The organism is Candidatus Pelagibacter sp. PS_17 (assembly GCF_059417945.1).
In genome coordinates this window covers 1-57,671 of the sequence record NZ_CM182073.1, presented here as the reverse complement: position 1 = coordinate 57,671, position 57,671 = coordinate 1, and the positions used below count along the sequence as shown (strand labels likewise).

Genomic DNA, 57,671 nt, shown 5'->3' with positions numbered 1-57,671 from the left:
TTGGTTTAACTGACATTATGGTTGATTATTTTAGTATAAATTTTAAACTTTTAAAGGAAGAACTTTAAAGAGTATTTTATTTCTTAGTGGATCCGCATTTAGCTGATTAAGTGTGCTTATAATAAAGTATAACGTATCTTCATCAATGGCATTTAAGCTGTCCTGCCCTATAACCTCAACAATTCTAAGCAATGCAGCAGCCATATCACCACTGTTAACAAATATTTGAATATCAGAAGGTATTTCTGAATCGTTTATTTGGTATAAATCATCATACTTATCTAAAATCTTGACACCATCGGACTTAAAGGTCTCAACTAAAATTACATCTTTTTTAGAAAAAAAATATTTTTTATCTTTTTTTATCTTTTTTAAGAAATCATTTATATCTTTTGTGGGATCATTTTTAGATTTTTCTAATTTTAAATAATTTATTAATTTTGATTGATGTAAAATTTTATTATTTATTTTAATATTTGCTTGTTCTGTCTCTTCATTACCTAAATTATCTTGATAAAATGTTGTAAAATTTGAAGGTACCTTGTTCTCTTCTATATTTTTTAAAAAATTTTTTAATTCTATGTTAAATGCATTCTCAATACCGTCATTCTTGAAAGAATTTTTGAGGGCATTCATTAACTGTAACTTATTCTCAATTTCAGTAGTAATTAAAATTCCTTGATAAATTAGCGCTCTTGTCTCTATTCTTGAGAGTACTTTTGTTGACTCTTTAATATTTAATAATTGATTAATATTAAATTGAAATCTCTTATAAAGTTCAAATAATTCTTTTTCTGCATAATTTCCTTCATGTGTTGCTTTTTCAATACTCGTAATTTTCTCTATATCTGTAAGCTCAATATCACTGATATCATCTAATAGATTTGAAGTTGATAGATATTTCCATATTTGCCTGGATGTAGTATTTTTTGGTTCAAATTTAAATTCTGGGTTCGTTCTGTGAGATAAATGGAAATCTAAAATTGTTTTTTCTGAAACTTCTGTTGCTGGTTCTGTTTTATACCCCATCAAATAATCAATTTTTTTATTAAAAAACTTATCTGCAATGCCTAATTCTAATTGAAGATCGATAAGCAATTGAGCTTCATCTCTTTTATTATTATTAATTAAGCAATAAATATTGAATTTAGATAAATATAAATCTTGTATCGGTTCATTAATTTTAGAAAAAATTTCACAAGCTTTTTTAACATCTGATTGAGACAAATAATGATCTACTAAATGTTTAGTAAGTTTTGGATGCTCATTAATAATCTCATTATTTAATAAATATTTTTCAATCAAGTCAAAGTTTGAGCGTTTAATAAGCCACTTTGATTTAATTTCTAAAAACTGTTCTTTTGAAATATTCATTTCTGGATAATGTGCATTTGTTAATAATAAAACATCCAAAATCTCTGCAGCATCTCTTGAAAGTTCCAATTTATCTATTCTTTTAAAGATATTTAAAATTTGATCTCCATTAGAATTAGACCACATATTAATATCCAAACCATTTTCTGCAGGATCATAAATTCCAATTAATTTTTTTTCTTTTGAAATTAAAGTTTGTGTTTCTTCTATACTTAATTCCCCTTCTTTTTGGGACTGCATTTCATAAATACTATTCTGTGGAATATTTTTTTCCGCTTCATCTTCGGTTAAGATTATGTTTTCTTTAGATTTTTTTTCTCCTACTTCCCAGATATCCACTGGTTCTTGTGAGTTGGTTGCAAAACCAAAAAATAAGAAAAATAATATAACTAAAAAATAGTTCTTACTTAACAATTTTAAATTTTTCATTAGGGATGATTTTTTCAATGTCTTTATTTGGAGATGGAAATTCAATTTTACCAAGTAGTACTATGGCTACAATAAAAATAATTAGCACAAATACTATTTTGATTAATAAACTTTTACCACTCCCATTACTTGTGTTTTTTGAAAATTGCATATATTCTTTAGTAATTTCAAATTAAGACATATTTGTGTTTTTTCAATAAAGAAAGCTTATGAATTCAAATAAAAACCTTGTTTTTTTAGGTATGATGGGGTCAGGCAAATCTTCTATTGGAGCTATGGTTTCCAAACAATTAAATATTCCATTCATTGATATAGACAATTTAATTGAAGAACATGCTGGTATGACCATCTCAGAAATATTTAAAATAAATGGCGAGGCATACTTTAGGAATTTAGAGGAAAAAATAACTATTAAGTCTTTAAAAAATAAAAAAGTTGTTGTTTCTTTGGGTGGAGGTAGTTTTATTAATGACAAGATAAGAAAAGATATTTTAAAAAATCATTTTTCTTTTTGGCTCGATTGGGATGATGTAGTTTTAATTAAAAGAATTAAAGGTAGCAAAAAAAGACCCTTAGCCTCAAATTCAACTGATCTTGAAATTAAAGCCATTATTAATAAAAGAAAGAAAGTATATTCAAAAGCTAATTTTAAAATAAACTGTAATAAATTAACAAAAAGTGAAATAGTTAAAACAATAATAAAAACATATGAGCTTAATTAAATTAAAAGTTAACACCAACAGTCAACAATATTCAATTATTATTGGAAATAATATTTTAAAAAAAGTAAATAAATTTTTGAAAGAAAATTCTATTGATTTTAATCAATGTCTTCTAGTAATTGACAAAAATATTCCAAAAAATTTAGTAAAAGATACTTTAAAATCTTTACCAAAAGGATCTGTTTCAATTCATTATTTTAATGCGAGTGAAAAAAATAAAAATCTAAAAAGTGTCAATGAAATCACATCAATTCTTTTAAAAAAAAGTTTTAATAGAAATGATTGTTTAATTTCTATTGGTGGTGGTATTACTGGTGATGTATCAGGCTTTGCAGCAAGTACTTTTAAGCGAGGCTTAAAGTTTGTAAATATACCAACTACACTACTTTCACAGGTCGACTCATCAATCGGAGGCAAAACAGGTGTAAACACCAAATATGGTAAAAACTTAATTGGCTCATTTTATCAACCTAGTCTAGTTATATCAGATACTAACTTTTTAAACTCTTTACCAAAAAGAGAAGTTGTATGTGGCTATGGTGAAATTTTAAAACACTCACTTATTAATGGAAAAAAATTTTTTTATTTTTTAAATAAAAATGGAAAAAAAATTATCCAATTAAAAAGTCCCTTTATACAAACAGCTATTCATCAAAGCTGCTTGATTAAAAAAAAAGTAGTTGAGGCTGACGAAAAAGAATTAGGTATAAGAAAAATACTAAATTTTGGACATACCTTTGCTCATGCCTTTGAAGCAACACTGCGTTATTCAGCAAAGTTAAATCATGGTGAAGCAGTTATCCTCGGTGTTAAAACTGCTGCTAGATTTAGTTTATTAAATAAAATTTTAAATAAAAAAGAATTTGAATTAATTGATGGTCACTTAAATGACCTAAATCTTCCAAGTGATATTAATAAATTCTTTTCAATAAAAAATTTAAATACAATTTTATCTTTTATGAAAAAAGATAAAAAAAATAATACAAAAAAAATTAGTCTGGTTTTGCTTAAAAGAATAGGTTCTCCAGTTTACAAATTACAGTTTAATGAAAAAACTATTAATCTCTTTTTAAAAAAAGAATTAACTAAGTAGTATTTGAATAGAATGTATGTGTTCTTTCAACTCATGATCTAAAATATTATAGATTTTCTTGGTTGATACTATCTTATTTAATTTTTTAAGCTCTTCAGATTTAATAATTAATTTTAGATGGAACATTCCTTCTTGATTTCCTTTATGATTTTTATGTAAAAAACTTTTATCTTCAATTTTAAGATCTTGTATAATAATTTTTGCTTCAAGTTTATTTTTAACAATTTTAATTAATTCGTTTATATTCATAAATAATAATTTATTACTATACAGCATGAAAAATATTTGTGATTGGAATAATTGCTTTGATACTGGTGAATATAAGGCACCAATTGAGAAAGATAATAGCAAACGCTACAGATTGCTTTGCTTAGCTCATGTTAAAGAATTCAATAAAAATTGGAATTATTTTAAAGGAATGGATGATGAGCAGGTATTTGATTTTTTAAAGTCTGACATGACCTGGCATAAACCCACTCAGAGCTTTAGCTCTTCAGATAATTTTTTTAAAGTTCTATGGAACAATACTTTAAAAGATGAGTTTGATAAAACCAAACTTAGAGGTGAATATAACCATATGAATCAATTCAAATTTGATGCTAATGATATTAAAGCTTTTAGTATTCTGGGTGTTTCAGTTGGCCAAAAATGGGGACAAATACAAGATCAGTTCAAAACTCTTGTCAAAAAATTTCACCCTGATATTAATTTGGGAAATAAAGAATACGAAGAAAAACTTAAATTAATTACTTTGGCTTATACTCAGCTAAAAAATACTTATAAGGAAAAAATTGACACCTAATTTGAACATACAACCAGACATTAAAATGTCTTTAAAGCAAAGTTTTGGAATTGATTCAGATATGGAAGTTGACGCTTTCTCTAAAAGAAGTGAATACGTTCCTGAAATAGATAAAAATTATAAGTTTGATAGAGATACTACCCTTGCTATCTTATCAGGTTTTGCTTTCAATAAACGTGTCTTGGTTCAAGGCTATCATGGTACAGGAAAGTCTACTCACATTGAACAAATCGCAGCTAGATTAAACTGGCCTTGTATTAGAGTGAATTTAGACAGTCATGTAAGTAGAATTGATCTTATTGGAAAAGATGCAATTGTTGTAAAAGATGGAAAACAGATTACTGAGTTTAAAGAAGGTATTTTACCTTGGTCCATTCAAAACCCTGTTGCACTTGTTTTTGATGAGTATGATGCAGGAAGACCAGACGTGATGTTTGTTATTCAAAGGGTGTTGGAAGCTGAAGGTAATTTCACTCTTTTAGATAAAAATAAAGTTATAAAACAAAATAAATTTTTTAGATTATTTGCGACTTCAAATACAGTTGGTCTAGGGGATACAACAGGATTGTACCATGGTACTCAACAAATTAACCAAGGGCAGATGGATAGATGGAATATTGTAACATCTTTAAACTATCTTAGTCTTGATAGAGAAATGGAAATCGTTCTTGCTAAAAATAAAAATTTAAACAATCCAAAAGGTAAAGAAAAAGTCTCTAACATGATTAAAGTTGCATCTTTAACTAGAAAGGGCTTTATAGCTGGAGATATATCAACTGTAATGAGTCCAAGGACGGTACTTCATTGGGCTGAAAATGCAGAAATTTTCAAAGACACAGGTTATGCTTTTAGGGTCACTTTTTTGAATAAGTGTGACGATATAGAAAAAAATACAATAGCTGAATATTATCAGAGATGTTTTGGAGAAGAATTACCAGAGTCGATGGTTAATATTCAGATCTAAATGAGCTCAAAAGAAAACAATTTTAAAGAGCAATTTAAACAAGCATTAATTTCTACAGCTAAAGTAATTTCTGAAGATTATAAATTAGATGTTAAAAAATTAGATAAAGATTTAAGTAATAAAAAAACTGATTTTTTTGATGTAACCAATTTATCAAATAAAAACGATTTTGTTAAACTAAGAGCAGAAACTGACTCTGGAGCCTTAAAGAAAAAATTTTCAAATAAAGAAATATTTAATAAAAACCTACCTAATAATCCTTCTTGTAAATCTTTATATAATATTGCTGAAAAAATCAGGTATGAACTTCTTGGGGGCAAAATGCTTAAAGGAGTTGGAAAAAATTTAAGTGAAAATTATAACCAAAAAATACTTTCTAATGGTAAAGAACAATTAAAAAATAAAGAAGATGTTCCTGTGAATGAAGCTTTTGAATTATATATGTTAAACAAATTCTTTAAATTAGAACTCAATGATGTGTCTACAAAAATGTTAGATTTTTGGAAGAAAGAATTTGACGAATCTATTGATAAGCATTTTGATTTTTTAAGTAAAAATTTGGAAGATCAAAATAATTATAGTTTAAAATTTTCAGAAATTTTAGAGAATATGGATGTCTTTGCTTCAAATAATGAAGAAAATAATGAAGAAAACGATGAACAAGAAAATGAGCAAGATAATAAATCAGAGAACGATAATGACGGCCAGTCTGATGACAAAGAGGAAGAAAATAATCAAGATGATAGCCAGACTAGTTTAGATGCTGGCTTTGATCTAAGCGACCAGCAGATGGAAGAACAATTAGAAGACTCGGATTCTTTAAAAGAGAGCGCAGAAAGTGTTTTACAAAAAACAAATATTGATAATATTGATCTAGATTACAAGGTATTCACCACAGAATTTGATGAAATTGCAAAAGCTGAAATATTAGAAGATATAAAAGAAACACAAAAATTAAGAAAAAATTTAGACCAACAACTTGTCGGGTTTCAAGATTTAATTACTAAGCTTGCTAACAAACTACAAAGGCAGCTCCTTGCAAAACAAAATAGAGCTTGGGAGTTTGACTTAGAAGAAGGTTTATTAGATAGCTCAAAATTAACTAGAATAATTATGGATCCTTATAATTCTTTATCTTTTATGAAAGAAAAAGATCTTGATTTTAAGGACACAATCGTAACCTTGTTAATAGACAATTCTGGTTCCATGAGAGGTCGGCCAATAACAATTGCTGCACTTTGTGCAGATATATTATCTAGAACCTTAGAAAGATGCTCAGTAAAAGTAGAGGTTTTAGGCTTTACTACAAAAAATTGGAAAGGTGGTAAAAGCAGAGAAGCTTGGACTAAAAATGATAAGCCAAAAAACCCTGGAAGATTAAATGATTTAAGACATATAATTTATAAAGGTGCAGACACTCAGTGGAGGCAGGCGAAAAACAATATAGGCTTAATGCTTAAAGAAGGATTATTAAAAGAAAATATTGATGGGGAAGCTATTTCGTGGGCCTATAATAGAATTAAAAAAAGAAAAGAAGAACGGAAAATACTGATGGTTATTTCAGATGGTGCCCCAGTTGACGACTCAACTTTATCAGTTAATTCAGGAGATTTTTTAGAAAAACATTTAAAAAAAATGGTTAAATTTATAGAAACTAAGAGTGACGTTGAAATTTTAGCTATCGGTATTGGGCATGATGTTTCTAGATATTACAATAAAGCTATTAAAATAACAGATGTGCATGAACTTGGAGATGTTATGGTTTCACAATTGAGTGGCTTATTTGAAAATAAAAAAAAACTACATTAAAGTTTTAAAAGATCTTGATTTTTCCATTTAATACTTACTTCAGCCCCACTTCTTGTTTGGGAATTTCTGCATAAAATATTTGCATAATTTTTTTCAAGTAAAGTTTTGCCTATAAAAATTCCAAGACCTAATCCAGATTTAGATTTTATTGAAGACTTAAAAGATTTAATATAAGGCTCTCCAATTTTACTCAAAACATCTTTTGGGTATCCCTCTCCATCATCTTCAATCATAACTTCTGTGAAATCACTATCACTTTTTATATTAATAAAAATCTTATTTTCAGAAAACTTATTTGCATTACCGATAAAATTTCTTAGTCCATAAACAATTTCTATTGATTTAGTTATATTTAGTGGATTTGAATTTTGATCATAATTTACAATAAAATCTTTTTTACTTGCTTCTTGGAATGACTTGACTATTTCACTTACGTATTCTGCCATTGTTAAATCACGATCAATAAAATTATCTTCGATTATTGGGTTTAATGTTAATTTTTTTAAAATTTCACTACATCTCTCTAATTGACTGGATAATAACTCAATATCTTTTTTAACATCTTCATTATCTTTAAATCGCTCCAATAAATCAGTGGAGATAATCTTCATTGTTGAAAACGGTGTACCTAATGAATGTGCAGCGGCAGCGGCCTGTCCTCCTAATGATAATAGCTCATGTTCTTTTGACATGATTTCTTCCATTTTATTTAGTGCCTCTTTCCTTATTCTAGATTCTGATCCAAAGGTTAAGGCAAAATAATTTAAAAAAATTAAAGCAATAATTAATGCGATTGGAATTGAATAGTAATAATAGCTGTCTACGTGAAAATGTTCTTTAATTGGATAGGGCAAAGATTGATTAAAAAAAGTAAGAAAAATAATCACTAAAACTGTGAGGCTGACTAACAATAAATTACTCCTAAAACCTAAATTGGATGAGGAAAATATAGCTGGGATAATCAAAAAAATTGAAAAAGGATTTATAATTCCACCTGTTAAATAAATCAAACAACTCAGTTGTAAAATATCAATAGATAAAAAAAGAAATGCTGTTTTATCTGACAGTTGTGTGTTTTTGTTAATATAGATTAAATAAAGATTGCTTAGCGCTCCAATCAAAATTATTGAATTTTCTAGAATTAGATTAAATCTAAAATCAAAAACAAAATAAATAACATTAACTGTTATAAGTTGGCCAATAATAGCAATCCATCTTAGATTGATATAGGTCGATTTTTTTAATGAAAAATATTTAGAAGTTTCGAAAAACTTCATTATTAGATATCTAGATTTTGAACATTAATTGCATTTGAAACAATAAAATCTTTTCTCAATGCAACATCATTACCCATTAATGTGTGTATTAAATCTTGATCTTTTTTTATATCTTTTGAGTATTGTACTTGTAATAAATTTCTTGTTTCAGGGTCTAACGTAGTATTCCATAGCTCTTCTGGGTTCATCTCACCTAATCCCTTAAACCTTTGAATGCTCATTCTAGATTTTTCATCTTCATAAGCTTTAGTGAATTCTTTTGTTCCTTTTTTAATTTTTTGTAATTCTTTATTATTCTTTAAAATATAATCTTCTAACTCTTTTTCATCTTTTATATAAATGCCTTTTGTTCCCTTATTGATCTTGAATAAAGGTGGCTGTGCAAGATAAACATGTCCATTTTCAATTAGTTTATTAAATGGCTTATTGTTAAAGAATGTTAGTAATAATGCTCGTATATGAGAACCATCAACATCAGCATCAGTCATGATAATAATTTTTCCATATCTTAAATCTTTCAAATCAATATCTTCAACTTTTGGATCAAGGCCAAGTGCGTTAATTAAAGTCACAACCTCATTAGATGACATCATTTTTGATAAAGATTTTGTTCTATGTTCGCTTCCATCTCTATTGCTATTTTTTTTAAGAACAATCTCTTCCACATAGGTATTAAGAATTTTACCTCTAAGGGGTAAAACGGCTTGATTTGACCTATTTCTTCCTTGTTTAGCAGAACCGCCTGCAGAATCTCCCTCAACAATAAATAATTCTGTTCCCTCTTGTTTACCTATTTGACAATCTGCCAATTTTCCAGGTAATCCACTTAATTCTAAAGCACCTTTACGTCTAACATTTTCTCTAGCTTTTCTAGCAACGTCTCTTGCTAGAGCTGCCTGCATTACTTTAGCTAAAATAATCTTAGATAAAGTTGGGTTTTGATCAAACCATATTGAAAGTTTTTCACTAACAATACTTTCAACAATCATTCTAACTTCTGATGAAACAAGCTTATCTTTTGTTTGAGAAGAAAATTTAGGGTCAGGTATCTTTGCTGAAATTACACATGTAAGACCCTCTTTAATATCATCTCCTGAAATAGTTAATTTATTTTTTTTTAATAAATTATGTTCTGTAGCATATTTATTAATGACTCTAGTAAGGGCACTCCTAAATCCTAATAAATGGGTACCACCATCCTTTTGATAAATGTTATTTGTATATGGATAGATGTCTTCTCCGTAACTTGCATTCCACTTTAAAGAACATTCAATTTCAATATTGTCTTTTTTTCCTTCAATATAAATAGGCTTCTTAAATAAATCATTACCAGTTTTATTTACAAGTTTTTCTCTTTTTTCGTCTAAAAAATCAACAAATTCTAAAACTCCTCCATCAAACTTAAATACAATTATTTTTTCTTTTTTTTGATTTAAATCGTTAACAGTTATTTTTATTCCCTTATTCAAGAATGCAAGTTCACGCATTCTTTTAATAATTATACTTGGAGTAAATTTAATTGAAGAAAATATTTCTTTTGATGGTAAAAAAGTTATTTGTGTTCCAGTTTCTTTTGATTTTCCTATAACTTTAAGAGGTGCTTTTGAGGCTCCATCTTTAAATTCTATAAAATATCTATTTCCATCTCTATCGATTTCTAATTTTAATTTTTCTGATAATGCATTTACAACTGAAACTCCAACACCATGTAAACCACCCGATACTTTGTATGAATCATGATCAAATTTTCCTCCAGCATGAAGCTGAGTCATAATAACTTCTGCAGCAGACATTTTTTCACCCTTATGCATATCAACTGGTATTCCTCTACCATCATCTCTAACTGTAATTGTTCCGTCAGAGTTTATTTTAACATCTATATTTTTACAGTGTCCTGCTAAGGCTTCGTCTATTGAGTTATCAACAACCTCATAGACCATATGATGCAAACCTGTTCCATCATCGGTATCACCAATATACATTCCAGGTCTTTTTCTAACAGCTTCAAGACCTTTTAAAACTTTGATGGAGTCTGCTTGATATGTTGAGTTGTTTTTCATATTTTTGTATTGAAAATACAATAATTATAACATTTTTATAAAAAAAAGAGGGAAATTAATTAGACTAATCCACAAAAAATGGATCAATGAATCGCTTTTTTAAATAGTTTTTAATTTTTTTTGAATAGACAGTAAATTTTCACAACTTTGTAATTTTTAGAGGTGCCAATTTTATAGCATGTTTTTTTAAATATAAGAATTAATCAATTTACAAATATATTCAGCATCCTTTGCTGACACTTTTGTGTGTATTGGTAATACTAAATATTGATCCTCAATCTTATCCATATTTTTATAATTTTGATTCTTAGTAAACTTTTTAAATATTGAATATTTATCATTTCTAAAATGTACTTGATTAGTTTCTATATTTTTTTCCCTTAATTTTTTTTGTAGGTAATCTTTTTTTTTAGTCAATATTGTAAATAACCAAGCAGCTGATTTTTTTTTTCTATCATGATCATGGATACATATAATATTTGGATTTTTTGATAAGTTTTTAAGGTATATTTCATTTATTTTAATTCTATGGGAAAGTATTTTTTTAAAATCAAGAAGTCCTTGATATCCAATGGATGCCCCTAGATCTGTTAGTTGGTATTTGTATCCTATTTCTTTGACGTCATTTTCCCAAACACCTAGCTGCTTTTTTTTTCTATCTATACCAAACCATCTCATTCTTTTTGCAACATCAACTAACTTTGAATCTTTTATACATAACATTCCACCATCACCCGTTGTAATATGTTTAATTGCCTGAAAACTAAAGGTTGTAAAATCACTTATATCGCCAATTTTTTTATTATTATACTCCGCACCTAATGCCTGGGCAGCATCTTCAATAACTTTTACTTTATATTTTTTTGCGAGTTTTCTTATTTCACTCATATCACAAGGAATGCCTCCATAATGAACACAGACTATGGCTTTAGTTTTTTTAGAGATAAGTCTTTTTAAACTAGCAATGCAGATATTCATTGTTTTTGGATCAACATCTGCAAATTTTATTTTTGCGCCTATATATAGCAATGGAATGTTCGTGGCTGTGCAAGTAAAAACTGGAGTTATTACTTCATCATTTTTTTTTATTCCTGCTAATAGATAAGCTAAATGAAGGGCATCAGTACCAGAGCCTGTAGAAACACATTCTTTTCCACCTAAAAAAAGATCTGAAAACTTTTTTTCAAATTTATCAACCATTGGGCCTTGTCCTATCCATCTTGTTGATAATGTTTTTTCTAAAATCTTAAGACTTTTTTTGGGTATATAGGGATAAAATAGGACTGTACCTTTTTTATCAGACATAATTGATAGTTCTTTAAAAGACATTTAATAATAAAATTTTGAAAATAAGTTATTTACAAGTAGATTATCTAAATTATTTACACAATTAAAACAATAAATAAATGATAATAAAACCTTTATGTTAAAAAAAAATGTAATAGTTACTGGTGGGTTAGGTTTTATAGGAAGTAATTTAATAGAATTGCTGTTAGAAAAAAATTTTCAAGTAATAAATGTTGATAAGATATCCTATTCATCAAATTTTTATAACACAAAAAATTTTAAAAAAAATAAAAATTATAAATTTTATAAATGTGATTTAAATAATTTTAAAAAATTAGACTCAATAATCAATAAATTTAAACCTGACTGTATTTTTAATTTAGCAGCAGAAACACATGTTGATCGATCCATAGATAATCCTGAAAACTTTATCAAAAGCAATATTATTGGAGTATATAATTTACTACAAAGTTTCAAAAAGTATTCAAAAAGATATAATAAATCAAAATTAATTCACATTTCAACAGATGAGGTTTTTGGTGACATAAAACGTGGTAGATCTGACGAAAAAACTGCTTACAAACCAAGTTCACCCTATGCAGCAAGTAAAGCCTCTTCAGATCACTTAGTATATTCTTATATTAGAACATATAATATTCCAGCAATAATAACAAATTGTTCAAATAACTTTGGTCCAAAACAACATCCTGAAAAGCTTATACCTAAAATTATTTACAATATAATAAATAAAAAAAAACTACCTCTTTATGGTGATGGCTTGAATTCTAGAGAGTGGATTTATGTAAAAGATCATTGTGAAGCCTTAATTAAAGTTTTCAGAAAAGGTAAAATTGGTGAGTTCTATAATATAGGCTCCAATAAAAATTTCAATAATATACAAATATGTGGGGCATTGTTAAAAATAATGAAGAAAAAAATTAAAGTAAGTTCCAGGGTTAAAATTCAATTTATAAAAGATAGACCTGGCCATGACTTAAGGTATGCAATAAACAGTAAAAAAATTAAGACACAATTAAACTGGTCTGCTAAAAAAAATTTTTTTTCTGGTTTAGAAGATACTGTCGATTGGTATTTAGACAATAATTCTTACTATAAAAATTTAAAAAAAAAAGATATTGTAAAGAGATTAGGGATTATTAATGATTAAAAAAGGAATTATATTAGCAGGTGGTATGGGCTCAAGAGTTGGGCCAAGTACAAAAGCAATATCTAAGCAATTGATACCTATAGCTGACAAGCCAATTATATTTTATTCTTTATCTATTCTAATGTTACTAAATATTAAAGATATTTTGATTATTGTAAAACCATCAGATCAGCCTTCTTTTAAAAGCTTATTAGGTAACGGCAAAAGCTTTGGAATTAAAATTACCTATGCAACTCAAAATAAACCAAAAGGATTACCAGATGCATTTATACTAGGAAAAAAATTTATAAAAAATAGTTCTGTTGCTTTGATACTGGGTGATAACTTTTTTCATGGTCAAAGTTTAGTTGAGTTATTAAGTAATACCTCATTGAAATTTAAGTCTGGTGCTAATATTTTTTCTTATAACGTAAAAAACCCTCAAGATTATGGTGTTATAGAAACTTTAAAAAATAATATTAAAATAACAGAAAAACCTAAAAAAACTAAATCCAAAAAAGCTATTACAGGTTTATATTTTTTTGATCGAGAAGTTTCAAAATTTAGTAAAAAACTTAAATATTCTAAAAGAGGAGAGTTAGAAATTGTTGATTTACTAAAAGTTTATCTAAAATCAAAAAAACTTTTAATTACTGAGTTGGGTAGAGGATCTGTGTGGCTGGATACAGGAACTAGCGAAGACATATTAAAAGCTAGTAATTATGTAGAAATATTACAAGATAGACAAAATTTAAAAATTGGCTGCATAGAAGAAATTGCTTTTAAAAAAAAATGGATAAATAAAAATCAATTAAGATCCAGAATAAATTTTTATGGAAAAAATAAATATTCTGATTATTTAAAAGAATTATTAGATGAAAGAATATAATGAATTGATTACCATCTGTATGGTATCTTTTTATTCTGACAAAATAATCAAAAAAATTCTCAAAATAATACCAAAAAAATACCAAATAATCGTTACCGATAATGCAATTACTGAAAATTTAAAGAATGATCTTGAAAATTTATTTGAGAACGTAAAAGTTATTATACCAAAAAACAATTTGGGAAATGGCGGTGGGATAAATTTTGCCCTAGAGATAATTGACACAAGATATGCGCTATATTTAGATGTAGATACAGAATTTGATGAAAATACTATTGATAAATTAGTTGAAGTTGCAAATGCTAATACTGACTGGGCAATTATAGCTCCTAATTTAGAAAATTATATTTATAAAAGTAATCACTTTATTGATAAAAATCAATCACAAGAAGTGTCAAGTATGCAATTTGTTGAAGGTTGTGCATTATTATTCAATATGAGAGAATTAAATAAAATTGGCTTTTATGATGAAAAAATATTTCTATATTTTGAAGAAAATGATTTATTTTTTAGATGTCTAAAAAATAATAAAAAAATATTACTATGCAGAAATCTATATATTAAGCATATTGGAAATTCATCTATAGATACAAAATATAATACAGAAGTAGAATTAAATAGAAACTGGCATTATATGTGGTCAAAGTTTTACTATTACAAAAAAAACTATTCTTATATACGGGGACTTAAAGAAACTATTTATCAATTATTTAAATCATTCATAAAACTTTTGTTTTATTATTTCCTAAATAAAAAAAAATTTTTAATATACCAAAATAGATTTGCAGGGCTTTACAATTCATATCTTGGAAAAAAGTCTTGGAAACGGCCAAATATTAGATAAATAGCAATTTTAAGTTAGTTTAATTCTTTTTTTTTATACTGTTTATATATGAGAAAAAGTTTTCTGTATCACTTGATAGTAAAAATTTTGATAAATCATCTATTTCTGCATCTTTTAAAAACCACCATTCTGTATCTAGAATTTTTTTTATAATACTGTCTTCAAATCTTTTTTTAATTACCCTATTTGGGTTTCCACCAGAAATAGTATAAGGCTCAACATCATTTACCACTAAAGAGCCCGCTGCAATTATTGCACCAGTACCAATTGTAACACCAGATAAAATTGTAGATCTACCACCAATCCAAACATCGTGGCCAATAACTATATCACCTTTAGATTTGCCAAAATTTTTTATAGATTTTGTTTTTTTGAAGGTTTTGTTGAACTGACTAGCTGGTAATGGTGAAGTGCTTATCCAATCAGCTCTGTGGTCTCCACCAACATAAAAATTTATATCTGGGCCAAGAGAACAAAAATTACCTATTATAACTCTAGATTTCCAATCCCAACGATAAATACTAGGATTACCATAACTCCATTTACCTACTTCTGCAAGATTAGTTTCAATTTCTTTTTTTAAATTATCTTTCAAAAAATAATTTTTATATACTTTTTCTTTTTTAAAAAATTTGAATAATTTTTTTATTATGTTAATCATCTTTTTATTATACTACTAATAAGTTTTTAATACGAAAATATCTAATGACGGAGAGACAGGGATTCGAACCCTGGGTACCTTTGACAGTACACACACTTTCCAAGCGTGCGCCTTAAACCGCTCGGCCATCTCTCCCCTTTAAAGTCTTTGTTATATAATCCATTCTTTAAATTTTTCTTTATTATCAATAATATACTTAGGAAACATTTCATCAATATTATCTTTTTTATATGATAAGGGTCTATTAAATAAATCAATTTTATTTTCTATCGATCTTTCTATTTTTTCTAAATTTGTATAATATTCATTATTATATTCTGCGTGTGCAAATGATTTTATTTTGCTTTTTATCTGATCAGGATTCATTAAAAATGAAAAATGCCATCCTCCATTTTTGATAATATTCCATTTAATTTTATCAAACCGCCAAAAAGGATAGTTTTTAATTTTTTGATTTCGCAACCACTGTGGTGATTTCAAATATTTTTTTTTACAAATTCTACTACCATGCCAAAATGGCTCTGTTTTATTATGAAGGTTTATTTTATAATAAAACATTTTTTGCTCAAAGACCGTAAATTTATAATTTTTTAAGTCTTTAATTTTTGTTAAATTTGGAATTTCATCTACATCTGAGATAATTATATAATCATTTTCATTGGCTAGTGCTAACCCTTCATTTAAATAATTTCTCTGATAATTTTCTCTTTCCCAATTTGATAATTTTTCTGGAAACTTTTCAATAATTAAATATATGATTTTTTCTTTAAATTTTTTAAAATCATCTATTTTAAAAGTAAGTTTTTTTTTGTTTCCTTGATGATCATATTTTGACTCAACAATTATAAATTTTTCAATATACTTTGACAATGTATTTAGTCTTATATCTAAGACAATTTTTTCTCCATTGTACAAAAAACAATCAAAGATCCTCATTTATTTTTCTTTATTAATTTTAAGCACACCAATAAAGGCTTCTTGTGGTATTTCAACTTTTCCAAACTGTTTACCTCTAGCTTTTCCTTTTTTCTGCTTATCTAGTAGTTTTCTTTTTCTATCTCTAGCTCCACCACCATGAATTTTTGTTAAAACATCTTTTTTAAAACCTTTAATGGTTTCTCTTGCTATAATCTTTCCACCAATAGCAGCCTGTACTGGAATCATAAAATTATGACGTGGGATTAAATCTTTTAATTTTTCACATACCTCTCTTCCAATAGTTTGTGCAAAATCTTTATGAACCATCATTGATAAAGCGTCTACTGGCTCAGCATTAACAAGTATTCCTAATTTTACTAAATCACCCTCTCTATGACCTATGATCTCATAGTCAAAACTTGCATAGCCACTAGTCATTGATTTAAGTCTATCATTAAAATCAAAAACAACTTCGTTTAGAGGGATTTCATAATTTAAAACAGCTCTATTACCCGAATAACTTAGGTTTGTTTGTACTCCTCTTTTATCCTGACAAACCTTTATAATTGCACCTAGATATTGATCTGGTGTAATAATTGTTGCTTTAATCCAAGGCTCTTCAATAAATTTGATTAGAGTAGGCTCTGGTAAACTTGAAGGATTTTGTAACTCTATTATGTCTCCTTTGTTCATATGAACTTTATAAACAACCCCTGGTGTTGTGGTTAATAAATTTATATCAAATTCTCTTTCTAATCTTTCAGTTATAATTTCTAAATGCAAGAGACCTAAAAAACCACATCTAAAGCCAAGACCTAACGCAGATGACGATTCTGCCTCATATGAAAAACTAGCATCATTTAATTGAAGTTTGCCTAAACCATCTTTTAATTTTTGGTATTCAGAGCTATCTACAGGAAACAAACCACAAAATACAACTGGCTTACTAGGTTTAAATCCAGGAAGTGCTTCTTGAGGTGGTTTAGTTGCATCACAAATAGTATCTCCCACTTTTGTTTCTGATAAAATCTTTATTCCTGTTGTTATAAAACCAATTTCTCCTGCGTTTAATTCATTAACATCGGTTGCTTTTGGAGTAAACACACCTACTTTTTCAATTATATATTCTTGGTCAGTAGACATCATTTTAATCTTCATATTTTTTGAAATTTTTCCATTAATAACTCTAACTAGAATAACCACCCCTAAGTAAGTGTCATACCAACTGTCAACTAATAAGCATTTTAAATCAGCATCTTTTTCTCCTTCTGGAGCTGGTAGTGACACAATAATTTGTTCTAGAATATCTTCTATACCCTCACCTGTTTTTCCAGAGCAAGGTATGGCATTTTCAGTATCAATACCAATGACCTCTTCTATTTGCTTCTTTGTTTTTTCTAAATCTGATGCAGGTAAATCAACTTTATTTAGTACAGGTACTATCTCGTGCTTGGTATCTAAAGCTTGATAAACATTAGCCAATGTTTGAGCCTCTACTCCTTGGGTACTATCAACAATTAAAATAGATCCCTCACATGCATACAGAGATCTACTAACTTCATAGCTAAAATCTACGTGTCCTGGAGTATCAATTATGTTTAGAATGTACTCTTTACCATCTTTTGCTTTATAATTAAGTTTAACTGTTTGAGCTTTAATAGTTATGCCTCTTTCTCTCTCAATATCCATTGAGTCTAGAACTTGTGCCTTCATTTCTCTTTCAGTTAGGCCACCACAACTATGAATTATCCTATCTGCAATTGTTGATTTACCGTGATCAATATGCGCAATGATTGCAAAGTTTCTGATGTGATCAATTTTTGTCATGATTATGATCTAATCTTAGCACCAGTTTTAGATTCAACAGCTGAAATAATAAGTTGATTAATTTTGTTTAAATCATCCTCAGCCAAAGTTTTTTCTAAAGATTGAATAATTACATTTAATGCAATTGATTTTTTACCTTCAGGAATATTTGCTCCTTCATAAACATCAAATACTTTGACAGATTTTATTAACTCTTTGTCTACATTAGAGATGATTTCAATTAATTCTTGAACTTTAAAATTTTTCTCTAAAACAAAAGCAAAATCTCTTTCTGATTTTTGAAAATCTGAATATTTATAGTGAGTTTTTTGATCTTTTAATGATTTTTTTGGCTGTTTTAAATTGTCTAAAAATATTTCAAAACCCACTAAAGACTCGACTTTAATATCTAATTTTTTTAATATACCTGGGTGAATATCACCAAAAAAAGCAACTACTTTTTCTTTTCCTTTGTTAAGGAATATTCTTCCTGATTTTCCAGGGTGATAATAGCTTGGTGTGTCATCATCAATATAGAGCTTATCTTTATTATAACCTGCTTCAACTAAACTTTTGATAACATCACTTTTAACATCAAACACATCTATTAATCTTTCTTTTTCCAGCCAGCTCTGCCTAGCCAATTTTCCTGATCTTAATCCAGTAGCTACTGTCTGTTGCTCACCTGGCTCAGATCCTAAAAAAGTTGGACCTATTTCAAAAAATGACAAATCTTTAAATCCTCTTCCTAAATTCTTATTCAAATGAATTATCAAATTAGAAAAAATTGAATTTCGCAAAACGTTCAAATCAGAACTTATAGGATTAATTATTTTAATTTCTTTGTTATTTTCAATGAATAGTTGATTAATTTTACTATCAGTAAAAGACCATGTGATAGCTTCAAAATACCCCTTAGAAGCAATAGATCTTTGTAAAAAATGAAATAATTTTTGTTTTAAATTTAATGTTTGCTTTTTTCTAATTTTTTCAGGTTCAATAATTTTAATTTGATCATAACCCTTAATTCTTACAAGTTCTTCTACCACATCAACTTCTTGTGAAATATCTGGTCTCCAAGATGGTATAACGACATCTAGCATTCCCTTGTTTTCTTTAATTTCAAATCCTAGGTTATCTAAGATTTTTATCATTTCTTTTATATCAATATTAAATCCAGTAATTTTTTTAAACAAAGAGGGGTCAAATTTTAATGATTTTTTTTTAACATCTTCAATTTTTTGAATATCAAATTCACTAACTTCACCACCACATATTTCTTGTATTAAATTAGCTGCTCTTTCAAGTCCTTGATCAATTGATAATGGATCAATACCTCTTTCAAATCTAAATTTTGCATCCGTATCTATATTCAAGATTTTAGATGATTTTCTGATTGATCGTGGACTAAAGTAAGCAGACTCAATTAACACATTTTTTGTGTCCAGCTCAGTTCCAGTTCTTGTGCCTCCTATTATGCCTCCAAGACCTAATACGCCTGACCCATCTGATATGACACACATCTCATCCTCTAATTTATACTCCTTATTATCTAATGCTTCGAATGTTTCACCTTTTTTAGAATTTCTTACAACTATTCCTTTATCTATTTTATCAACATCATATGCATGAAGTGGTCTATTCAAATCAAACATTACATAATTTGTAATATCAACTATTGCCGAAATAGGTTTTTGGCCTATAGCAATTATTTTGTCTTTTAGCCACTCTGGACTTTCAGTATTTTTTACTCCTTTAATTAAACAACTGCCAAAGGATATGCATGGTTGATTTTTTTCATTTTCAATTTTTACACTAATTGTTTGTTTATTTTTTTTATCAAGTTTTTTTTCTTTTTGATTTATTAATCTTCCCGCGCCTGCAGCAGCTAAATCTCTTGCTATTCCTCTAACCCCTAAGCAATCTGCTCTATTTGGTGTAATAGAGATATCAATTACATTTAAATTTTTTTTTGGAAAATAATTTTCTCCTACTTTTTTGTTATATTTTTCTGGTAAAAGCTCTGTTATGCCATCACTTTCGTTTGATAGGTTAAGTTCAGATTCTGAACAAAGCATTCCATATGAGGTTACACCTCTTATTTTACTTACCACCAATTTCATTTGACTTTTTGGCACTACAGCACCAGGAGGAGCATAAATTGTTAATAAACCCTCTTTAGCATTTGGAGCTCCACAAACAACTTTTACTGGTTTGCCCGAACCTATATCAACATCACATACTCTAAGCCTATCTGCATCAGGATGCTTTTCAGCCTTCAGAATTTTAGCAATTACAAATTGATCAAGCTCTCCTGATTGACTATCAACACCCTCTACTTCTAAACCAATATCTGTAAGTTTATCGATGATTTGATTTTCATTAAGTTTGGTATCTAGATGATCTTTGAGCCATTCTGTTGTAATCTTCATCGGCTTAAGCCCCTATAGTTTGTTGGGACATCTATTGGATCAAATCCAAAATGATTTAGCCATCTATAGTCACAATCAAAAAAGGCTCTTAAATCATTAATGCCATATTTCAACATTGCGAGCCTATCTATTCCTATTCCAAATGCATAACCTTGGAATTCATCAGGGTTTACTTTAACATTTTTTAAAACATTGGGATGAACCATTCCACAACCTAAAACTTCTAGCCATTTATCACCTTCCCCAATTACTATTCTTCCATCTTTTATTTCATAACCAATATCAACTTCTGCAGATGGCTCTGTAAATGGGAAATGACTGGGTCTAAATCTCATTTTAATTTTATCAACCTCAAAAAACTCTTTAATAAAATAATTTAAGCATCCTTTTAAATGCCCCATATTTATATTTTTATCAATATGTAGCCCTTCAACTTGATGAAACATTGGAGTATGAGTTTGATCGCTGTCAGATCTATATGTTCGCCCTGGTGCTATTATTTTAAAAGGTGGTTTATCATTAAGCATTGTTCTAATTTGAACTGGTGAAGTATGTGTTCTTAAAAGTAGCTCTTTTGCATCATCTAGATAAAAAGTATCATGCATATCTCTTGCAGGATGGTTATCAGGTGTATTTAACGCAGTAAAATTATTATATTCATTTTCAACATCTGGTCCCTCTTCTACACTAAAACCAATTTCTGAAAAAATTGAAGAAATTTCATCTATAACTTGAGATACAGGATGAATTTTTCCCTGAACAAAAGGTCTCTCTGGTAAAGTTATATCTATTTTTTCTTTTTCTAATTTTTTGTTAATCTCTTTTTTTTCAATATCATCAATTTTTATAGTAATTAAATTTTCAAGTTCACTTTTGACTAAGTTTAAATCTGATGCAAATTTTTTTCTTTCTTCTTCTGCTAAATTTCCAAGCTGTTTAAATTGCGAGCTGATTAACCCAGTTTTACCAAATAGTTCTGTTTTAAGTTGATTAACTTGATTTAAATCTAAATTTTCTTTTAACTTTAAAAGAAATTCATCTTTTATTTTTTTAATATCAGACATATTGAGAGATTATTTCTTCACCGAAGAAAAACAATAGTGAAGATTAATTTAGTGCCGATTGAGCTTTTTGAACGATCGTTTTAAAGGCTTCTGGGCTATCGTATGCTATTTCAGCTAGTATTTTTCTATCTAACTTAATTCCACATTTAGTTAAACCATTAATAAATTTTGAATAAGTTATTCCTTCAGATCTAACACCTGCATTAATTCTTTGTATCCATAAAGATTTAAATTCTCTTTTTTTAGTTCTACGATCTCTGTATGCATATTGCATAGCTTTTTCCATAGCTTGCTTTGCAACTCTTATGGTACTTTTTCTTCTGCCCCATTGACCTTTGACAGCTTTTAAAACTTTTTTATGTTTTGCGTGACTTGTTACGCCTCTTTTTACTCTAGCCATTTTATCCTCTTAAACTGTAAGGCATGTATGATTTAACTATTTTGCCATCTTGTTTTGACATAGCAGTCGTGCCTCTTAATTTTCTAATTTGTGAATTTGTTCTTTTTATCATACCATGTCTCTTTCCAGCTTGAGCCATCATAACTTTCCCTGTAGCTGAGATTTTAAATCTTTTTTTTGCTGAACTTTTAGTTTTTAATTTTGGCATAATTCTGCGGACTTATACAAATATTGGAATGGATTTACAACCTCTATTAAGCCTTATAAAGGCTGAATAACCATGATCATTTGCTTTCCATCAAACTTTGGGTGCAATTCAACTTTGCCAATATCTTGCATATCAGCTTTTATTTTATCCATTAATTCTCTACCTAGGTGTGAGTGTTGTAGCTCTCTACCCTTAAATCGTATTGTAAATTTTACCTTGTCACCTTTTCCAATAAATTTTTTAGCATTTTTAACTTTAAAATCATAATCATGCGTTTCTGTAACTGGTCTCATTTTAATTTCTTTTAATAAAACTATTTTTTGTTTCTTTTTAGCAACATTTGCTTTTTTTTGAGCATCATATTTAAATTTACCCATATCAATAATTTTACATACAGGTGGTTTTGCGTTTGGAGCTATTTCAATTAAATCCAATCCTTGCTCTTTAGCCATTGATATGGCTTCATTTGTATTTATGATTCCTATATTTTCACCATCACTTCCAATTACTTGAACCTCAGGTGAAGAAATCCTATTGTTAGATCTTGGACCTTTGTCTTTAGTTCTTCTTTGAAAATAATTTTGTTTAAAATCTGCCACTTAGTTTGAGGATGCTTTGTTTAAAGCTGCGAAAGTTTCTAAGAATAAGTTTAATTCCATATTTTCTTGTTTGTTAGTATCCAATCTTCTAATCGTTACTGAGTTACTGTCAACTTCTTTTTTTCCACAAATCAATAAAAGTGGTATTTTTGATAGTGAATGTTCTCTAATTTTATAATTTAAGTTATGGTTTTTTAAATCTACCTCAGAGCTTATGCCTGCATTATTAATTTTTTCATTTACTTCTTTTGCATAAGAATCAAATTCCTCTGAAATTGGAATTACAACAGCTTGTAAAGGAGCTATCCAAAATGGAAATTTGCCTGCATAATTTTCTATAAGAATTCCAATAAATCTTTCTAATGATCCAAATAACGCCCTATGAAGCATTACAGGAATTTTTTTAGTTCCATCTTTATCAACAAAAGAAGCATCTAATCTTCCTGGTAAATTAAGGTCTACTTGTAAAGTTCCGCATTGCCAATCCCTACCAATAGCATCTCGTAAAACAAATTCAATTTTTGGACCATAGAATGCTCCCTCTCCTTTATTAATTGTGTATTGAAGCTTTGAAGCTTTAACTGCATCTAATAAAGCTTTTTCAGCTTTGTCCCAAACATTATCATCACCAACTCTTAAGTCTGGTCTATCTGAGTATTTTAATATTACATCTTCAAATCCAAGATCTTTATAAATATCTAAAATTAAATTAGTAACAATCAAACATTCTGATGTAATTTGATCTTCTGTGCAAAAAATATGAGCATCATCTTGAGTAAAAGCTCTAACTCTTAAAAGTCCATGTAAAGCACCTGAAGGCTCATATCTATGTACTTTTCCAAATTCTGAAATTCTTAAAGGAAGATCTCGGTAACTTTTTAATCCTTGATTAAAAACTTGTACGTGACCTGGACAATTCATTGGTTTTATTGCAAATATTTTTTCATCTGGTGTTTGAGAAGTATACATATGCTCTCCATATTTTTCCCAGTGGCCAGATTTTTCCCAAAGAGATCTATCTAAAATTTCAGGAGTATTCACTTCTTTGTAGCCAGCTTTTTCTTGTCTAGCTCTCATATATGCAACTAATTTTTGAAATAACTTCCAACCTTTTTCATGCCAAAATACTGATCCTGGACTTTCTTCCCTAAAGTGAAATAAGTCCATTTCTTTTCCAAGTTTTCTGTGGTCTCTTTTTTCTGCTTCTTCTATTCTTTTTAAATATTCATCTAAATCTTTTTGTGATGCCCAACTTGTTCCATAAATTCTTTGCAACATTTCATTATTTGAGTCACCTCTCCAATAAGCCCCTGATACCTTTGTTAATTTAAAGTACTTACCAATTTTTCCCGTTGAAGAAAGATGAGGGCCTCTGCATAAATCATGCCAGTCTCCATGAAAATATATAGAAACATCTTCACCCTGTGGAATACTTTCAATAATTTCAGCCTTGTATATTTCTCCTTTATCTTTGAAATGAGATATGGCTTTATCTCTTTTCCAAACTTCTCTTATAGTTGGAACATCTCTATCAACGATTTCTTTCATTTTATTTTCAATTTTATTTAAATCATCTTCTGTAAAGGGTTCTTTTCTTGAAAAATCATAATAAAATCCATTTTCTATAATTGGACCAATGGTTACTTGCGTTCCCGGAAAGAGTTCTTGAACTGCCATTGCAGTTATATGAGCTGTGTCATGACGAATAGTTTCTAAACCTTCTTTATCTTTTGAAGTAAAAATTTTAACTGAGCAATCCTCATCTATAACAAAACTTAAATCCTTAAGTTCTTCATTAACACTAATAATAGTTGCCTGCTTTGATAAAGATTTACTAATCTTTTCAGCAACCTCAAGTCCTGTTACTTTATTTCGAAATTCAATAGTGTTTCCATCTGGCAATGTTATTAATGGCATTTAATTTAATAATCTTTTGTATTCTGAATATGTAGAAAAACACATTTTTTCAACATTAAATTTTTTAATTATATTTTTTCTACCTTCTATACCAATAGATTTCAATCTAGATTCGTCTAATTGTAAGACTTCTATTATTTTTTTACTCAAAGCTTCTGCATTACCAGACTGAAATAAAAAACCTGTCACGTTATCAATAATAGTTTCGTTAGATCCCCCAATATCACTTGCTATTATTGGTTTTTCCATTGATTGAGCTTCAACTGCAACCCTTCCAAAAGCTTCAGGTTCTACTGAGGCTGAAACAACAATGTGTGATATTTTATAGGCTAACGGCATATTTTTACAATGTTCTATAAATTTTAACTGACTAGTTAGCCTATATTGCTCAGCCAATCTTTTAATTTTTTTGGTATAAATGTCTCTTCCTTGATCGCTACCCAAAATAATAGCATTAAAAGACTCATACCCCAGTTCTTTATTAACAAGATTTAATGCCTCAATAAATGTCTCCTGACCTTTCCAAGCAGTTAACCGACCTGGCATTAGGATCATTTTTTTATTTCTATCAACTTCCCAATCTGAAATAAGTCTGTTTTCTTCACTGTCTAAAATTGTTGATAATTCAAAATAATCGACATTAATTCCCCTAAAAATTACTAAGAATTTTTTTTTTAAATCTAAATATTTTGAATAATTTTGATTAATATGTGAAAAAATAAAATTTGATCCTGCTATTATTAAATCTGATCTAACCATTACTGAATTATAGAATCTTTTAATTGAGTTTTTAAAATTATAAGTACCATGAAAAGTTGTAACAAACTTTCTTCTTGTAATTTTTGTTGCAAACAAACAAGACCAAGCTGGAGCACGACTTCTTGCATGAACAATAGATATATTATTTAGTAAAATAATAAAAATCAAAGCAATTGAATTAAAGAGCATTAAAAATGGATTTTTACTATGGACAGGAAGTTTTATTACTTTTACTTTTTTTTTATCAATAAATTTTAATAACTCTCCTCCACTAGTTACTATATAAGAACTACAATTATTTTCTGGTAAATAGTGTGCAAGATCGTAACAGCCTGTTTCCGCACCCCCGTATCCAAGTTTAGGAATTACTTGCAGTACTTTTAATTCTGAAGACATTTGATAGAACTATATATTAAGAATTAATTCTAATAAACTTATATGAATAAATTTAAATACATTAAGATCCTTAATAACAGGCAAATAAGATATTTAAGTAAGGATTATAGAGATAATCTTTATATTATTTTTTTACATGGTTTTATGTCAAGCATTGAAGGTGAAAAACCTCAAGCAATACTAAAATTTGCAAAAAAAAATAAACTTGGTTTTCTTGCTCTTGAATATTCTGGTCATGGAAAATCCTCAGGAAAATTTACCAAGGGAAATATCACACAATGGTCAAAAGAAGTTGAAATAGTAATAAAAAAAATAGTTAAAAAAAATAAATTTATCTTAGTCGGTTCAAGTATGGGAGCGTGGCTCTCCTTAAATCAATTTAAATATTTTAAAGATCAAATTAAAGGTTTTTTAGGAATCGGTTCAGCTCCAGAGTTTTTACAAAATCTAATGTGGAAAAAATTTACAAAAAAAATGAAGAATGAAACTATAAAAAAAGGAATTTATAATTTAAAACATGGTAATTATGAGTATCCAATCACTTATCAGTTAATAAAAGATGGTAGAAAAAATAAAATTTTGAATAAAAAGATTAAATCTAAAATCAATGTAACCATGATTCATGGAAGTAAAGATGAAGTTGTTCCAATAAGTTATTCTAGAAAAGTTCTTAAGTTATTTACTAAAGCTAATAAAAAATTAGTGATAATAAAAAATGGTGATCACAGCTTATCAAGTAAACGAGGTTTAAAAAAAATACTCTTAGAGCTAAATAAAATTACAACTAATATGGTTTAATCCTTCGATATAGCTTGGAAATTTTAAATTATAATCAAAATAACTTTTCATCTTTTTGTTGCTAACTTTTTTAGACTCATTATAAAAATTTTTCAACATCTCACTTTTAATTTGGTCAACTTCAATTTTTTCGATATTTTCAATATTTAATATCTTTGCTCCAAATAAAGTAACCTCTTCAGATGTAGAGGGTTTATCATCAGATAGATTGTATATTTCTCCTGACTTAAATTTTGATAAAGATTTAAATAATATATTTGAAATATCATCTACATGAATTCTAGAAAAAAAATGATTTTTTTTGTTGATCAATTTCACGCCTCCTGATTTTAGACGTATTAAAATATTTTTTTCATTAGAATAAATTCCAGATAACCTAAATATCTGAATTGGTACTTTCTTATTTTTCTCTAAAGAAAACCATGCATTTTCAGCTTTCAATCTTGCTATACCATTATTTGAAATTGGGTTTGTTTTGCTATTTTCATTAACCCACTCTCCCTTATGATCACCATAAATACTAGTCGCTGATAAGTATGTTATCCATTTTACTTTGGAATTTTCTATAAATTTATAAAAATTTTTTATAACTAAATCTTCTTGATTTTCTGGTGGTATAGAAACTAAGATATGATCTGCTTCTTTTAATTTTACAACTAAATTTTGATCAAATTTTTCGCTATTAAATAGATAGCTATTATAATTAATACCATTGAATGTTTTTTTTGAAGACTCACTTCTAGAGGTTGCTGACAAATTGATATTATACTGCTCAACACTAAGCTTCTTTATAAAATTTTTTGCTACTTGGCCAAAACCAAAACAAAAAATATTTATATCCTTCATTTTAACTAACTTCTTTTATAATAGATTTTAAACTTATTGGGTTTTTTAGCTTATCAATCATTTCTTTTGGACAAACTTGAATAAAATTAGAAATTTCTCTATCAAAATTTTCTATGATCTTTTTAGAAAAATCTGAATTTGTCTCTTGGTGATGTTCTTGAACTAAATTTTTTAAATAAGTTATCCAATAATCTGTTTCAGGCGTTTGCCATACTACAGTCTCTGGGTTTACATTTTTATCAAATTTCTTATTTATATCGTAAATAAAAGCCATTCCGCCAGTCATTCCAGCTCCAAAATTGTCTCCTACATCGCCTAGAATTACAACTGTACCACCAGTCATATATTCACAAGCATTAGAATCGCATCCTTCAATAACTGAAATTGATCCTGAATTTCTTACCGCATACCTTTCTCCAGCTTGACCTGCTGCAAAAAGTTTTCCGGATGTTGCTCCATACAAAACTGTATTTCCTATTATGGTATTCTCATGTGAAACTAGATTACTTTCGTCTGGAAGTTTAACTACGACTGTTGCGCCTGATAAACCTTTGCCAACATAATCATTAGCATCACCTTTTAAAATAAGTTTTAAGCCTTTTATTGCAAATGCACCAAATGACTGTCCAGCTGATCCTTTAAACTTTAAAGATAAAAAGCCATCATCTAGTTTTTCAGATCCATATTTTTCATAAAGATGATTAGAAATTCTTGTTCCAACTGTCCTATGAGTATTTTTAATAATATATTCCTTTTCAATAATTTTTACTTTTCCAATTTGTTCTTTAATTTCAGGTAAAATTTCTTGATCCAAAGTATCTGGAACAGAATTTATTTCTGGAACTGTACAGTATCTTGTGTTCTCACCAGCATCTGTTTGAACAAATAAAGGATTTAGATCTAAATCATCTAAGTTTGGTGAAGCTTTACTTACCTGTCTTAATAAATCAGTTCTACCAATTATTTCATTTAATGATTTAAATCCTATTTGTGCTAAAATTTCCCTTACTTCCTCAGCTATAAATTTAAATAAATTGACTACCTTTTCTGGCGTACCAGAAAATTTTTCTCTTAGTTTTTCATCTTGAGTACAAACTCCAACTGGACATGTGTTTGAGTGACACTGTCTAACCATTATACATCCCATAGCTACTAAAGCTGTAGTAGCTACTCCATATTCTTCTGCTCCCATCATGGCTGCAATAACAACATCTCTTCCTGTTTTAATTCCACCATCTGTTCTTAGAGTAACTTTATGCCTTAAATTATTTAAAGTTAAAACTTGATTAGCTTCAGTTAATCCCATCTCCCAAGGTATCCCCACATATTTAACACTTGTTTGTGGTGTAGCTCCTGTTCCTCCATTATGTCCAGAAATTAAAATTATATCTGCTTTAGCTTTAGCTACTCCAGCTGCGATTGTTCCTATCCCAGAAGATGCTACTAATTTTACACCAACTCTTGCTTTTGGATTGGCTTGTTTAAGATCGTAAATTAATTGAGCTAAATCCTCGATAGAATAAATATCATGGTGAGGTGGTGGTGATATTAGGGTTACACCCGGAGTTGAATGTCTTAATTTGGCAATTTCTTCTGTAACTTTAAACCCTGGTAATTGACCTCCCTCACCAGGTTTTGCTCCTTGTGCAATTTTAATCTCTATTTCGTTACAGTTATTTAGATATTTAAGTGTTACTCCAAATCTTGCTGAGGCTATTTGCTTAACTCTAGAATTAGCACTATCTCCGTTTTCCATCTTAATAAATCTTTTTTCATCTTCTCCACCTTCACCACTACAAGAGGCTCCTTTAATTCTATTCATTCCTATAGCTAATGTTTCGTGTGCTTCTTTCGATAATGCGCCATGAGACATACTTCCACTTCCAAATCTTGTTAAAATATTTTCGATTGGTTCTACTTCTGAAATATCTAAGGATGGGTTTAAATTTTTATCTCTAAATCCAATCAAGTCTCTAAGGTGTATAGGAGGAAGATTATAAATACCTTCTGCATATTTTTTATAAGCTTCAAAAGAATTTGATGAAACTGCACTTTGCAAAAGATGAATGAGCTTACCTTGATATTGATGAGTTTCACCATCCTTTCTATATCTATAAATTCCTCCAATTGGTAAAACTGCATCCGTTCCTTCAAATGCTTCTTTGTGAATAGTTCTTAATTTTTTTTCTATTCCATTTAACCCTATGCCTGAAATCTTTGATAAAATTCCTGGAAAGTATTCTGATGCTACTGTTCTACTCAAACCAACTGTTTCGAAATTACATCCACCTCTATAAGAGCTTATGACCGAAATTCCCATTTTTGACATTATTTTCAGAAGTCCATAATTTACCGATTGTATATATCTAGCTATGCATTCATCGTACTCAAACTTTCCAAATAATTTTTTTTCAAACCTTTGATATAAACTATCCATTGCTAAATAAGGATTAACAGTAGTTGCTCCAACACCTATAAGTGTTGCAAATGAATGCGTGTCTAATGCTTCTCCAGTTTGAGCATTGATTGATGCATAGCCTCTTAATTTTTTTTTAATAAGATAAGTATTTATTGCCCCAACACATAATAGCATTGGGATGGGTAATCTTTTTTCAGAAATATTTTTATCACTTAAAACTAATTGCGTAAGGCCTTGTCGAACTGCAATTTCAGACTCTTTTCTAATTCTCTCAATAGAAGTTTCAAGATTTTCACTTTTATCAAAAGTACAATCAATTGTTATTGATTTTTCCCCAAAAAAATTAATAAATTTTTCTAATTGAGAATTTGATAATATGGGGCTGTCTAAAACGTATATGTTTTCTTCTGTTAAATTAGTGAAATCTAAAATATTTCCAAGATTACCAAAACGAGTTTTTAAACTCATAACCTTGTTTTCTCTTAAAGAATCAATTGGTGGATTTGTAACTTGACTAAAATTTTGTCTAAAAAAATGGTAAAGCGGTCTATAACGGTCAGACAATACTGCAAGTGGAGTGTCATCACCCATAGAACCAATGGCTTCTTTTGCATCTTCTGCCATCGGATGAAGAATAAGCTCCAGATCTTCTAAACTATAACCAAATGTATGTTGTCTTTTTTTTAGCTCATCACCTGAAAAAGTAGATTTTTCATTCTTTATTGGGAATTTCTTTTCTAAATCAATTATTTGATTGTTAAAATGTTTAAACTCTTTTGCTAGATAGTCTTTTATTTCAACATTAGAAAATACTTTACCTTTAGCTATTCTAACTCCAAGAATTTCTCCAGGTCCTAATCTACCCTTTTTAAGAATTTGCTTCTCATCGATTTCAACCATTCCCGTTTCTGATCCTGCACACAATATTTTATCTTTTGAAATAGTATATCTCATTGGGCGTAACCCATTTCTATCAGCAGCTACTATAGCCCATTCATTATCAGTAGCTGCAATAGCAGCTGGTCCATCCCATGGCTCCATTGTACTATTTAAAAAATTAAATAGTTGTTGGTGATCTTTTGATAATGTTTGACTTTTTTTAGACCATGCATCTGGAATTAACATTAATTTTGCAAGGGGTGCTGATTGGCCAGAAATATTTAAAAGTTCAAAAACACTATCTAGCGCAGCAGAGTCTGATGATCCTGGTTGTATAACTGGTTTTAAATTTTCCATATTATCAAATAATGGACTATTCATTTCTTGCTCATGAACTTTCATCCAGTTTGTATTTCCTTTGAATGTATTTATTTCTCCATTATGAGCTAATGCTCTAAAAGGTTGTGCCAGATCCCAACTAGGTGCTGTGTTTGTTGAAAATCTTTGATGAAATATTGCAAATCGAGATATAAACCTCTCATCCTTTAAATCTAAATAAAAATCTGCAATAGACTCCGCTAAAAACATGCCCTTATAAATAACTGACTTAGAACTTATTGAACAAATATAAAAACCTTCTATCGCATCTTTAATAGCTTCTTTTTCAATTTTTCTTCTTGATTCATAAATTTTTCTTTCTAACTCTTTTTCTGTTAAATCTTTATTATTATGTTTAAATAATACTTGAGTAATTTCTGGTCTTGTAAGATTTGCCTTTTCACCTAAAACTTTTGGATTTACTGGAACCTGTCTCCATCCATAAATACTAAAATTACTTTTTGTTAATTCACTTTCAACTAAAGTTCTTGCATTTTCTTGTGCTTGATAATTGTTTCTGGGTAAAAAAATCATACCCACACAAATTTCTGAACCATCATGGTCATGACCTGTGATTTCTATCTTTTCAGCAAAGAAGTCTGAGGGAATTTCTAAATGGATTCCAGCTCCATCACCTGTTTTTCCATCAGCATCAACTGCTCCTCTGTGCCAAACCGCTTTTAGGGCATTAATTCCATATTCTACTACTTTCCTTGATTTTTTACCTTCTGTAGAAGCAATTAACCCTACTCCACAAGCGTCATGCTCCATTTCTTTAGAATAAACATGACCATCCTCAAGAATTTTAAGATTTTTTTTATAATTTTTCATTAAGCAACCTTCTCTTTACTGAGTTCTTTGGTCTCTAAAAAATTTTTTATTGATACTGCTACATCTCTTCCGTCTTTTATGGCCCAGACAACTAAAGATGCACCCCTAATAATATCTCCAGCTGCAAACACACCTGGTAAATTTGTCTCCATAGTATCAAAATTGGTTTTTAATGTTCCCCATTTAGTAACTTGTAGATCCTCAGAACCAAATAGTTTTGGTAAATTTTCTGGATCAAAACCAAGAGCCTTAATTACTATGTCTGCCTTAATATTAAAGTGAGAATTATTCTGAATTTCTGGTTTACGTCTTCCACTGTCATCAGGTTCCCCAAGTTTGATCTTATCCACTATCAAACCTTCAACTTTATTTGTTCCAATAAATTCTTTGGGACTAGATAGCCATACAAACTCTACTCCCTCTTCCTCTGCATTGGCTACCTCTCTTGCAGATCCAGGCATATTTTCTTTGTCTCTCCTGTAAAGACATTTAACTGATTTTGCTTTTTGTCTGATTGAAGTTCTAACACAGTCCATTGCAGTGTCACCTCCTCCAATTACTACAATATTTTTTCCTTCAGCATTTAAAGTTCCATTATCAAATAATTCTACTTTGTCTCCTAATCCTTTTTTATTTGAAGCTGTTAAAAATTCCATGGCTGGAAATATATTTCCTAAATCTTTTCCTGGAAGATCTATTTCTCGAGCTTTATAAACTCCAGTTGCAATTAAAAGAGCATCATGTTTTTTTCTTAATTGCTCTAATGTAGCATCTTTTCCAACTTCAAAATTTTGAACAAATTTAATTCCACCTTCTTCTAATAATTTGGTTCTTCTCTCTACAACAAATTTTTCTAATTTAAAATTTGGAATGCCATAAATCATTAAACCACCAGCTCTATCATATCGATCGTATACTGTAATTTGATAACCTGACTTACGTAACTGCTCCGCAGCAGCTAGACCAGCTGGGCCTGCTCCTATAATTCCAATACTTTGACTCTTTTCATTTTTAACCTTTATTGGATTTACCCATCCTTGTTCCCAAGCATTATCAGTAATATACTTCTCAACTGAACCTATAGTTACAGTTCCATGTCCAGATTGTTCAATTACACAATTTCCTTCACACAATCTATCTTGTGGACATATTCTTCCACACACCTCTGGCATGTTGTTAGTGCTTTGAGATAATTCGTAAGCCTCTTTTAATCGTCCTTCTGCGGTTAATTTTAGCCAATCTGGAATATTATTACTTAATGGACAATGGACCTGGCAAAAAGGAACTCCACATTGAGAACACCTGCTAGATTGTTCGCTTGCTTTATCGTTAATAAATTCCTTATAAATTTCATTAAAGTCTTCTTTTCTATTTCCAACTTCTCTTTTAGGTGGAGTTTGTTGACCTATTTTAACAAATTTAAGCATATTTTCTGACATATTTAACCCTCAATAAATTTAGCATATATCAAGGTTTTATGTAATAAAAGACAAACAAGGTCAGCATATATGACCTTAAATTTGAAATAAATCCAATTAAATCTTAATATTTTAATTTATGCATATCTAATATGTTAAAATGGAATTGTTTAAATTATTGAATATTTAAGCTACGAAGCATTAAATGTTCTCAAATATTATTGAAATTATAATCTTATCAATAGTTCAGGGAATATCAGAATTTTTACCAATTAGTTCATCAGCTCACTTGAATATTGTTGAGATAATATTTGAGTTTAATTCTAACTCACTAATGATTGATGTTAGTCTCCATCTTGGCTCTTTACTTGCAATAGTCTTTTATTTTAGAAGAGAGTTATTGGACCTTAGAAATAATCAGAAGTTATTATCTTTATTAATTATTGGCTCAATACCAATTGTAATAGCTGGCTACGTAATCAGCTCCACAGGTCTAGTTAACCTATTAGAAAACAATTTAAAGATAATCGCTTGGACAACATTAATTTTTGGAATTATCTTATATCTCGCAGATAAAAGTAAATTTGATAAAAAAATATCATCTAATTTAAATTTTAAAACAATACTATATATTGGTTTGTTCCAAATACTTGCTTTAATACCTGGTGTGAGTAGGGCAGGTATTACAATAACGGCTGCAAGACTTTTTAGATTTAATAGATTTGATTCAAGTAAAATTTCTTTTTTACTAGCTATACCTGCTATAGCTGGAGCAAGTGTGCTACAGTTAAAAAATGCCATTGGTCAAAGCTTTGAGCTTAACTATCTTGTACTAATATCAATCACTCTTTCTTTTTTATTTTCTTATTTTACAGTTAAGTTTTTCCTAGATTATATAAACAAATTTTCTTTGAATGTTTTTGTTATTTACAGAATAATTATTTCAATAATTCTGTTTATAATAATATATAATTAATTTTTTTTTAATATTGGTGCTAATTGTGAAAACAAAACACCAAATAAAATAAATAAACATCCAAATAAATTATTTATATCTAAAATTTGATCTAATAAAATCCAAGCAGCAATTGTCGCAAAAACACCCTCTAAAGAAAAGATTATTGCTGAGGGAGCAGGGGATATATTTTTTTGTGCATATATTTGTAAAACAAATGCAAGACCTCCAGACAAAATTCCAGCATATAAGATTTGAAATTTTTCTTTAAGAATATTGGACCAAATAAAATCTTCAAAAATTAATCCTATAATTAATGATAGCGAGGAAACAATTAAAGTTTGAATCGCACCAATTGTTAATGGAAGATTATATTTTTCTATAATTTTGCCAGTAAAAATAATGTGTGTACTCCAGAAAAATGCGCCTATTATTATAAGTGCATCACCATTTCTAACTGTTGCGCTATAAAAATTAGTTAACAAATAACCTCCCATCACACAAAGAAGAACAGAAGGCCAAATACTCCAGTGAATTGGCTTTTTATACATGAAAAAAATTATAAACGGAACCATTGGCACATAAAAAATCGTAAAGAATGCAGCATTAGCAACATCTGTATAGAGTAAAGCTACTTGTTGAAGTGCTGATCCCAAAAATAAAGATAGGCCTATTAAAATAGCCAAGTTGATAAATTCTTTTTGATTTTTTTGTACTGATTTTGATATTTTTTTTCTTTCAAAAATAAAAGCTAATGGAGCTACTACTAAAAAACCAACAAAAAACCTGACAGCATTAAAAGTGAAAGGGCCAATGTCGTCCATTCCAGTATCTTGAGCTATAAAAGTCGTTCCCCATATGAATGTACATAATAATGCACAAAATAATGATGATGTTTTTGACATTAATATCTATACAGCTAATTTATAAGAAAAATTTTTGCCTAAATTTTCTTTTAGATCATTATTAAATCTAGCTGCTTCAGCTCCATCAATTATTCTGTGATCATATGATAAAGAAAGTGGTAGCATTGTTCTTGTTTCAAATTTCCCATTAATAAAAATTTGTTTTTTTTGTGCCTTGCCTACTCCTAATATAGCAACTTCTGGATAATTTATTATTGGTGTAAAGAATGAACCTCCAATTCCTCCAAGACTCGTAATAGTCATAGATCCTCCAAAAAATTCTTTCTTATCTATTTTTAAATTTCTACATTGGTCACTTACTATTTTCAATTCATTGCTAATATATGAGATGCTTTTATTGTCAGCATTTCTAATTTTTGGCACCATTAAACCATGTGGAGTATCCACTGCAATCCCAACATGAAAATAGTTTTTCATTGTAATTTTTCCATTTTCAATATCATCTATTGAAGAGTTGAAACTAGGAAACTTTTTTAAAGATGCAACTAAAGCTTTAACAATAAAAGCTAATGGAGTAATTTTTTTTCTTTCCCTTGTATACATGTCAGTAAGTGAAGTTCTAAAATCTTCCATTTCAGTTATATCTGCTTCATCATGATTTGTGACATGAGGTATTGTAGTCCAAGAATTAACTAAATATGTAGAGGCTAATTTTTTAACTCTAGGCATATCTTTAACTTCAATTTCACCAAAATCAGAATGAGAATATTCACTAACAATTTTTTTTGGTTGAACTTCGGTCTTATCTGGAGCTTTATTAATTCTAGAGGATATAAAATTTTTTACATCATCTTCCACAATTCTTCCCTGTCTTTCACTACCAACTATTTCATTAATATTAACCCCAAGTTCTCTAGCAAATTTACGTACTTTTGGGCTTGCAGATGAAATTTCTGAATTATCTTTTTTTATTGTATTTTGTGCTGGATTGACTTTTGCAATTTTTTCTACTTGATTTTGATTTGTAACTTGTTCTGCTTCTTTAATAGTTTTTTGTTCTATTTTTTTTTCTTCTTCTCCAGACTGTTCTATAGTTAATATTAAATCACCTTCTGAAACCCTATCTCCCACTTTAATTTTAACAGACTTAACCTTTCCATCAAAAGAAGCTGGTATTTCAACACTAGATTTGTCACTCTCAATTGTAATAAGTGGATCATTTTTAGAAACTGACTGGCCATTTGAAACTAGCACCTCAATTACCTCAACGTCTTTAAATTCACCAATATTTGGTACTTTAATCTCTTTATCTGACATCTTATAGTTTTGTTGGCATTGGTTTGCTGCCATCAATATTATACTTCTTTATGGCTTCTTTAGCGTATTTAGAAGCTATCAGTTGCTCTTTTGCTAACACACTCAGTCCATAGGCAACAATATGCTCTTTATCAACTTCAAAAAATTTTCTAAGGTTTTTTCTAGTGTCACTTCTTCCATAACCATCTGTCCCTAAAGAATAAAAACTTTTATTAGTATAAGGTCTAATTTGGTCAGAATTCATTCTCATATAATCTGAGGCTGCCATAATCGGTCCTTCAGTTTTTCCTAAACACTGTTCTACAAATGAAACTTTTTGTTCTTTATCAGGGTTTAAGAGATTATATCTTTCAACTTCCATGCCATCTTTTCTCAACTCATTAAAGCTAGTAACACTCCAAATTTCACTATCTATCTGATATTCATTTTGAAGAATTTCTGCTGCAGACATCATTTCTCTCAATATTGTACCTGAGCCTAAAAGTTGAATTTTTGTTTTTCCATACCTATTAAATTCTTTAATCTTGTACATTCCTTTAAGAATTCCTTCTTCACAATTTTTATCTTTTGGCATTCCTGGATGTGAATAGTTTTCATTCATGGTTGTGATATAATAAAAAACATTTTCATTTTTTTCATGCATTCTTCTCAAGCCTTCTCTAAAAATAACAGCTAACTCATAATGAAAAGTTGGGTCATATGTTACACAATTTGGTATCGTTGAAGCTATCAAGTGACTGTGTCCATCTTGGTGTTGTAATCCTTCACCAGCCAAAGTAGTTCTTCCAGCTGTTGCTCCAATTAAAAAACCTCTGGCCTGACTATCTCCAGCAGCCCATGCAAGATCTCCTATTCTTTGAAAACCAAACATTGAGTAAAAAATATAAATTGGAATCATTTCAATATCATGATTCGTGTAAGCTGTTGCAGCTGCAATCCATGATGACATTGCTCCAGCTTCATTAATTCCTTCCTCTAATACTTGTCCACTTTTATCTTCTCTATAAGAGCTTAACTGTGCAGAGTCTTCAGGTTCATATTTTTGACCTTCATGAGCATATATTCCTATTTTTTGAAAAAATCCTTCCATGCCAAAAGTTCTTGCTTCATCAGGAATAATTGGGACTAACCTCGGTGAAACATTCTTGTCTCTTAGCAAATTTGTAAACATTCTAACTAATGCCATGGTTGTAGACATTTCTTTTTCACCTGTTGATACTTTCATAAAATCAAAAATATCTTTTGCTGGTGCTTTAATTGGCTTTGCGTAAGTTGTTCTCTCTGGCAAAGAACCCCCAAGGTTCATTCTTCTTTCTTTGATGTATTTAATTTCAGGAGATTTTTCGTCTGGCTTAAAATACTCTACATTTTTTACTTGATCGTCAGTCAAGGGCACATCAAAACGATCTCTATAATATAATAAATCGTCTACGTCTAATTTCTTAGTTTGATGAGTTGTGTTAACACTTTCGCCTGTTTTTCCCATGCCATAACCTTTAATGGTTTTAGCGATTATAACCGTTGGGCTGCCTTGATTTTTTGATGCCTGATCATATGCTGCATAAACTTTATGAGGATCATGACCACCTCTATTCAATCTCCAAATATCTTTATCTGACAAACTAGAAACTAGCTCTTGTGTCTCTGGATATTTTCCAAAAAATTTTTCTCTAACGTAAGCTCCATCTCTAGCCTTCATTGCTTGATACTCACCATCAACAGTTTCGTTCATAGCTTTAACTAAATGACCTGTTTTATCATTAGCAATCAGTGAGTCCCAGTAAGAACCCCAAATTACTTTAATTACATTCCAACCAGCTCCTCTAAAACTTCCTTCTAGCTCTTGAATAATTTTTCCATTACCTCTAACAGGTCCATCTAATCTTTGAAGATTACAGTTTATAACAAATATTAAATTATCCAGTTTTTCCCTAGAAGCTAACCCTATAGCACCTAAAGACTCAGGCTCATCCATTTCTCCATCACCAAGAAATGCCCAAACTTTTCTACCTTCATCTTTAATTAATCCTCTATTAATTAAATATTTCATATATCTCGCCTGGTAAATTGCAAGCATAGGTCCTAATCCCATTGACACAGTTGGAAACTGCCAAAACTTTGGCATCAACCAAGGGTGTGGATATGAAGAAAGTCCCCCTGGTTTTACTTCTTGTCTAAAACTATCTAATTGTTTTTCATTTAATCTGCCTTCTAAAAATGCTCTAGCATAGATGCCTGGTGCACTATGACCTTGAAAATAAACTAAATCACCACCAAATTTATTATTTTTAGCTCTCCAAAAATGATTCATTCCTACATCATAAAGTGTTGCTGCAGATGCGAATGTTCCTATATGACCACCTAATTCAGGAAATTTTTTATTTGCTCTCACAACCATGGCTGCTGCGTTCCATCTAATTAAAGATCTAATTCTTCTTTCAATGTTCTGATCTCCATTGGACTTGACTTCTGCCTCTGGTGGGATTGTATTTATGTAAGGAGTGTGTTGTGTATAAGGAATATTTGCACCTTCTTGATATGCTTTGTTGATTAATTCTTTTATCAAAAAATGAGCTCTTTGATTTCCATCTTTTTCAACAACTGCAGATAAAGACTCTAACCAATCTTGTGTCTCTAATGGATCAATATCATTTTCATTTGTAACTTGAATTATTGTTTGTTTTTTTTCTGGGGCTGGACTTTGTTGACTAGCTTCTTCTTTTTTTTCATTCTTTAAAACAGATTCTGCTTGTTTAATAATACTTTCTGTATCTTTAGGAATTGGCTTTTCTGAAGGGCTTTCTTTTGAAGACTCAATACTTAATAATATGTCTCCTTTAGAAACTTTATCACCCACTTTAATATTTACAGATTCTATCTTGCCAGAAACTGTTGATGGAATTTCAACACTAGATTTGTCACTCTCAATGGTAACAACAGGATCATTTAAGTTTATTTGATCTCCAACTTTTACTAAAAGTTCAATGACCTCAACTTTTTCAAATTCACCAATGTCCGGAACAAGTAATTTTTCACTCATTATTTTAAATCGATTTATACACTTAAAAAAAACTATATCTCATGTTATTTTAGCACAATAATAAGCCTTTTTGTGCAAACCTGTATTTTTATTGAACAAAAAACTTTAAAATTAACAAATAAATAAGAAGTTAATTTCTCTCAATGCACATGGCTATTCCCATTCCACCACCAATACAGAGGGTGGCACAACCTTTGCTTTTATTTCGTCTAATCATCTCATGAATAAGAGTTACTAAAATTCTGGTTCCTGAAGCTCCAATTGGATGTCCTAATGCAATTGCCCCACCATTAACATTTACAATCTCTTTAGGAATTTTAAGATCTCTAATTACAGCAATACTTTGAGCTGCAAATGCTTCATTTATTTCAAATAAATCGACATCTTCTCTCCTCCATTCAGCTTTTTCTAAAGCTATATTAACAGCTTGAATTGGACCTAACCCCATCAACGAGGGTTCAACACCACAAGTTGCCCAAGAGACTACTTTAGCTAAAGGCTCTATGTCTCTATGTTCTGCTTCATCTCTAGACATTAATATAGTTGCTGCCGCACCATCATTGATTCCTGATGAATTTCCTGCGGTGACTGTTCCATTTTCTTTGAAAACAGTTTTTAGTTTTTTTAGATCTTCTAAATTTAAATTGCTTCTTGGATGTTCATCTTTTTCAAAAAGAAAATTTTTATTATCTGTATCAATCTTTAATTTGATCAGCTCATTTTTGAATCTATTTTCATTTATAGCTTGTTGAGTTTTTTCTTGAGAATTTAATGCAAATAAATCTTGTTCATCTCTAGAAATTTTATATTTTTCTGCAACATTTTCAGCAGTTATTCCCATGTGATAATTGTTAAACGAGTCTATTAATCCATCATTGATCATCGTATCTACTAACTTATTTTCATCTAGTCTTTTATCTTCTCGATAAAATATAGCATGTGGTGCTCTAGACATATTTTCTTGTCCACCAGCAACTATAATTTTATTTTCACCTAGTTTAATAGACTGATATCCTGAAATTACAGATCTTAATCCAGATCCACATACTTGATTGATTATATGTGCAGGTTTTGAAACTGGAATTCCAGCATGAATAGAAGCTTGTCTTGCTGGGTTTTGTCCTAGTCCAGAAGTTAAAACATGTCCCATAATCACTTCATCAATATCGTCTGATTTTAATTTTGATTTATAGACAGCTTCTTTAATAGCTAATGCACCTAATTTATCAGCACTCAAATCTTTTAAAGATCCTTTATATGTGCCTATAGGTGTTCTTAATGCAGCTGTAATAACTACATCATCTAGTTTTTTGGTCATTGCTAATACAACATAATATTTTATAAGTTAAATTACATTAAAAACTTTGATATACTGAGTAAATTATTTAATTAAGGACCGCTGGCCAAATTGGATAAGGCGCTCGGCTACGAACCGGGAGATTCCAGATTCGAGTTCTGGGCGGTCCACCAAAAAGGATAAATAAAAAAATGTTAGATTGGCTACTAAAATCATCTCTACAAAAATCAGTTATATATTTTTTTATAATTGTTTTTATAATCTTATTAATTTTAACCTTCATATTATAAAAATTATGAGTAATGAATTTGAACAAATAAGTATTAAATCTGGTTTTATGAAACACAATGGTGGTGTTTTATTTAGAACTATGTCTGAAACAGAATATGAGTTTAAATCTATAATTAATGAAAACCATTTGAATAATGCAGGAATAACTCATGGTGGTTATTTATCAGCCTTAATTGATGCAGGTGCAGGAACTGCTGCACACAGAGCGTCAGGTAATGCACCTTGTGTAACCATTTCATTAGACTTAAAATTTATTGGTGCATCTAAAGTGGGAGATGAAATCACCGGTTTTACAAGAATTTTAAAAAAAACAAATTCACTAGTATTTTTGTTTTGTGAACTAAAATGTAACAATAAAATTATAACCTCTGCTTCAGGTATATGGAAAATTTTAAAAATAAAATCTTCTAACTTAGGTCCAGGTGGTTAATTTTTAATAATTTTATAAACTTTAAAATGAGAACTTTTCTCTAATGATTCGGTCATGTTTTAACCTATTTTTGTTCTTTATGGACAACAATATATGGTGGAGTAAAAATTTAAGGTACCATCAATAGAAATGTCTAAAAATAAAATTACAGCTGTTCTTGGTCCAACAAATACCGGCAAAACCTATCTTGCAATAGAAACAATGCTTTCTTTTGATTCGGGAATGATTGGATTTCCATTACGTTTACTTGCAAGAGAGGTATATGACAAAATTATAAAAAAAATAAGCTCTGATAAAGTTGCATTAATCACGGGTGAAGAAAAAATAATTCCTCCTAATGCAAAATATTTTCTTTGCACAGTAGAATCGATGCCAATCAATAAGCATTTAGATTTTGTGGGTATTGATGAAATACAAATGTGTGCAGATCATGAGAGAGGTCATATTTTTACTGATAGATTGTTAAATCTTCGTGGCGAAAAACTAACGATGTTTATGGGATCTAGCACTATTAAAAATATAGTTAATAAATTGAATGAAGACACTGAGTTTATAAATAGAGAAAGACTTTCAAAACTTACTTATGTAGGGCATAAAAAAATATCAAGAATAAATAGAAAAACTGCAATAATAGCTTTTTCAACTGAAGAAGTTTATGCAATTGCTGAACTTGTACGTAGACAAAAAGGTGGAGCAGCTATTGTTATGGGCTCTCTAAGTCCAAAAACCAGAAATGCACAGGTTGAATTATATCAATCAGGGGATGTTGATTTCCTAGTTGCTACAGATGCAATTGGTATGGGAATTAATATGGATTTAGAAAATGTATATTTTTCAAACCTTAAAAAATTTGATGGTAAAAAATTAAGACGTCTTAATATGTCTGAGATTGGGCAAATTGCTGGAAGAGCAGGCAGATATTTAAATGATGGTAGTTTTGGAGTGACTGGAGACTGCAAAGATATTTCAGCTGAGGAAGTAGAATTACTTGAAAATCATAAATTTGAAGAAATTAGAATGTTATTTTGGAGAAATTCTAATTTAAATTTTAATAACGCTTTAAGTTTAATTAAATCACTTGAAGAAAAACCCAATAAAGATTGGTTAAGGAAAATACACGAGTGCGGAGATGAAAAAGTATTAAAATATTTTTTAAAAGATATGGAAGGTAACAAAATTGAAAACAACAGAGAAACACTTGAATTACTTTGGGAGTGTTGTCAAATTCCAGACTTTGTGAAAAAAACATATGGAAATCATATTGAAGTTGTTGGCAAGGTATTCAATTTTTTAAATAGTAATTATGGTAAAATTACCAATGATTATATGAGATTACAGTTGATGAAATTAGATAAATTAGAAGGAAATGTAGATTCTTTGTCAAATAGAATTGCAAATGTTAGAACTTGGTCTTATGTTTCCAATAAAATTAATTGGGTTGAAAACCAAGATTATTGGATAGAGAAAACAAAACTATTAGAAGATAGATTATCAGATAGACTACATGAAGAACTTACAAAAACATTTATTGATAAACGAGCCAGCGTACTTGCAAGAGGCTTAAACCAAGATATGGATTTTAAAACTGAAATAATGGAAAACGACAAAGTAATAATTGATGAGCAATTTATTGGTGATTTAAAAGGTCTAAAATTTGAAATGGACTTAAAAGTTGGGGCTTTAGAAACTGACATTAAATCATTGAAAAAGGCAGCAAGACAGACTGTGGGGCCCGAGCTTCAAAAAAGAGTTCAGTTAATCATAGAAACAGGTCTAATTGAATTAAAAGATGATTTTAAAATCTATTGGAAAAATTTTCCTATTGCAAAATTAGTAACCGGAAAAGATTATTTAAATCCAGATATACTTTTAATAGTAGATGATCTTTTAGAAAATAATGACAAACAAAAATTATCAGAATTTATTGAAAAATGGGTTAATGAAAAAATTAATTTAATACTAAAAAGTTTAATTGATCTAAGAAATTTAAAAGAAAGTAACTCATCAATTAAAGCTTTAGCTTATCAATTGTATGAAAGCAATGGTGTAGTTAAAAGAGAAATGGTTACCGAATACTTAAAAAAACTTGGGCAAGATGAAAGAAAAATTTTAAGAGACTTAGGGGTGAAGTTTGGGCGTTATCATATTTTTTTATTCAAACTATTAAAACCTGAAGCAGTTTCTTTAAGAACTTTATTATGGAAAAATTTTAACCAAAAGTATTTTGAGTTGACGCCACCTACGTTTGGTTTAAATTTTTTAGATGACAAAAATAAAAGAAATAAAAAATTTATGCTTTTATGTGGATTTGAAAATTTTGATAATTATTTTGTTAGAATTGACATCTTAGAGAGATTATTTATGCTAATTATTAACGCTAGCCCCGAAAAGGATAAAGAAATTAAACTAGTACCAGAGATGCTTAATTTATTAGGATGTAGTAAAGATAACTTTAAGAAATTGATTGAAAAAATGAATTATAAAACTTTAGAAAAAGACAATGATATGTATTTTAGATATAATCCAAAAAAACAAATTAAAAAAACTTTTAAAAAAATAGATACTTCAAACAGCCCATTTAAAGTATTGAAAAACTTAAATTTGAATTAATGATTAGCTTTTTTAAAAATAAAGAAAAAAATGAACCTCAGGATAACTCTTATTCTAAAATTGCTGCCTTGCTAATTCATGCAGCAAAAATAGATGAGGCTTATGAAAAAAAAGAAGAAGATATTATTAAAGAAACGCTTATTGATTTAGGCGCACCGGTCTCTGAGATAGATAAAATTATGTCTGAAGCAATAATTGTTGAAGATAACTCAAATCAAATATTAGATTTTACAAGAGAAGTAAAAAATGTTCCAGATTCTGATAAAATTAAAATAATTGAGTCATTATGGAAAATAATCTATTCAAACGATAGTGCTGACATTTATGAAACAAACTTAATGAGAAGACTCTCAGGTTTACTATATGTGGATGCCAAGACAATGGGAGACTTGAAGTTAAAAGTAAAAAGTGAATTGGGAAAATGACATACGTTGTAAATGATAAATGTATTAAGTGTAAACTAATGGACTGCGTTGAAGTCTGTCCTGTTGATTGCTTTTATGAAGGCAAAAATATGCTTGTAATTAAACCGGAGGAGTGTATAGATTGTGGCGTTTGCGAGCCAGAATGTCCAGTAGATGCGATAGTAGCAGATACTGAGTCTGGGAGCGAAAAATGGCTTGAACTAAATACAAAGTATTCTGAAATTTGGCCAAATATAACTATTAAAAAAGATCCTCCAGAGGATAATGAAAAATATAAAAATGAAGAAAACAAGTACGACAAATATTTTAGCGAAAATCTTTAAAAAAACTCCTGAGAAAAAAGTAAAAAAAAAAACTAAAGCAAAGGTAGCAAAAAAGCCTACGCTTCCTAAAGCTAAAGTTGTAAAAAAAAAAATTCCAGTAAAAAAAACTAAAACAATAAAAGCAACTCCAACTAAAATTAAAAAAAATTTAAAAACAGTCTCTAAAAAAGCTGTTCCAGAAAAAGTAGAAATTAAAACTGATAATTTAAGAATTTCAAAAAGTAATGAAGTTAAGCCTGAAATTAAAAAGGTAAAAAAACAAGAAACAGAAAAAAGAGAATATAAAGTTAAAGATTACGTTGTTTATCCAAAACATGGCGTTGGCCAAATTACAGAGTTTAAAAAAATTAACATTGGTGGAATTGATGTTGAAACTTATGTTCTTAAATTTGAAAAAGACAAAGCCAATGGTATGGTTCCTGTAAATAAGCAATCTCATCTTAGACCTCTTGCAACAATAAATCAGGTCAATAAATGTATATCTATTTTAAAAAGCAAGCCAAAAATTAAAAGATCTATGTGGAGTAGAAGAGCACAGGAATATGAAGCAAAAATTTCTTCAGGCAAAATCTATGAGCTTGCAGAAGTTGTTAGAGATTTAAATAAAGGTGACGACTTAATGGTTGATCAATCATACAGTGAAAGACAGTTGTTTGAAAAAGCTTATGAAAGAATTTTATCTGAATTTCAAATAGTGATGGGTGTATCATTAGAAGATACCCAGAAAAAATTAGATAAGGCTTTAAAGAGAAATTTGGAGGGCCAAGCAAAAGCTGTGGCTGCACCAACTAAGATTAAAGAACCTATCACAGAATCTGACACAGACTCAGAGCCAATTACCGATACTGAGGATTAAAAATTAGGGCAAAAAAAAACGCCTCTCACACATAACGTTATGAGAAGCGTTTTTTGAAAAGTCTAAGATACTATCTTTTTCTTTTCTTCGCTTTTTTAGCTTTTTTAGCTTTTTTCTTAGTCTTCTTTTTAGCTTTTTTAGCTTTTTTCTTTGTAGCCATCTTTAGCTCCCTGTTTAAGTTAAACGAATCAAAGTGATTCGTTGTTAACTTATTTTTATTTTTTTATACAAGTGATGTCAATTCATTAATTAATTGGCAAATTATAAATTTATTTTTTAAAAAAAATTTTTATTTAAAATTTTTGTTATGTAAAAAACATTAACGTTTATGCGACTTATAATGTCTTTTATAAAAATTAATTAAAAAGTTTTTCTAACTCATTTTGATAAGTTTTTATAATTTTATATCTTTTTAATTTTAAAGTAGGGGTCATCATATTGTTTTCAATTGTAAATTGATTTTTAATTACAAAAAACTTTTTTATTTTTTCTATTTTACTTAAATTTTTATTTATTTTTTCTATTTCTATTTTAATTTCTTCATTCTTTATATTTTTATATTCTGAGCTTAAAACAATTAAACAAACTAGATAAGGTTTGTTGTCACCATAAACTAAACTTTGCTCTATGTAATTAGATTTATTTAAATCACTCTCTATTTTGATTGGAGAAATATTATCTCCACCTGGAGTTATAATTATATCTTTTTTTCTATCTGTTATTTTTAAAAACTCGCCATCAAACTCTCCAATGTCACCTGTAGATAACCATCCATTCTTTAAAACTTTATTTGTTTCTTCTTCATTATTCCAGTAACCCAACATCACATTTTCTCCTTTAACCAGAATCTCACCATCATTTGCAATTTTAACTAAATTTCCCCTAAATGGTTTGCCCACAGTTTCTACCCTAATTTCATTAATAGAATTACAGCTTACTACAGGAGATGTTTCGGTTAATCCGTACCCTTGTAACGTTGGGAGACCAATTGCATTTAAAAAGCAACCCACTTCTTTGTCTAACGCTCCTCCTCCTGAAATAAATGCCTTTAGATTTCCACCAAATTGTTCTTTGATTTTCTTTCGTACTAAAAGATCACAAACAAAATTTATTAAACTTTCTATTAATGAAAATTGCACTCTATTTAATTTCTTATTTCCAAGTTTGATGGTTTGATTGATTAAGAATTTTTTTATTCCTGTAGCTTTACTAAAATTAGTATTTATTTTTTGATGTAAATTTTGATAAAATCTAGGAACTGCTGTCATTATCTCAGGTGAACAATTTTCCATATTTTTTATAAGTTTTTCTATACTCTCAGCATAGAATACCTGTGCTCCCACGACTATTTGAACAAATTGGACTGTATGTTCATATGAATGAGAAAGGGGTAGCCATGTCAAAAATTTAGGTTTTTTTGAGACAAACTCTTTTAATAAACCAAGGGCTCCCTCACAATTGTTTAAAATTCCACCATGGCTTAATACAACTCCTTTTGGATTTCCCTGGGTACCAGATGTATAAATTATACAAGCAATATCTTTTCTTTGAATTTTTAATTCAGAAAAATTTAAGGAATTAAAGTTTTTATTAGCAAAAATTTGATTAATACTTACATGAAGTTCTTGGTCAAATTCTTCAATTACATCAAAAAAAATAATTTTTTTTATAAATTTTTTTTTAGGTATAATATTTTTTACTTTTAAATACTGTGTCTTATTAGAAATGATTAAAACAGTCGGAGTGCAATCATCAATTATATACTCATAGTCTCTTTCTACATAAGTTGTATAAGCCGGAACTGTTATGCCCTCCGAAAGCATAATAGATAAATCTGATATCATCCACTCTGGTCTATTTTCTGATATTAACAAGCATCTATCACCTTTTTTTATATATCTTGATATTTCCTCAGAAAGTTTAATGACATTTGAATATACATCTTCCCAAGAATATTTTTTTTCAACTTCTTTTAAGGATTGTAAAAACACACTTGTTTTATCTTGTGTAAGATACTGTTTATAAAATAGTTCTAATAAATTATTAATTTTGTTTATTTCCATAATATATTGGTGGGCGAAGAGAGAATCGAACTCTCACTTCTTGCGAAACACGATTTTGAGTCGTGCGCGTCTACCAGTTCCGCCACTCGCCCTTTGTTTTCCTTATTATAACTATAAAATTAAATAGTATAAGAACATAATTTATATTAAAAACAAAAAAATGCTTAATGAATTATATCAAAAAACTTTAAAACTTGCTGCCCACAAGAAGTCAAATACTTATCTTGCAATTTTATCTTTTACTGAAAGTTCTTTTTTTCCAATCCCACCTGACGTTATGATTGCTCCAATGGTTATTGCAAAAAAAAATGATTATTTAAAAATTTTTTTAATAGCTACTTTGTTTTCTTCACTTGGGGGTATCCTTGGATATTTCATTGGATCTTATTTTTTTGATCTTGGAATGATTGTAGTAGAATTTTATAATTATGAAGAAAAGGTAATTAATCTTAAAAATAGCTTATCTGAGGGAAGTGGTCTTTATGTGTGGCTTGCTACATTATTTCTTGCTGGGTTTACGCCTTTGCCCTTTAAAGTATTCACAATAACAAGTGGTATGATTGGTTTTAATTTGCCTATATTTTTCATTATTTGTCTATTTTCTAGAGGGTTGAGATTTTTTATCGTCTCATACCTATCATATAAATTTGGTGATATTTTTAGCAAGTTTATGAAAACTGATGCTGCAAAATGGTTTACAATTTTAGGTATTATAATTGTATTAATTTTTACCCTAATATATTTTGCAATTAAATAACACAAACATGATTAAACGAAAAACTACACTTCATCTTATATTGTTATTCAGTATTTTTGCTCTTTTAACAGCCTATTTTATTGAACATATTTTGGGTCATCAACCGTGCAATCTTTGTTTAATTGAAAGAATACCTTATGTTGTTTCAATAGTTATAATTTTACTTTTTATTTTTATTCAAAAGTTTGAAAGATTTTTTTTAATAATTTTAAGTATTACATTTATTATAGCATTCTCTATTTCGTTTTATCATTTTGGAATAGAGCAAGGCTTTATAAAAGAGTCTTTAGTTTGTGACCTAAATTCTAATAATGCAGATTTGACTAAAGAAGCTCTTCTAAATCAGCTAAAAGAGGTTACAGTTAGCTGTAAAGATGCAACGTTTAAAATTTTAGGATTATCTCTTGCTACAATAAATATTTTTATCTCTTTAATAATCACAACTATAACTATAAAACTTTTCTTAACTTATGAAAAAAACAAATAAAGAAAAAGTAAAAGAATTTATTCGAGTTGATCACGCAGGTGAACGAGGTGCAATAAAGATTTATGAAGGCCAATTACTAGCTCTAAATACATTTGTTAAAGATGAAAACCTTAAAAAGAAAATTGAAGAAATGAAAATTCACGAAAAAGAACACTGTGAATATTTTGAAAATGAAATTAAAAAAAGAAATATAAAACCTACAAAGTTTTTACCTTTATGGGATTTGCTTGGTGTAGGACTTGGTTTTGGCTCAACAATGCTGGGGAAAAAAGCTGCTATGCTATGCACTGCCTCAGTGGAAGAAGTAATTGACGAACATTATCTAAATCAAATTAATGAGTTAGAAAACGATGAGAAAAAATTAAAAGAAAAAATAATTAAATTTAGAGAAGATGAGCTGCATCATAAAGATATAGCCTATAAAGAAGGTGCAACTAAAAAAGGAATGTATTCTATTCTGGATAAATTAATTAAAACTGGATCAAAAATTGCTATTAATATTTCTGAGAAAATTTAATTAAGCTTCTAACTCAACATCCCAATACAAATAATCCATCCAGCTCTTGTGTAGGAAATTTGGTGGGAAATTTTTACCATTTTTATGTAGGTCTTCTGTAGATGGCTGATATGGCTTTTGATTTAAGCTCATATCCAAATTTTTTAATAACCTTCCACCTTTTTTTACATTGCATGAAGAACAAGCAGTTACAACATTATCCCAGTTGGTTTGTCCACCTTTAGATCTTGGAAGTAAATGATCAAAAGTAAGATCTTCACCACTTCCACAGTATTGACATGAAAATTTATCTCTTAAAAAAACATTAAATCTTGTGAAGCTAGGATTAGACTGTGGTTTTATAAAACTTTTTAATGCAATAACACTTGGTAATCTCATATTAAACGATGGGCTCCTAATAACTCTGTCATAATTACTAACTATAACAACTCTATCCAAAAAAACAGATTTTATAGAATCTTGCCAGCTCCATAAAGACAATGGATAATAACTTAAAGGCCTATAATCTGCATTTAACACTAGCGCAGGACATTTTTCTAAAGACAAATTCTGATCGTTAAAAATCATTATAAAAAACTCTAACTGAAAAAAAATAATTTATCAATAAATAGAATTTAATTATATTTGAAAGTTATTTTTAATATAATTTAAAGCCGCGCTTGATGCCTCAATAGGAATATGATGTTCACAATTCTTTATCATTTTGGTTTCAATTTCAATATTATTTCTAATTAGGAAATCTTTTGCCTCTAATAAAAATGTTGGTGACACAACTGCGTCTTGATCACCATGTATCAATAGCATTTTAGTAGAAGAAGATTTTCTCATACTAAGATCATCTTGATTAATTATCTTACCAGAAAAACCAACAATACAATTATAATTTTGATTGCTAGTTAAACCTAAATTAATAGACATCATGCATCCTTGACTAAATCCTGATAAGCAAATTTGAGAATTATTAAGATTATATTCAGTTTTAACTTCTTCAATATATTTTTGGAGTTTATTTTCTGCTTTTTTAGATTCTTCTAGAATATAACTTGGATCATCTTTAGTTAAATCAAACCATTGAAAACCTGCTGGGTTAATTTTACATTCTTCATGACCATCTGGACATAAAAAAATAGTATTAGGCAAAAATCTTTTCCAATTTAAGGTCAACATACTTATGTCTTTCCCATCACCCCCATAACCGTGCAGTAAAATAATAGCATTTTTAATTGGCATATCTTTTTCTGGCTTAATAATTGTAGTTGATAGACAAAGTGTCATAGATGTTTTTATTATGTTTTTTTTATTAAAAATTATTCTACAATAGTTTCATGATAACAGGAACATTAGTTAAAATTTTAGGTATTGTGCTTTTAATAGTTGTAGCAGTCGTCTTGATCTTAGGAATTGGAACTTTGTTCAAAGGTGGCGAAACTAGCAAAAAATATTCGAATAAACTGATGCAGCTAAGAGTGTTGCTGCAATTCATTGCTATAGTAGCATTGGTTAGTTTTGCTTATTTCTTTAAAGATTAATCGTATTGTTTTAGCCAATTAATAAAATCCAAATTATTAAAATCAATAGATCCCATAATACGCCCAAACTCTTCACCTTTTTTATTAAATAAAATAGTTGTAGGAACTCCCCTTAAAGAAAATTTTTTAGCCAAAGTAATTGGCGCATCAAAATATATCTCTAGATTTTGAATATTTAGTTCTCTAAAAAAAGAATCTGATTTAGAGAAATTTTCCTGGCCAATATTAATAGGAAAAATTTTTAAGTTATCAAAATTACTATTTGACTGTAAGTCATCTAGAGATGGCATCTCCTCTCTGCAAGGAGCACACCAAGTAGCCCAAAAATTCAATATTAACAATTTTCCTTTAAAATCATCTAAATTTACATCATAATTATTTGAGTCTTTAAAAACTACTCCCTCATATATTTTTGTATTTTTTGATAAAACTAAATTTTTTATATTAGGTTTTTCTAGTGCATAACTAATGTTGCTAGTTATTAGGTAGATAAATATTAATAATAATTTCATGCTAAATATGTATAATTAATTATCATGGTAAAAAATAAAAACAATATGGCAATATGGGGATCAAGAATAAAGAAAGATGCCTCAACTTTGTTCCAAAAAGTTGGTAATTCAATAGATATTGATAAAAAGCTTTTTCAAGAAGATATTTTAGGATCAATCGCACATGTTGAGATGTTATTTAGACAAAAAATTATTTCTTTTAAAATTAAGAATAAGATAATTTTTGGACTTAATAAAATTGAGAAAGAAATTTTAAAAAATAAATTTGAATATAATAAAAAATATGAAGATATTCATATGAATATTGAAAAAAGATTATTTCAAATTATAGGAGAAGAGGCTGGATATGTTCACACGGCTAGATCTAGAAATGATCAGGTAATTACTGATTTTAAAATGTGGACGACTTCAGCAACTAAAGAAATTAATAAGAATTTAGACAATATTATTAAAACCATTCTCAAAATTTCAGAAAAAAATATTGAAACCATAATGCCTGGGTTTACTCATTTAAAAAATGCACAAGCTGTATCTTTTGCGCATTATTTAATGTCTTATGTAGAAATGTTTAATAGGGACAAAAAAAGATTTACCTATAATTTAGAAAGTTTATCAGAAAATCCTTTGGGTGTTGCTGCTTTAACAGGTACTTCTTTTAATATTGACAGAAATTTTACTTCAAAAAAACTAGGCTTTAAAAGACCAACAAATAATTCAATTGATACTGTTGCAGATAGAGATTTTGTTCTAGATTTTTTATATAGCGCTTCTGTTTGTTCAATGCATATTTCAAGAATTGCTGAAGAGCTTATTATTTGGAACTCTGATGGATTCAACTTAATTGCACTTTCAGATAAAGTGGTAACTGGTTCTTCGATAATGCCTCAAAAGAAGAATCCCGATTTGTTAGAATACTTAAGAGGGAAAACTGGAATGGTTTATGGAAATTTATTTTCAATGCTGACAATTCTTAAAGGACTTCCCATATCTTATTTTAAAGATCTTCAAGATGACAAAGAAATACTCTTCAAATCTAATGAAATCCTCAATAATAGTATTGCTATTCTTAATGAGGTTTTAAAAAATCTAAAGCCTAATAAACAACAAATGTTAGACCTTGCTAACTCAGGCTATATTACAGCTACTGACTTAGCTGACTATCTTGTTAAAAATCATTCAATGCCATTTAGAAAAGCGTATCAAACTACAGCTTCTATTGTGAATTATGCAGAGAAAAAAAAGAAAAAATTGAATGAATTAAATATTGACGAACTAAAGAAAATTGAACCAAGGCTCACAATTGAAGTTTTAAAGATATTTAATGTGAAAAACTCTGTTAACTCTAAAAAATCTTATGGTGGAACGTCTTTTGATAATATCAAAAAAATGATAATGAAATATAAAAAGATGTAAAATGATAAAAAAACTAATTTTAATTTTTATAATTTGTTCTTTCTTGTTTTCATGTGGAAAAAAAGGAGATCCTCAATATGAGGGGAATGAAATGGTTTTTCCAAAGTCAGTAGATCGATGAAATATATAAATAAAAACTTAACAATTGAAAAAGTTAATGTTCAAAAAATAGCAAAAAAGTTTGGTACACCAACTTATTGTTATTCACACAAACGGCTAACAGAAAATATAAAAAATTTTAAAAAAAATTTTAGCTCTTTTTCTCCATTGATTTGTTTTGCTGTCAAATCCAATACTAATGTAAATCTGATAAGAGAAATTAGAAAATTAGGGCTAGGTGCTGATGTTGTTTCAATGGGTGAGTTAATGATGGCTCTAAAAGCAGATATAGACCCAAAAAAAATTGTTTTTTCGGGCGTGGGTAAAACTTCAAAAGAAATAAGTTATGCAATTGATAAAAAAATTTTATTAATAAATGCTGAGTCTAAAAGTGAAATTATTGAAATTGAAAAAATTGCAAAATCAAAAAAAAAAATAGTTAATATAGGTATTAGACTTAATCCCAATACAGATGCTAAGACATTAAAACAAATTTCAACTGGAAAAAAAGAAAATAAATTTGGTGTAGATGAAAAAACTTTTTTTGAATTAGTAAATTTTACAAATCATTCTAAAAATATTAACCTTAAATGCTTAAGTGTTCATATTGGTAGTCAAATTTTAGATCACAAACCATATGAAAAAATGCTCAATGTAGTGAATAAAATAATAAAAAAAAGTGGTCATATCTTTGAATTTATTGATCTAGGTGGGGGCATGGGTATTTCTTATGAGAAAAATAGTAAAAAACTTAACTATCAAAAATATAACATTGCTATACAAAAATTTTTAAAGGGCCAAAAAACAAAAATAATATTTGAACCTGGTCGATCTATAGTTGGTAATATTGGATTTTTAATTTCTCAAGTTATTTATATAAAAGAAAATACTAAAAAAGATTTCATCATATTAGATGCTGCAATGAATGATCTTATGAGACCTGCATTATATGGTGCAAATCACCAAACTATACCTGTAGTAAAAAATAATAGAATTTCAAACAAAACTTATGAATTTGTAGGACCAATTTGTGAAAGTACAGACAAATTTACAACTATAAAAGGTTTTCAGAAATTAAAAGAAAAAGATCTTGTGATAATGTGTGATGTTGGAGCTTATGGAATGTCACTAAGCTCAAATTACAATGTAAGACCAAAGCCAGCAGAATTAATAATTAAAGGATCAAAGATTAATATTATTAAAAAAAGACAAAAACTAAAAGATTTGATTTAGTTTTTGATTAATATGATAAGAAATTTTTTATTTTCATTATTTTTTTTCTTAGGAATAGTTTTAATTTCCATAATTTTCTTGCCAGCAATTTTACTACCAAAAAAAATAGTTTTATTTGGTGGAAAAATTATGGGCTTTTGGACTTCTTTATGTTTAAAAATATTTTTATCAACAAAGATAATCATTAAAGGTAGGGAAAACATAATTAGAGGAAAAAAATTTTTTATAGCTGCTTCACACCAGTCAATGTTTGAAACTTTTTTTTTACAAACTATCTTTAATTCTCCTGTTTTTATTTTAAAAAAAGAATTGCTAATGATTCCTATATTTGGCTGGTATTTAAAAAAAATAGGGTCAATTTCAATTAAAAGAAATAAAATTTCTAAAGAAAACTTAGGTTTTTTCGATGATATTTCTAAACAAGTGAAATTATCTGAAAGACCTTTAATAATTTTTCCACAAGGAACAAGACTTTCTGCAGAAGATAGAACTCCTTTTAAAAAAGGATCTGGTAGAATTTATGAAGAATTAAATATTCCATGCCAACCAATCGCAATCAATTCTGGTAATACCTGGCCAAAACATGGTTGGAAAAAAATTAATACCACTCTAACTGTTTCAATTTTAAAACCTATTGAACCTGGACTAAGCAAGGAAATTTTTACAAAAGAATTGGAAAAAACTATTTACACTGAACTTGATACTTTAAGCTAGCCTTTCATAGGCATTACAACAAATATACTGTCAAAATCGCCTGGATCTTTAATTAATGCCGGAGACCCAGTATCATTGAAAAAAATTTCAATCTTATCTCCATCAAGTTGTGCTGCTACATCAATTAAATATCTAGAATTAAAACTTATTTCTAGATCATGATCAAACTTTACAGTTAAACTTTCTTTTCCATCACCACTATTTGTGTTGTTAACTGATAAGTTTAAAACGTCTTTTGACAAACTAAATTTAACTCCATCTTTTTTATCTAATGAAACTGAAGCAACTCGATCAACAGAGTCTAAAAATAATTTTAAATCTATTTCTAACTTCTTTTGATTATTCTTAGGTATTACCTGAATATAATTTGGAAATTTTCCATCAATTAACTTAGATATTAATATACTATTATTTAATTCAAATTTTATTTTAGATTTAATATTTGAAATTTTAACATCACCATCATAACTTTCTAACAATGAGCATAGTTGAAAAATTGTTTTTTTAGGAAGTATTATTGGTTCAAAATCTACTTGCTGGTCTAATCTTATTTTTGAAATAGACATTCTATGACTGTCTGTAGCTGCTGCTGTTAAAAAATTTTTATCTTCAGTTTGTGTTTGATGAAAAAAAATTCCACTTAAATAGTGTCTTGTTTCATCATTTGAAACTGAAAATTTACATTTATTCAATAATTTCAATAATTGTTTTGATTTTATAGAAAATTCATTTTGATTAAAGTTTTCATCTGTTAGTGGAAACTCAGATGCACTAATACAATTTAAATTAAAAACAGACTTTTCAGACTCAACTTGAAGTTTGCTAACGTCTGTTAAAGATAAATTAATTTTTTTTCCTGACGAAAATTTTCTTATGATGTCATACATAATAGATGACGTGGTAGTTGTGTTTCCTTCTTCTATAACTTCTACATTGTTAATTTGATGAATAAATATTAAATCTAAATCTGTTGCTGTAATTGTTAGGTTAGAATTACTCGCATTTAATAAAACATTTGACAAAATAGGGAGTGTGCTTCTTTTTTCAATTACGCCTTGGCAATAATTAAGTGCTTGTTGCAGATCTTGTTGATTAACGTTAAATTTCATTTTCTTTATTATACAATATCTGATTTTTTAGATTATTAATATTGTTTGTCATTTCTGGATCTTTTTCTTTCAATTTTTCAATGGTTTTAACTGAATGAATGATTGTTGTATGATCTCTATTAGAAAATTCTCTTCCAATTTCAGGTAATGACTTAGATGTCAAAATTTTTGTTAAATATATTGCTGTTTGTCTTGGTCTTACAAGATATCTAGATCTTCTTGAAGAAAGCATCTCACTTTTACTAATTTTGAAGAACTTACATACGGTTGATTGTATTAAATCTATTGTTACTTTGTTTTCTCCAATATTTAATAGATCTTTTAAAACTACTTTAACCTCTGATAAATTTGGAACTTTGTTGTAAATTCTTGAAAAAGAAACAACTCTATTAATTGCTCCTACTAACTCTCTAATACTTGTGGTTATTTCTGTGCTTATAAACTTTTGTATTTCTTCTGAAATATTTACTTGATTTGAGTAAAAAATGTTTAGTTCCTCTGTTTTTTGTTTAACAATTTTACTTCTAAGTTCATAGTCAGGTTTTTGTATATCCACAACAAGACCTCCAGCAAATCTTGATTTAATTCTATCTTGGATTCTTGATAATTTGTTCGGAGCTCTATCGGCAGAGATTATAACTTGTGAGCCTTTATCTAATAGTGCATTAAACGTATGAAAAAACTCTTCTTGCATTGCTTCTTTACCATTCATGAATTGAATATCGTCTATCAATAATATGTCAGTATTTCTAAAATACTCTTTAAACTTCACCATATCATTAGATTTGATTGATTTTACAAACTGATACATAAATCTCTCAGCAGAAATAAACATAACTTTGTTTTTTTCTTTTAATGAAAGACCAATTGAATTTAATAAATGTGTTTTTCCCATTCCAACTCCTCCATAAATATAAAGTGGATTATAATGAGAAATATTTTCTGAAACTTTCATGGATGCTTCATAGGCAAGTTTATTACTTGTTCCTGTTATAAAATTATCAAATCTTTTATTTGGGTCTATTCTGTTATATTGTAAGTATGTATCTTTAATGAATGATACGTTTTCATTATTTTCATTTTTAGTAAAATTATTTTCTATCTCATTTTCAGAATTTTTTTCAATAATCTTAAACTCTATTCTTGTTAAATCTTTCTTATACGTTTTTACTATTTGCAAAATTTGGTCTAAATATCTTGAAGTAATCCAGTCTCGAATAAATCTAGTAGAAACCGAAAGTAAGACATAGCTATTCATCTCTTCAACAAAGTCTATCTTTCTAAGCCAGCTTTCATATATATCGCTACCTAGCTTATTTTTCATATCCTTTTGAATTAAAGCCCAATCTAAAGCTTCAGATGAAACATCTTTTGTACTTTGTGTTGTGTTGTTGCTTGTCAT

The 57,671-nt window shown here is 28.7% G+C and carries 52 protein-coding genes and 3 tRNA genes (1 of these 55 running past the window's edge); 23 read left to right on the top strand and 32 right to left on the bottom strand.

Features of this window, described 5'->3' with window-relative positions; all coding sequences use genetic code 11:
* The 3 genes in view from def to AC5SML_RS00265 are tightly spaced (at most 26 nt apart) and all read right to left on the bottom strand, a layout consistent with a single transcriptional unit that may run on beyond the window.
* A protein-coding gene (gene def / locus AC5SML_RS00275; RefSeq protein WP_020169025.1) for a peptide deformylase crosses the window boundary here: on the bottom strand, positions 1–16 show its beginning. Its footprint begins 503 nt before the window's first position; only the first 16 of its 519 coding nucleotides appear in the window; its start codon is at positions 14–16; its stop codon lies beyond the left edge, outside the window.
* Positions 17–42: 26 nt separating this feature from the next.
* Positions 43–1,803 carry a hypothetical protein gene (locus AC5SML_RS00270; RefSeq protein ID WP_271726404.1) on the bottom strand — a complete coding sequence of 587 codons (1,761 nt, stop codon included), beginning with the start codon at positions 1,801–1,803 and terminating at the stop codon, positions 43–45.
* On the bottom strand, positions 1,778–1,954 hold the full coding sequence (locus AC5SML_RS00265; RefSeq protein WP_494617220.1) for a hypothetical protein: 177 nt from the start codon (positions 1,952–1,954) through the stop codon (positions 1,778–1,780). Before AC5SML_RS00265 ends, AC5SML_RS00270 begins: the two co-directional genes overlap by 26 nt.
* 58 nt (positions 1,955–2,012) lie before the next feature.
* Between AC5SML_RS00265 and AC5SML_RS00260 the strand changes: the two genes are divergently transcribed.
* Positions 2,013–2,525 (top strand): shikimate kinase, encoded by a 513-nt coding sequence (locus tag AC5SML_RS00260; protein ID WP_271726405.1) that lies wholly within the window; start codon positions 2,013–2,015, stop codon positions 2,523–2,525.
* Positions 2,512–3,618 (top strand): 3-dehydroquinate synthase, encoded by a 1,107-nt coding sequence (gene aroB / locus AC5SML_RS00255; protein ID WP_494617219.1) that lies wholly within the window; start codon positions 2,512–2,514, stop codon positions 3,616–3,618. The genes AC5SML_RS00260 and aroB overlap by 14 nt, the downstream gene beginning before the upstream one ends.
* Here the strand turns inward: aroB and AC5SML_RS00250 are convergent.
* Entirely contained in the window at positions 3,607–3,867 is a 261-nt protein-coding gene (locus tag AC5SML_RS00250) for a BolA/IbaG family iron-sulfur metabolism protein (RefSeq protein WP_494617218.1), read from the bottom strand. The genes aroB and AC5SML_RS00250 overlap by 12 nt on opposite strands.
* Before the next feature lie 25 nt (positions 3,868–3,892).
* Here AC5SML_RS00250 and AC5SML_RS00245 point away from each other — a divergent pair, with 25 nt between their 5' ends.
* Genes AC5SML_RS00245 through AC5SML_RS00235 form a run of 3 tightly spaced genes read left to right on the top strand, consistent with a single transcriptional unit; the run spans position 3,893 to position 7,193 of the window.
* Positions 3,893–4,420 (top strand): J domain-containing protein, encoded by a 528-nt coding sequence (locus AC5SML_RS00245; RefSeq protein WP_494617217.1) that lies wholly within the window; start codon positions 3,893–3,895, stop codon positions 4,418–4,420.
* Complete coding sequence (cobS, locus tag AC5SML_RS00240; protein ID WP_006997454.1) at positions 4,410–5,384, top strand: cobaltochelatase subunit CobS; 975 nt, start codon at positions 4,410–4,412, stop codon at positions 5,382–5,384. Before AC5SML_RS00245 ends, cobS begins: the two co-directional genes overlap by 11 nt.
* A complete protein-coding gene (locus AC5SML_RS00235) occupies positions 5,385–7,193 on the top strand; it encodes a cobaltochelatase CobT-related protein (RefSeq protein ID WP_494617215.1) in 1,809 nt (602 codons plus the stop codon).
* Here the strand turns inward: AC5SML_RS00235 and AC5SML_RS00230 are convergent.
* From AC5SML_RS00230 to AC5SML_RS00220, 3 genes are all read right to left on the bottom strand, one after another.
* Entirely contained in the window at positions 7,190–8,470 is a 1,281-nt protein-coding gene (locus AC5SML_RS00230; protein ID WP_494617214.1) for an ActS/PrrB/RegB family redox-sensitive histidine kinase, read from the bottom strand. The genes AC5SML_RS00235 and AC5SML_RS00230 overlap by 4 nt on opposite strands.
* 2 nt (positions 8,471–8,472) lie before the next feature.
* Complete coding sequence (locus AC5SML_RS00225; RefSeq protein WP_006997457.1) at positions 8,473–10,530, bottom strand: DNA gyrase subunit B; 2,058 nt, start codon at positions 10,528–10,530, stop codon at positions 8,473–8,475.
* Positions 10,531–10,716: 186 nt separating this feature from the next.
* Positions 10,717–11,835 (bottom strand): DegT/DnrJ/EryC1/StrS family aminotransferase, encoded by a 1,119-nt coding sequence (locus AC5SML_RS00220; RefSeq protein WP_494617213.1) that lies wholly within the window; start codon positions 11,833–11,835, stop codon positions 10,717–10,719.
* A 118-nt stretch (positions 11,836–11,953) separates the two neighbouring features.
* Between AC5SML_RS00220 and rfbB the strand changes: the two genes are divergently transcribed.
* The 3 genes from rfbB to AC5SML_RS00205 are packed head-to-tail and all read left to right on the top strand — an operon-like array spanning position 11,954 to position 14,697.
* A complete protein-coding gene (rfbB, locus tag AC5SML_RS00215) occupies positions 11,954–12,985 on the top strand; it encodes a dTDP-glucose 4,6-dehydratase (protein ID WP_494617211.1) in 1,032 nt (343 codons plus the stop codon).
* Positions 12,978–13,853: a sugar nucleotidyltransferase gene (locus AC5SML_RS00210; protein ID WP_494617210.1), complete on the top strand. Its 876-nt coding sequence runs from the start codon at positions 12,978–12,980 to the stop codon at positions 13,851–13,853. The genes rfbB and AC5SML_RS00210 overlap by 8 nt, the downstream gene beginning before the upstream one ends.
* Positions 13,840–14,697 carry a glycosyltransferase gene (locus AC5SML_RS00205; RefSeq protein WP_494617208.1) on the top strand — a complete coding sequence of 286 codons (858 nt, stop codon included), beginning with the start codon at positions 13,840–13,842 and terminating at the stop codon, positions 14,695–14,697. Before AC5SML_RS00210 ends, AC5SML_RS00205 begins: the two co-directional genes overlap by 14 nt.
* A gap of 19 nt (positions 14,698–14,716) precedes the next feature.
* On the opposite strand, the gene AC5SML_RS00200 is transcribed toward AC5SML_RS00205, so the two are convergent.
* The 11 genes from AC5SML_RS00200 to AC5SML_RS00150 all read right to left on the bottom strand — a co-directional run bounded on the left by AC5SML_RS00200 (position 14,717) and on the right by AC5SML_RS00150 (position 25,857).
* Entirely contained in the window at positions 14,717–15,358 is a 642-nt protein-coding gene (locus AC5SML_RS00200) for a CatB-related O-acetyltransferase (RefSeq protein WP_494617207.1), read from the bottom strand.
* A gap of 48 nt (positions 15,359–15,406) precedes the next feature.
* Positions 15,407–15,493, bottom strand: a tRNA-Ser gene (locus AC5SML_RS00195).
* Positions 15,494–15,508: 15 nt separating this feature from the next.
* A complete protein-coding gene (locus AC5SML_RS00190) occupies positions 15,509–16,294 on the bottom strand; it encodes a glycosyltransferase family 17 protein (RefSeq protein ID WP_494617206.1) in 786 nt (261 codons plus the stop codon).
* On the bottom strand, positions 16,295–18,103 hold the full coding sequence (gene lepA, locus AC5SML_RS00185; protein WP_494617204.1) for a translation elongation factor 4: 1,809 nt from the start codon (positions 18,101–18,103) through the stop codon (positions 16,295–16,297).
* A gap of 2 nt (positions 18,104–18,105) precedes the next feature.
* Positions 18,106–20,514: a phenylalanine--tRNA ligase subunit beta gene (pheT, locus tag AC5SML_RS00180; protein WP_494617202.1), complete on the bottom strand. Its 2,409-nt coding sequence runs from the start codon at positions 20,512–20,514 to the stop codon at positions 18,106–18,108.
* The gene (pheS, locus tag AC5SML_RS00175) at positions 20,511–21,578 is read right to left on the bottom strand and encodes a phenylalanine--tRNA ligase subunit alpha (RefSeq protein ID WP_494617201.1); all 1,068 of its coding nucleotides are present in this window, start codon (positions 21,576–21,578) and stop codon (positions 20,511–20,513) included. The genes pheT and pheS overlap by 4 nt, the downstream gene beginning before the upstream one ends.
* Before the next feature lie 43 nt (positions 21,579–21,621).
* On the bottom strand, positions 21,622–21,978 hold the full coding sequence (rplT, locus tag AC5SML_RS00170) for a 50S ribosomal protein L20 (protein WP_006997461.1): 357 nt from the start codon (positions 21,976–21,978) through the stop codon (positions 21,622–21,624).
* Between the two features lies 1 nt (position 21,979).
* Positions 21,980–22,186 (bottom strand): 50S ribosomal protein L35, encoded by a 207-nt coding sequence (rpmI, locus tag AC5SML_RS00165; RefSeq protein ID WP_006997462.1) that lies wholly within the window; start codon positions 22,184–22,186, stop codon positions 21,980–21,982.
* Positions 22,187–22,239: 53 nt separating this feature from the next.
* Complete coding sequence (gene infC / locus AC5SML_RS00160; protein WP_006997463.1) at positions 22,240–22,785, bottom strand: translation initiation factor IF-3; 546 nt, start codon at positions 22,783–22,785, stop codon at positions 22,240–22,242.
* Positions 22,786–24,702, bottom strand: a complete 1,917-nt coding sequence (gene thrS, locus AC5SML_RS00155) for a threonine--tRNA ligase (RefSeq protein ID WP_494617199.1) — start codon at positions 24,700–24,702, stop codon at positions 22,786–22,788.
* Complete coding sequence (locus AC5SML_RS00150; RefSeq protein WP_494617197.1) at positions 24,703–25,857, bottom strand: glycosyltransferase family 4 protein; 1,155 nt, start codon at positions 25,855–25,857, stop codon at positions 24,703–24,705.
* A 42-nt stretch (positions 25,858–25,899) separates the two neighbouring features.
* On the opposite strand from AC5SML_RS00150, the gene AC5SML_RS00145 reads away from it, so the two are divergent.
* A complete protein-coding gene (locus AC5SML_RS00145; RefSeq protein ID WP_271564189.1) occupies positions 25,900–26,655 on the top strand; it encodes an alpha/beta hydrolase in 756 nt (251 codons plus the stop codon).
* On the opposite strand, the gene AC5SML_RS00140 is transcribed toward AC5SML_RS00145, so the two are convergent.
* Genes AC5SML_RS00140 through AC5SML_RS00130 form a run of 3 tightly spaced genes read right to left on the bottom strand, consistent with a single transcriptional unit; the run spans position 26,626 to position 33,447 of the window.
* Positions 26,626–27,501 (bottom strand): Rossmann-fold NAD(P)-binding domain-containing protein, encoded by an 876-nt coding sequence (locus AC5SML_RS00140; RefSeq protein ID WP_271564190.1) that lies wholly within the window; start codon positions 27,499–27,501, stop codon positions 26,626–26,628. The two genes, AC5SML_RS00145 and AC5SML_RS00140, sit on opposite strands and share 30 nt — an antisense overlap.
* 1 nt (position 27,502) lies before the next feature.
* Positions 27,503–32,008 (bottom strand): glutamate synthase large subunit, encoded by a 4,506-nt coding sequence (gltB, locus tag AC5SML_RS00135; protein ID WP_494617195.1) that lies wholly within the window; start codon positions 32,006–32,008, stop codon positions 27,503–27,505.
* A complete protein-coding gene (locus tag AC5SML_RS00130; RefSeq protein ID WP_011281706.1) occupies positions 32,008–33,447 on the bottom strand; it encodes an NAD(P)-dependent oxidoreductase in 1,440 nt (479 codons plus the stop codon). The genes gltB and AC5SML_RS00130 overlap by 1 nt, the downstream gene beginning before the upstream one ends.
* Positions 33,448–33,631: 184 nt before the next feature.
* Here AC5SML_RS00130 and AC5SML_RS00125 point away from each other — a divergent pair, with 184 nt between their 5' ends.
* Positions 33,632–34,402 carry an undecaprenyl-diphosphate phosphatase gene (locus AC5SML_RS00125; RefSeq protein WP_011281705.1) on the top strand — a complete coding sequence of 257 codons (771 nt, stop codon included), beginning with the start codon at positions 33,632–33,634 and terminating at the stop codon, positions 34,400–34,402.
* Here AC5SML_RS00125 and AC5SML_RS00120 read toward each other — a convergent pair.
* The 4 genes from AC5SML_RS00120 to AC5SML_RS00105 all read right to left on the bottom strand — a co-directional run bounded on the left by AC5SML_RS00120 (position 34,399) and on the right by AC5SML_RS00105 (position 40,922).
* Positions 34,399–35,286 (bottom strand): DMT family transporter, encoded by an 888-nt coding sequence (locus tag AC5SML_RS00120; protein ID WP_011281704.1) that lies wholly within the window; start codon positions 35,284–35,286, stop codon positions 34,399–34,401. The two genes, AC5SML_RS00125 and AC5SML_RS00120, sit on opposite strands and share 4 nt — an antisense overlap.
* 6 nt (positions 35,287–35,292) lie before the next feature.
* Positions 35,293–36,564: a 2-oxo acid dehydrogenase subunit E2 gene (locus AC5SML_RS00115; protein WP_494617650.1), complete on the bottom strand. Its 1,272-nt coding sequence runs from the start codon at positions 36,562–36,564 to the stop codon at positions 35,293–35,295.
* A gap of 1 nt (position 36,565) precedes the next feature.
* Positions 36,566–39,604, bottom strand: a complete 3,039-nt coding sequence (gene aceE, locus AC5SML_RS00110; protein WP_020169010.1) for a pyruvate dehydrogenase (acetyl-transferring), homodimeric type — start codon at positions 39,602–39,604, stop codon at positions 36,566–36,568.
* 130 nt (positions 39,605–39,734) lie between these two features.
* A complete protein-coding gene (locus AC5SML_RS00105) occupies positions 39,735–40,922 on the bottom strand; it encodes an acetyl-CoA C-acetyltransferase (protein WP_011281701.1) in 1,188 nt (395 codons plus the stop codon).
* Positions 40,923–40,997: 75 nt separating this feature from the next.
* Between AC5SML_RS00105 and AC5SML_RS00100 the strand changes: the two genes are divergently transcribed.
* The 6 genes from AC5SML_RS00100 (at position 40,998) to AC5SML_RS00075 (ending at position 45,836) form a co-directional block, all read left to right on the top strand.
* Positions 40,998–41,074: transfer RNA gene (locus AC5SML_RS00100), tRNA-Arg, on the top strand.
* A gap of 122 nt (positions 41,075–41,196) precedes the next feature.
* Positions 41,197–41,622 (top strand): PaaI family thioesterase, encoded by a 426-nt coding sequence (locus AC5SML_RS00095; protein WP_233788033.1) that lies wholly within the window; start codon positions 41,197–41,199, stop codon positions 41,620–41,622.
* 129 nt (positions 41,623–41,751) lie between these two features.
* Positions 41,752–44,232: a helicase-related protein gene (locus tag AC5SML_RS00090; protein ID WP_018413755.1), complete on the top strand. Its 2,481-nt coding sequence runs from the start codon at positions 41,752–41,754 to the stop codon at positions 44,230–44,232.
* Positions 44,232–44,657 carry a tellurite resistance TerB family protein gene (locus AC5SML_RS00085; protein ID WP_006997481.1) on the top strand — a complete coding sequence of 142 codons (426 nt, stop codon included), beginning with the start codon at positions 44,232–44,234 and terminating at the stop codon, positions 44,655–44,657. Before AC5SML_RS00090 ends, AC5SML_RS00085 begins: the two co-directional genes overlap by 1 nt.
* Complete coding sequence (fdxA, locus tag AC5SML_RS00080; RefSeq protein WP_006997482.1) at positions 44,654–44,980, top strand: ferredoxin FdxA; 327 nt, start codon at positions 44,654–44,656, stop codon at positions 44,978–44,980. The genes AC5SML_RS00085 and fdxA overlap by 4 nt, the downstream gene beginning before the upstream one ends.
* Positions 44,922–45,836, top strand: coding sequence for a CarD family transcriptional regulator (locus tag AC5SML_RS00075; protein WP_006997483.1), 915 nt, complete (start codon positions 44,922–44,924; stop codon positions 45,834–45,836). The genes fdxA and AC5SML_RS00075 overlap by 59 nt, the downstream gene beginning before the upstream one ends.
* Before the next feature lie 356 nt (positions 45,837–46,192).
* On the opposite strand, the gene AC5SML_RS00070 is transcribed toward AC5SML_RS00075, so the two are convergent.
* Together AC5SML_RS00070 and AC5SML_RS00065 are read right to left on the bottom strand one after the other, a co-directional pair.
* Positions 46,193–47,899 (bottom strand): AMP-dependent synthetase/ligase, encoded by a 1,707-nt coding sequence (locus AC5SML_RS00070; RefSeq protein ID WP_041185772.1) that lies wholly within the window; start codon positions 47,897–47,899, stop codon positions 46,193–46,195.
* 7 nt (positions 47,900–47,906) lie between these two features.
* Positions 47,907–47,991, bottom strand: a tRNA-Leu gene (locus AC5SML_RS00065).
* A 68-nt stretch (positions 47,992–48,059) separates the two neighbouring features.
* Here AC5SML_RS00065 and AC5SML_RS00060 point away from each other — a divergent pair.
* The 3 genes from AC5SML_RS00060 to AC5SML_RS00050 are packed head-to-tail and all read left to right on the top strand — an operon-like array spanning position 48,060 to position 49,660.
* Complete coding sequence (locus tag AC5SML_RS00060) at positions 48,060–48,656, top strand: YqaA family protein (RefSeq protein WP_006997486.1); 597 nt, start codon at positions 48,060–48,062, stop codon at positions 48,654–48,656.
* Positions 48,657–48,663: 7 nt separating this feature from the next.
* Entirely contained in the window at positions 48,664–49,143 is a 480-nt protein-coding gene (locus tag AC5SML_RS00055; RefSeq protein ID WP_006997487.1) for a disulfide bond formation protein B, read from the top strand.
* On the top strand, positions 49,127–49,660 hold the full coding sequence (locus AC5SML_RS00050; protein WP_006997488.1) for a demethoxyubiquinone hydroxylase family protein: 534 nt from the start codon (positions 49,127–49,129) through the stop codon (positions 49,658–49,660). Before AC5SML_RS00055 ends, AC5SML_RS00050 begins: the two co-directional genes overlap by 17 nt.
* Here AC5SML_RS00050 and AC5SML_RS00045 read toward each other — a convergent pair whose 3' ends face one another.
* Positions 49,661–50,227: an HNH endonuclease gene (locus AC5SML_RS00045; RefSeq protein ID WP_006997489.1), complete on the bottom strand. Its 567-nt coding sequence runs from the start codon at positions 50,225–50,227 to the stop codon at positions 49,661–49,663.
* Positions 50,228–50,278: 51 nt separating this feature from the next.
* The gene (locus AC5SML_RS00040; RefSeq protein WP_020169009.1) at positions 50,279–50,935 is read right to left on the bottom strand and encodes an alpha/beta hydrolase; all 657 of its coding nucleotides are present in this window, start codon (positions 50,933–50,935) and stop codon (positions 50,279–50,281) included.
* Between the two features lie 50 nt (positions 50,936–50,985).
* On the opposite strand from AC5SML_RS00040, the gene AC5SML_RS00035 reads away from it, so the two are divergent.
* Positions 50,986–51,189, top strand: a complete 204-nt coding sequence (locus AC5SML_RS00035; RefSeq protein WP_018413748.1) for a twin transmembrane helix small protein — start codon at positions 50,986–50,988, stop codon at positions 51,187–51,189.
* Here the strand turns inward: AC5SML_RS00035 and AC5SML_RS00030 are convergent.
* The gene (locus tag AC5SML_RS00030) at positions 51,186–51,701 is read right to left on the bottom strand and encodes a TlpA family protein disulfide reductase (protein ID WP_006997492.1); all 516 of its coding nucleotides are present in this window, start codon (positions 51,699–51,701) and stop codon (positions 51,186–51,188) included. The two genes, AC5SML_RS00035 and AC5SML_RS00030, sit on opposite strands and share 4 nt — an antisense overlap.
* Before the next feature lie 24 nt (positions 51,702–51,725).
* Here AC5SML_RS00030 and argH point away from each other — a divergent pair, with 24 nt between their 5' ends.
* The 3 genes from argH to AC5SML_RS00015 all read left to right on the top strand — a co-directional run bounded on the left by argH (position 51,726) and on the right by AC5SML_RS00015 (position 55,160).
* Complete coding sequence (gene argH / locus AC5SML_RS00025; protein WP_020169007.1) at positions 51,726–53,114, top strand: argininosuccinate lyase; 1,389 nt, start codon at positions 51,726–51,728, stop codon at positions 53,112–53,114.
* A 117-nt stretch (positions 53,115–53,231) separates the two neighbouring features.
* Positions 53,232–54,446 carry a diaminopimelate decarboxylase gene (gene lysA / locus AC5SML_RS00020; RefSeq protein WP_494617192.1) on the top strand — a complete coding sequence of 405 codons (1,215 nt, stop codon included), beginning with the start codon at positions 53,232–53,234 and terminating at the stop codon, positions 54,444–54,446.
* A gap of 12 nt (positions 54,447–54,458) precedes the next feature.
* Positions 54,459–55,160 carry a lysophospholipid acyltransferase family protein gene (locus AC5SML_RS00015; protein ID WP_011281690.1) on the top strand — a complete coding sequence of 234 codons (702 nt, stop codon included), beginning with the start codon at positions 54,459–54,461 and terminating at the stop codon, positions 55,158–55,160.
* Here AC5SML_RS00015 and dnaN read toward each other — a convergent pair.
* Together dnaN and dnaA are read right to left on the bottom strand one after the other, a co-directional pair.
* Positions 55,157–56,269: a DNA polymerase III subunit beta gene (dnaN, locus tag AC5SML_RS00010; RefSeq protein WP_020169004.1), complete on the bottom strand. Its 1,113-nt coding sequence runs from the start codon at positions 56,267–56,269 to the stop codon at positions 55,157–55,159. The two genes, AC5SML_RS00015 and dnaN, sit on opposite strands and share 4 nt — an antisense overlap.
* Entirely contained in the window at positions 56,259–57,671 is a 1,413-nt protein-coding gene (dnaA, locus tag AC5SML_RS00005; protein ID WP_020169003.1) for a chromosomal replication initiator protein DnaA, read from the bottom strand. Before dnaA ends, dnaN begins: the two co-directional genes overlap by 11 nt.

Excerpts from the sequence above, each read along its gene's own strand:
- AC5SML_RS00270 (WP_271726404.1), bottom strand. The coding sequence starts at position 1,803 with ATGAAAAATTTAAAATTGTTAAGTAAGAACTATTTTTTAGTTATATTA.
- AC5SML_RS00265 (WP_494617220.1), bottom strand. The coding sequence starts at position 1,954 with ATGCAATTTTCAAAAAACACAAGTAATGGGAGTGGTAAAAGTTTATTA.
- AC5SML_RS00260 (WP_271726405.1), top strand. The coding sequence starts at position 2,013 with ATGAATTCAAATAAAAACCTTGTTTTTTTAGGTATGATGGGGTCAGGC.
- aroB (WP_494617219.1), top strand. The coding sequence starts at position 2,512 with ATGAGCTTAATTAAATTAAAAGTTAACACCAACAGTCAACAATATTCA.
- AC5SML_RS00250 (WP_494617218.1), bottom strand. The coding sequence starts at position 3,867 with ATGAATATAAACGAATTAATTAAAATTGTTAAAAATAAACTTGAAGCA.
- AC5SML_RS00245 (WP_494617217.1), top strand. The coding sequence starts at position 3,893 with ATGAAAAATATTTGTGATTGGAATAATTGCTTTGATACTGGTGAATAT.
- AC5SML_RS00235 (WP_494617215.1), top strand. The coding sequence starts at position 5,385 with ATGAGCTCAAAAGAAAACAATTTTAAAGAGCAATTTAAACAAGCATTA.
- AC5SML_RS00230 (WP_494617214.1), bottom strand. The coding sequence starts at position 8,470 with ATGAAGTTTTTCGAAACTTCTAAATATTTTTCATTAAAAAAATCGACC.
- AC5SML_RS00225 (WP_006997457.1), bottom strand. The coding sequence starts at position 10,530 with ATGAAAAACAACTCAACATATCAAGCAGACTCCATCAAAGTTTTAAAA.
- AC5SML_RS00220 (WP_494617213.1), bottom strand. The coding sequence starts at position 11,835 with ATGTCTGATAAAAAAGGTACAGTCCTATTTTATCCCTATATACCCAAA.
- rfbB (WP_494617211.1), top strand. The coding sequence starts at position 11,954 with ATGTTAAAAAAAAATGTAATAGTTACTGGTGGGTTAGGTTTTATAGGA.
- AC5SML_RS00210 (WP_494617210.1), top strand. The coding sequence starts at position 12,978 with ATGATTAAAAAAGGAATTATATTAGCAGGTGGTATGGGCTCAAGAGTT.
- AC5SML_RS00205 (WP_494617208.1), top strand. The coding sequence starts at position 13,840 with ATGAAAGAATATAATGAATTGATTACCATCTGTATGGTATCTTTTTAT.
- AC5SML_RS00200 (WP_494617207.1), bottom strand. The coding sequence starts at position 15,358 with ATGATTAACATAATAAAAAAATTATTCAAATTTTTTAAAAAAGAAAAA.
- AC5SML_RS00190 (WP_494617206.1), bottom strand. The coding sequence starts at position 16,294 with ATGAGGATCTTTGATTGTTTTTTGTACAATGGAGAAAAAATTGTCTTA.
- lepA (WP_494617204.1), bottom strand. The coding sequence starts at position 18,103 with ATGACAAAAATTGATCACATCAGAAACTTTGCAATCATTGCGCATATT.
- pheT (WP_494617202.1), bottom strand. The coding sequence starts at position 20,514 with ATGAAGATTACAACAGAATGGCTCAAAGATCATCTAGATACCAAACTT.
- pheS (WP_494617201.1), bottom strand. The coding sequence starts at position 21,578 with ATGTCTGATATTAAAAAAATAAAAGATGAATTTCTTTTAAAGTTAAAA.
- rplT (WP_006997461.1), bottom strand. The coding sequence starts at position 21,978 with ATGGCTAGAGTAAAAAGAGGCGTAACAAGTCACGCAAAACATAAAAAA.
- rpmI (WP_006997462.1), bottom strand. The coding sequence starts at position 22,186 with ATGCCAAAATTAAAAACTAAAAGTTCAGCAAAAAAAAGATTTAAAATC.
- thrS (WP_494617199.1), bottom strand. The coding sequence starts at position 24,702 with ATGCCATTAATAACATTGCCAGATGGAAACACTATTGAATTTCGAAAT.
- AC5SML_RS00150 (WP_494617197.1), bottom strand. The coding sequence starts at position 25,857 with ATGTCTTCAGAATTAAAAGTACTGCAAGTAATTCCTAAACTTGGATAC.
- AC5SML_RS00145 (WP_271564189.1), top strand. The coding sequence starts at position 25,900 with ATGAATAAATTTAAATACATTAAGATCCTTAATAACAGGCAAATAAGA.
- AC5SML_RS00140 (WP_271564190.1), bottom strand. The coding sequence starts at position 27,501 with ATGAAGGATATAAATATTTTTTGTTTTGGTTTTGGCCAAGTAGCAAAA.
- gltB (WP_494617195.1), bottom strand. The coding sequence starts at position 32,008 with ATGAAAAATTATAAAAAAAATCTTAAAATTCTTGAGGATGGTCATGTT.
- AC5SML_RS00130 (WP_011281706.1), bottom strand. The coding sequence starts at position 33,447 with ATGTCAGAAAATATGCTTAAATTTGTTAAAATAGGTCAACAAACTCCA.
- AC5SML_RS00125 (WP_011281705.1), top strand. The coding sequence starts at position 33,632 with ATGTTCTCAAATATTATTGAAATTATAATCTTATCAATAGTTCAGGGA.
- AC5SML_RS00120 (WP_011281704.1), bottom strand. The coding sequence starts at position 35,286 with ATGTCAAAAACATCATCATTATTTTGTGCATTATTATGTACATTCATA.
- AC5SML_RS00115 (WP_494617650.1), bottom strand. The coding sequence starts at position 36,564 with ATGTCAGATAAAGAGATTAAAGTACCAAATATTGGTGAATTTAAAGAC.
- aceE (WP_020169010.1), bottom strand. The coding sequence starts at position 39,604 with ATGAGTGAAAAATTACTTGTTCCGGACATTGGTGAATTTGAAAAAGTT.
- AC5SML_RS00105 (WP_011281701.1), bottom strand. The coding sequence starts at position 40,922 with ATGACCAAAAAACTAGATGATGTAGTTATTACAGCTGCATTAAGAACA.
- AC5SML_RS00095 (WP_233788033.1), top strand. The coding sequence starts at position 41,197 with ATGAGTAATGAATTTGAACAAATAAGTATTAAATCTGGTTTTATGAAA.
- AC5SML_RS00090 (WP_018413755.1), top strand. The coding sequence starts at position 41,752 with ATGTCTAAAAATAAAATTACAGCTGTTCTTGGTCCAACAAATACCGGC.
- AC5SML_RS00085 (WP_006997481.1), top strand. The coding sequence starts at position 44,232 with ATGATTAGCTTTTTTAAAAATAAAGAAAAAAATGAACCTCAGGATAAC.
- fdxA (WP_006997482.1), top strand. The coding sequence starts at position 44,654 with ATGACATACGTTGTAAATGATAAATGTATTAAGTGTAAACTAATGGAC.
- AC5SML_RS00075 (WP_006997483.1), top strand. The coding sequence starts at position 44,922 with ATGAAAAATATAAAAATGAAGAAAACAAGTACGACAAATATTTTAGCG.
- AC5SML_RS00070 (WP_041185772.1), bottom strand. The coding sequence starts at position 47,899 with ATGGAAATAAACAAAATTAATAATTTATTAGAACTATTTTATAAACAG.
- AC5SML_RS00060 (WP_006997486.1), top strand. The coding sequence starts at position 48,060 with ATGCTTAATGAATTATATCAAAAAACTTTAAAACTTGCTGCCCACAAG.
- AC5SML_RS00055 (WP_006997487.1), top strand. The coding sequence starts at position 48,664 with ATGATTAAACGAAAAACTACACTTCATCTTATATTGTTATTCAGTATT.
- AC5SML_RS00050 (WP_006997488.1), top strand. The coding sequence starts at position 49,127 with ATGAAAAAAACAAATAAAGAAAAAGTAAAAGAATTTATTCGAGTTGAT.
- AC5SML_RS00045 (WP_006997489.1), bottom strand. The coding sequence starts at position 50,227 with ATGATTTTTAACGATCAGAATTTGTCTTTAGAAAAATGTCCTGCGCTA.
- AC5SML_RS00040 (WP_020169009.1), bottom strand. The coding sequence starts at position 50,935 with ATGACACTTTGTCTATCAACTACAATTATTAAGCCAGAAAAAGATATG.
- AC5SML_RS00035 (WP_018413748.1), top strand. The coding sequence starts at position 50,986 with ATGATAACAGGAACATTAGTTAAAATTTTAGGTATTGTGCTTTTAATA.
- AC5SML_RS00030 (WP_006997492.1), bottom strand. The coding sequence starts at position 51,701 with ATGAAATTATTATTAATATTTATCTACCTAATAACTAGCAACATTAGT.
- argH (WP_020169007.1), top strand. The coding sequence starts at position 51,726 with ATGGTAAAAAATAAAAACAATATGGCAATATGGGGATCAAGAATAAAG.
- lysA (WP_494617192.1), top strand. The coding sequence starts at position 53,232 with ATGAAATATATAAATAAAAACTTAACAATTGAAAAAGTTAATGTTCAA.
- AC5SML_RS00015 (WP_011281690.1), top strand. The coding sequence starts at position 54,459 with ATGATAAGAAATTTTTTATTTTCATTATTTTTTTTCTTAGGAATAGTT.
- dnaN (WP_020169004.1), bottom strand. The coding sequence starts at position 56,269 with ATGAAATTTAACGTTAATCAACAAGATCTGCAACAAGCACTTAATTAT.
- dnaA (WP_020169003.1), bottom strand. The coding sequence starts at position 57,671 with ATGACAAGCAACAACACAACACAAAGTACAAAAGATGTTTCATCTGAA.